Source organism: Fusibacter ferrireducens (assembly GCF_015352425.1).
GTDB classification, from domain to species: domain Bacteria; phylum Bacillota; class Clostridia; order Peptostreptococcales; family Acidaminobacteraceae; genus Fusibacter_A; species Fusibacter_A ferrireducens.
The window spans coordinates 1-57,671 of record NZ_JADKNH010000012.1 but is presented as its reverse complement, the minus strand read 5'-3'; the positions used below and the strand labels follow the sequence as shown (position 1 = coordinate 57,671).

General features: G+C 38.0%; 50 protein-coding genes and 1 riboswitch (1 of these 51 running past the window's edge). Of the genes, 7 read left to right on the top strand and 43 right to left on the bottom strand.

The features are described 5' to 3' along the window. From ISU02_RS18015 to ISU02_RS17980, 8 genes are all read right to left on the bottom strand, one after another. Window positions 1-1,021, bottom strand: the start of a protein-coding gene (locus ISU02_RS18015; protein ID WP_194703239.1) for an AAA family ATPase. It extends 2,114 nt beyond the left edge of the window; only the first 1,021 of its 3,135 coding nucleotides appear in the window; the start codon lies at window positions 1,019-1,021; its stop codon lies off the left edge, out of view. A 1-nt stretch (window position 1,022) separates the two neighbouring features. Next, window positions 1,023-2,180, bottom strand: coding sequence for an exonuclease SbcCD subunit D (locus ISU02_RS18010; protein ID WP_194703238.1), 1,158 nt, complete (start codon window positions 2,178-2,180; stop codon window positions 1,023-1,025). A 157-nt stretch (window positions 2,181-2,337) separates the two neighbouring features. Beyond that, window positions 2,338-2,826: a hypothetical protein gene (locus ISU02_RS18005; RefSeq protein ID WP_194703237.1), complete on the bottom strand. Its 489-nt coding sequence runs from the start codon at window positions 2,824-2,826 to the stop codon at window positions 2,338-2,340. Then, the gene (locus ISU02_RS18000) at window positions 2,826-3,089 is read right to left on the bottom strand and encodes a hypothetical protein (RefSeq protein WP_194703236.1); all 264 of its coding nucleotides are present in this window, start codon (window positions 3,087-3,089) and stop codon (window positions 2,826-2,828) included. The genes ISU02_RS18005 and ISU02_RS18000 overlap by 1 nt, the downstream gene beginning before the upstream one ends. Window positions 3,090-3,321: 232 nt before the next feature. Then, a complete protein-coding gene (locus ISU02_RS17995) occupies window positions 3,322-3,459 on the bottom strand; it encodes a cyclic lactone autoinducer peptide (protein WP_194703235.1) in 138 nt (45 codons plus the stop codon). Continuing rightward, window positions 3,443-4,039 (bottom strand): accessory gene regulator ArgB-like protein, encoded by a 597-nt coding sequence (locus ISU02_RS17990; protein WP_194703234.1) that lies wholly within the window; start codon window positions 4,037-4,039, stop codon window positions 3,443-3,445. Before ISU02_RS17990 ends, ISU02_RS17995 begins: the two co-directional genes overlap by 17 nt. A gap of 147 nt (window positions 4,040-4,186) precedes the next feature. After that, window positions 4,187-5,506, bottom strand: a complete 1,320-nt coding sequence (locus ISU02_RS17985; protein ID WP_194703233.1) for a sensor histidine kinase — start codon at window positions 5,504-5,506, stop codon at window positions 4,187-4,189. A 3-nt stretch (window positions 5,507-5,509) separates the two neighbouring features. Further along, complete coding sequence (locus ISU02_RS17980; protein WP_194703232.1) at window positions 5,510-6,229, bottom strand: LytR/AlgR family response regulator transcription factor; 720 nt, start codon at window positions 6,227-6,229, stop codon at window positions 5,510-5,512. A 176-nt stretch (window positions 6,230-6,405) separates the two neighbouring features. Here ISU02_RS17980 and ISU02_RS17975 point away from each other — a divergent pair, with 176 nt between their 5' ends. Then, window positions 6,406-7,644 (top strand): MerR family transcriptional regulator, encoded by a 1,239-nt coding sequence (locus ISU02_RS17975; protein ID WP_194703231.1) that lies wholly within the window; start codon window positions 6,406-6,408, stop codon window positions 7,642-7,644. Between the two features lie 97 nt (window positions 7,645-7,741). After that, window positions 7,742-9,004, top strand: coding sequence for an MFS transporter (locus ISU02_RS17970; RefSeq protein WP_194703230.1), 1,263 nt, complete (start codon window positions 7,742-7,744; stop codon window positions 9,002-9,004). A gap of 205 nt (window positions 9,005-9,209) precedes the next feature. On the opposite strand, the gene ISU02_RS17965 is transcribed toward ISU02_RS17970, so the two are convergent. Both ISU02_RS17965 and ISU02_RS17960 read right to left on the bottom strand, forming a co-directional pair. Continuing rightward, window positions 9,210-10,928, bottom strand: coding sequence for a methyl-accepting chemotaxis protein (locus ISU02_RS17965; protein ID WP_228727872.1), 1,719 nt, complete (start codon window positions 10,926-10,928; stop codon window positions 9,210-9,212). A gap of 129 nt (window positions 10,929-11,057) precedes the next feature. Then, window positions 11,058-11,951 (bottom strand): MBL fold metallo-hydrolase, encoded by an 894-nt coding sequence (locus ISU02_RS17960; protein ID WP_194703229.1) that lies wholly within the window; start codon window positions 11,949-11,951, stop codon window positions 11,058-11,060. A gap of 232 nt (window positions 11,952-12,183) precedes the next feature. On the opposite strand from ISU02_RS17960, the gene ISU02_RS17955 reads away from it, so the two are divergent. Beyond that, window positions 12,184-12,474, top strand: a complete 291-nt coding sequence (locus ISU02_RS17955) for a hypothetical protein (RefSeq protein ID WP_194703228.1) — start codon at window positions 12,184-12,186, stop codon at window positions 12,472-12,474. A gap of 184 nt (window positions 12,475-12,658) precedes the next feature. On the opposite strand, the gene ISU02_RS17950 is transcribed toward ISU02_RS17955, so the two are convergent. The 7 genes from ISU02_RS17950 to ISU02_RS17920 all read right to left on the bottom strand — a co-directional run bounded on the left by ISU02_RS17950 (window position 12,659) and on the right by ISU02_RS17920 (window position 21,137). Further along, window positions 12,659-14,575, bottom strand: a complete 1,917-nt coding sequence (locus ISU02_RS17950; protein WP_194703227.1) for an ABC transporter ATP-binding protein — start codon at window positions 14,573-14,575, stop codon at window positions 12,659-12,661. Further along, window positions 14,575-16,299 (bottom strand): ABC transporter ATP-binding protein, encoded by a 1,725-nt coding sequence (locus ISU02_RS17945; RefSeq protein WP_194703226.1) that lies wholly within the window; start codon window positions 16,297-16,299, stop codon window positions 14,575-14,577. The genes ISU02_RS17950 and ISU02_RS17945 overlap by 1 nt, the downstream gene beginning before the upstream one ends. Window positions 16,300-16,317: 18 nt before the next feature. Continuing rightward, entirely contained in the window at window positions 16,318-17,487 is a 1,170-nt protein-coding gene (locus tag ISU02_RS17940) for an efflux RND transporter periplasmic adaptor subunit (RefSeq protein ID WP_194703225.1), read from the bottom strand. Between the two features lie 14 nt (window positions 17,488-17,501). Further along, on the bottom strand, window positions 17,502-18,200 hold the full coding sequence (locus ISU02_RS17935; protein ID WP_194703224.1) for an HlyD family secretion protein: 699 nt from the start codon (window positions 18,198-18,200) through the stop codon (window positions 17,502-17,504). Window positions 18,201-18,281: 81 nt separating this feature from the next. Next, window positions 18,282-18,710 carry a MarR family winged helix-turn-helix transcriptional regulator gene (locus tag ISU02_RS17930; RefSeq protein WP_194703223.1) on the bottom strand — a complete coding sequence of 143 codons (429 nt, stop codon included), beginning with the start codon at window positions 18,708-18,710 and terminating at the stop codon, window positions 18,282-18,284. Between the two features lie 345 nt (window positions 18,711-19,055). Continuing rightward, on the bottom strand, window positions 19,056-20,444 hold the full coding sequence (locus tag ISU02_RS17925; protein WP_194703222.1) for a sensor histidine kinase: 1,389 nt from the start codon (window positions 20,442-20,444) through the stop codon (window positions 19,056-19,058). Between the two features lie 15 nt (window positions 20,445-20,459). Next, the gene (locus ISU02_RS17920; protein WP_194703221.1) at window positions 20,460-21,137 is read right to left on the bottom strand and encodes a response regulator transcription factor; all 678 of its coding nucleotides are present in this window, start codon (window positions 21,135-21,137) and stop codon (window positions 20,460-20,462) included. A gap of 437 nt (window positions 21,138-21,574) precedes the next feature. Here ISU02_RS17920 and ISU02_RS17915 point away from each other — a divergent pair, with 437 nt between their 5' ends. Further along, on the top strand, window positions 21,575-22,063 hold the full coding sequence (locus ISU02_RS17915) for a MarR family winged helix-turn-helix transcriptional regulator (RefSeq protein WP_194703220.1): 489 nt from the start codon (window positions 21,575-21,577) through the stop codon (window positions 22,061-22,063). Next, window positions 22,041-23,402 (top strand): MATE family efflux transporter, encoded by a 1,362-nt coding sequence (locus ISU02_RS17910; RefSeq protein WP_194703219.1) that lies wholly within the window; start codon window positions 22,041-22,043, stop codon window positions 23,400-23,402. Before ISU02_RS17915 ends, ISU02_RS17910 begins: the two co-directional genes overlap by 23 nt. A gap of 95 nt (window positions 23,403-23,497) precedes the next feature. Here the strand turns inward: ISU02_RS17910 and ISU02_RS17905 are convergent, their stop codons facing one another. The 13 genes from ISU02_RS17905 to ISU02_RS17845 form a co-directional block, all read right to left on the bottom strand. Then, complete coding sequence (locus tag ISU02_RS17905; RefSeq protein ID WP_228727871.1) at window positions 23,498-23,947, bottom strand: YaiI/YqxD family protein; 450 nt, start codon at window positions 23,945-23,947, stop codon at window positions 23,498-23,500. Beyond that, a complete protein-coding gene (locus ISU02_RS17900) occupies window positions 23,937-24,863 on the bottom strand; it encodes an NYN domain-containing protein (protein WP_194703218.1) in 927 nt (308 codons plus the stop codon). Before ISU02_RS17900 ends, ISU02_RS17905 begins: the two co-directional genes overlap by 11 nt. A gap of 28 nt (window positions 24,864-24,891) precedes the next feature. Continuing rightward, window positions 24,892-25,734 carry a mechanosensitive ion channel domain-containing protein gene (locus tag ISU02_RS17895; RefSeq protein ID WP_194703217.1) on the bottom strand — a complete coding sequence of 281 codons (843 nt, stop codon included), beginning with the start codon at window positions 25,732-25,734 and terminating at the stop codon, window positions 24,892-24,894. A gap of 282 nt (window positions 25,735-26,016) precedes the next feature. After that, window positions 26,017-27,750, bottom strand: a complete 1,734-nt coding sequence (locus tag ISU02_RS17890; RefSeq protein WP_194703216.1) for an ABC transporter ATP-binding protein — start codon at window positions 27,748-27,750, stop codon at window positions 26,017-26,019. Next, window positions 27,743-29,548, bottom strand: a complete 1,806-nt coding sequence (locus ISU02_RS17885; RefSeq protein WP_194703215.1) for an ABC transporter ATP-binding protein — start codon at window positions 29,546-29,548, stop codon at window positions 27,743-27,745. The genes ISU02_RS17890 and ISU02_RS17885 overlap by 8 nt, the downstream gene beginning before the upstream one ends. Window positions 29,549-29,829: 281 nt before the next feature. Beyond that, window positions 29,830-30,804, bottom strand: a complete 975-nt coding sequence (locus ISU02_RS17880; RefSeq protein ID WP_194703214.1) for a helix-turn-helix domain-containing protein — start codon at window positions 30,802-30,804, stop codon at window positions 29,830-29,832. 170 nt (window positions 30,805-30,974) lie between these two features. Further along, window positions 30,975-32,051 carry a GGDEF domain-containing protein gene (locus tag ISU02_RS17875; protein ID WP_194703213.1) on the bottom strand — a complete coding sequence of 359 codons (1,077 nt, stop codon included), beginning with the start codon at window positions 32,049-32,051 and terminating at the stop codon, window positions 30,975-30,977. Between the two features lie 85 nt (window positions 32,052-32,136). Continuing rightward, window positions 32,137-32,604 carry a 6,7-dimethyl-8-ribityllumazine synthase gene (gene ribH / locus ISU02_RS17870; protein ID WP_194703212.1) on the bottom strand — a complete coding sequence of 156 codons (468 nt, stop codon included), beginning with the start codon at window positions 32,602-32,604 and terminating at the stop codon, window positions 32,137-32,139. A 19-nt stretch (window positions 32,605-32,623) separates the two neighbouring features. After that, a complete protein-coding gene (locus ISU02_RS17865; protein ID WP_194703211.1) occupies window positions 32,624-33,817 on the bottom strand; it encodes a bifunctional 3,4-dihydroxy-2-butanone-4-phosphate synthase/GTP cyclohydrolase II in 1,194 nt (397 codons plus the stop codon). Between the two features lie 40 nt (window positions 33,818-33,857). Further along, entirely contained in the window at window positions 33,858-34,493 is a 636-nt protein-coding gene (locus ISU02_RS17860) for a riboflavin synthase (RefSeq protein WP_194703210.1), read from the bottom strand. Continuing rightward, the gene (gene ribD, locus ISU02_RS17855; protein ID WP_194703209.1) at window positions 34,475-35,608 is read right to left on the bottom strand and encodes a bifunctional diaminohydroxyphosphoribosylaminopyrimidine deaminase/5-amino-6-(5-phosphoribosylamino)uracil reductase RibD; all 1,134 of its coding nucleotides are present in this window, start codon (window positions 35,606-35,608) and stop codon (window positions 34,475-34,477) included. Before ribD ends, ISU02_RS17860 begins: the two co-directional genes overlap by 19 nt. A 490-nt stretch (window positions 35,609-36,098) precedes the next feature. Beyond that, window positions 36,099-36,213, bottom strand: a riboswitch (FMN riboswitch). Window positions 36,214-36,280: 67 nt separating this feature from the next. Beyond that, entirely contained in the window at window positions 36,281-37,186 is a 906-nt protein-coding gene (rbsK, locus tag ISU02_RS17850; RefSeq protein WP_194703208.1) for a ribokinase, read from the bottom strand. A 41-nt stretch (window positions 37,187-37,227) separates the two neighbouring features. After that, a complete protein-coding gene (locus ISU02_RS17845) occupies window positions 37,228-38,223 on the bottom strand; it encodes a LacI family DNA-binding transcriptional regulator (RefSeq protein WP_323985059.1) in 996 nt (331 codons plus the stop codon). 172 nt (window positions 38,224-38,395) lie between these two features. On the opposite strand from ISU02_RS17845, the gene ISU02_RS17840 reads away from it, so the two are divergent. After that, window positions 38,396-39,484 (top strand): AbrB family transcriptional regulator, encoded by a 1,089-nt coding sequence (locus ISU02_RS17840; RefSeq protein ID WP_207736405.1) that lies wholly within the window; start codon window positions 38,396-38,398, stop codon window positions 39,482-39,484. Between the two features lie 73 nt (window positions 39,485-39,557). Then, the gene (locus ISU02_RS17835) at window positions 39,558-39,743 is read left to right on the top strand and encodes a hypothetical protein (RefSeq protein WP_194703205.1); all 186 of its coding nucleotides are present in this window, start codon (window positions 39,558-39,560) and stop codon (window positions 39,741-39,743) included. Between the two features lie 238 nt (window positions 39,744-39,981). Here ISU02_RS17835 and ISU02_RS17830 read toward each other — a convergent pair whose 3' ends face one another. From ISU02_RS17830 to ISU02_RS17765, 13 genes are all read right to left on the bottom strand, one after another. Continuing rightward, on the bottom strand, window positions 39,982-40,692 hold the full coding sequence (locus ISU02_RS17830) for a hypothetical protein (protein ID WP_194703204.1): 711 nt from the start codon (window positions 40,690-40,692) through the stop codon (window positions 39,982-39,984). Between the two features lie 764 nt (window positions 40,693-41,456). Beyond that, on the bottom strand, window positions 41,457-41,609 hold the full coding sequence (locus ISU02_RS17820) for a hypothetical protein (protein ID WP_194703202.1): 153 nt from the start codon (window positions 41,607-41,609) through the stop codon (window positions 41,457-41,459). Between the two features lie 300 nt (window positions 41,610-41,909). Further along, window positions 41,910-42,878, bottom strand: coding sequence for an ABC transporter ATP-binding protein (locus ISU02_RS17815; RefSeq protein WP_194703201.1), 969 nt, complete (start codon window positions 42,876-42,878; stop codon window positions 41,910-41,912). Next, a complete protein-coding gene (locus ISU02_RS17810; RefSeq protein WP_194703200.1) occupies window positions 42,871-43,863 on the bottom strand; it encodes an ABC transporter ATP-binding protein in 993 nt (330 codons plus the stop codon). The genes ISU02_RS17815 and ISU02_RS17810 overlap by 8 nt, the downstream gene beginning before the upstream one ends. Beyond that, entirely contained in the window at window positions 43,863-44,711 is an 849-nt protein-coding gene (locus ISU02_RS17805; RefSeq protein WP_194703199.1) for an ABC transporter permease, read from the bottom strand. The genes ISU02_RS17810 and ISU02_RS17805 overlap by 1 nt, the downstream gene beginning before the upstream one ends. After that, window positions 44,708-45,667 carry an ABC transporter permease gene (locus ISU02_RS17800; RefSeq protein ID WP_194703198.1) on the bottom strand — a complete coding sequence of 320 codons (960 nt, stop codon included), beginning with the start codon at window positions 45,665-45,667 and terminating at the stop codon, window positions 44,708-44,710. Before ISU02_RS17800 ends, ISU02_RS17805 begins: the two co-directional genes overlap by 4 nt. A 267-nt stretch (window positions 45,668-45,934) precedes the next feature. After that, on the bottom strand, window positions 45,935-47,560 hold the full coding sequence (locus ISU02_RS17795) for an ABC transporter substrate-binding protein (RefSeq protein ID WP_194703197.1): 1,626 nt from the start codon (window positions 47,558-47,560) through the stop codon (window positions 45,935-45,937). Between the two features lie 36 nt (window positions 47,561-47,596). Further along, window positions 47,597-49,252 carry an ABC transporter substrate-binding protein gene (locus ISU02_RS17790; protein ID WP_194703196.1) on the bottom strand — a complete coding sequence of 552 codons (1,656 nt, stop codon included), beginning with the start codon at window positions 49,250-49,252 and terminating at the stop codon, window positions 47,597-47,599. A gap of 161 nt (window positions 49,253-49,413) precedes the next feature. Continuing rightward, on the bottom strand, window positions 49,414-50,760 hold the full coding sequence (locus ISU02_RS17785) for a sigma-54-dependent transcriptional regulator (RefSeq protein WP_194703195.1): 1,347 nt from the start codon (window positions 50,758-50,760) through the stop codon (window positions 49,414-49,416). Further along, on the bottom strand, window positions 50,753-52,756 hold the full coding sequence (locus ISU02_RS17780) for a transporter substrate-binding domain-containing protein (protein ID WP_194703194.1): 2,004 nt from the start codon (window positions 52,754-52,756) through the stop codon (window positions 50,753-50,755). The genes ISU02_RS17785 and ISU02_RS17780 overlap by 8 nt, the downstream gene beginning before the upstream one ends. A 286-nt stretch (window positions 52,757-53,042) precedes the next feature. Then, on the bottom strand, window positions 53,043-53,945 hold the full coding sequence (locus ISU02_RS17775; RefSeq protein ID WP_194703193.1) for a DMT family transporter: 903 nt from the start codon (window positions 53,943-53,945) through the stop codon (window positions 53,043-53,045). Between the two features lie 69 nt (window positions 53,946-54,014). After that, window positions 54,015-54,440 carry an Lrp/AsnC family transcriptional regulator gene (locus tag ISU02_RS17770; protein ID WP_194703192.1) on the bottom strand — a complete coding sequence of 142 codons (426 nt, stop codon included), beginning with the start codon at window positions 54,438-54,440 and terminating at the stop codon, window positions 54,015-54,017. Window positions 54,441-54,655: 215 nt separating this feature from the next. After that, the gene (locus ISU02_RS17765; protein WP_194703191.1) at window positions 54,656-57,325 is read right to left on the bottom strand and encodes an EAL domain-containing protein; all 2,670 of its coding nucleotides are present in this window, start codon (window positions 57,323-57,325) and stop codon (window positions 54,656-54,658) included. Window positions 57,326-57,671: the final 346 nt, after the last annotated feature.

Below are 57,671 nucleotides of genomic sequence, written 5' to 3'. Positions count from 1 at the left end.
CATAAGCGCGTTTGCGTACATTATAAGACTCTTCTTTTTCCAACTTATGCTTTGCTTCAGAGTCTATCCGCTCAGCTTTCTGTGCAAATTTTATTCTGATCTTGTTCATTTCAGCTTCGGACTCCCCTTTGAGATGTGCTTTGAGTTTTGCCCTACACTGTTGAAGCACTTCAAATTGAATCGTCAATTGCTTTTGATTTGCAATCTCTAATTTCATCTGATCTTGACGCTTAACATCTGCTTCAATTTGTAGTTTCAGCTCACCACACTGCGCTTCATCCGTTTTTATGACCGTATCCACTGCTTCAATAAGCTTCTTAAAATTAGGGATTACAGCGTTTTCCATACACTGTGCCCTTAAAGGGTCAAGAGTTTCTGTTAGACTCAATTGGCCAAGTAGGACTTTAATATGTGCTCCTGTCTCAAAATGTTGATTTCTGAGCAAATCTTCTTCAATTTTCATTTGATCTTGTATGCGTTCAAATAGAGCTGTTCCAAATAATTTTCTAAAAATCTCGGATTTTTCTCTGCTGTCACTTAAAATAAGACGTCTGAATTCACCTTGTGGAATCATCATAATCTGTCTAAATTGTTCGGCATTGAGCCCGAAGAGCGCGTTTATTTTTTCTGTCACATCTTTAACACCCGACAAGATCATGCCATCGCCTTCAAGTTCTGCATCGGTCATTTGAACTGTGAAACCCTCTCCACTGAGTTTGGGTCTCACTTGCTTTGGGATGCGTTTTACCTTATAAATTTTGCCTTTGAGTTCAAATATCAGTGTGACGGACGTCATTTGATCGGGTCTTGCATGGTCACTTCTAAAACTCTCCCCATCTCTTTGATCACCAGAGGATACGCCATATAGTGCATAAATCATCGCATCAAAAATAGTGGTCTTGCCTGCACCCGTCGGACCTGTGATCAAAAAAATGCCCTTTTCTCTAAACGGGTCAAAATGGATGCACTCTTGTTCCGAAAAGGGACCAAAAGCTTCCATAGTCAATGTAATGGGTCTCATTTTAAGATTCTCCCTTCATGGCATTTTCAACAACTTGTTTCACAAAGGCCCTCTCTGTTTCTTCCAGGTTCTCCCCTTCAACGGTTGTATAAAACAGATCAAACAGATGGACTGGATTTTTTTCTCGACGCAGGTCTGTCATTTCTCCTAGGTTTTGCGGGCTGCTTGTACTCTGCTTTTCCATGGATAAAATATTGGGATAAACACTTCTGAGAGTATTCATAGGTTCCATGAGTTCCCCTCGATCAGTAAGAATCGCATGAATATAGTCTTTGCAATTAAACGCCGAGACGATTTCATCCGAAATAAGTTGATCTAGTGGGCCCTTAATCACACGCATATCGCGAATGGGTTTTAGAGGCAAAAATTCAATTTGAGGTGCTTGACCTAAGCTGAGTTCAACTTTAAGAACGCCTTTTTTAACTTGATTTTCTGAGAACGAATACTTCAAAAGAGAGCCCGAATATCTAATCTGATCGCGCCCTGCTCTTTGAAGATTATGCAAATGTCCAAGTGCCACATAATCAAAATCTATAAAGTGTCTATATGAAATCGCATCTGTGCCGCCCATATTGAGTGGTCTTTCTGAATCACTTTCCTCCGGCGCTTCTGTTCCAATTACAAAACCGTGTGCCATGACGACGTTTAGATGTTCAGGTACGGCTTTAGCCCTGATCTGATCCACGATAAATGCCATCGCCTCATCAGGTGTCTTAAGATCTGGATTATGAAAGCACTTCCTCGCTTCAAAAGCTGTCATGAATGGCATGACGTGAAAATCTATAATTGCACCCGATGCATCCTCCAGAGAAATGGTCTCATAACCCTGTTCTGTCTTGCCAACAATGTACAACCCCTTCTTTCTGAGGAGCATTGAACCAAAAGACAACCGCTCACTTGAATCGTGATTGCCACTGCTAATGATGACTTTTACGTTGAGTTCTTCAACGACTTCTGAAAGAAAATCATTTAGCAATGAAACGGCTTCCACCGGTGGAATACTTCTATCATAAATATCTCCTGAAATCATTAAAACTTCAATATGCTCACGGATAAGGGTCTCTTTGAGTTGCTTTAAAATATAAGCTTGGTCTTCTGTCATGAATACATTGTTGATCAGCTTTCCAAGATGCCAATCGGCAGAATGAATCATTTTCATAGCACACCTCCTCTTTCTATTATAGTGGTTATTGACAAAATGGAAACAAAAAAAGAGCCTCCAACCATGTTTAAGTAGGGGCACATTGGGGAGGCTCAAAGGGATAAAACCAAAAAAGGATGAAAGCAAATTTGTGTTTGAATTCACATGATCTAAATCACATGATCTGTTTTACTATATAATTTTTCAACATCTGAAGAGACTCTTTATTCGTGGATTTCATGACAACTACAGTTTTACCATTACGCCAAGCACAATAATTAACTTCGCCTATTTTAAATCTTATGTATGAATTCCCATCTATATCAAAAGTCATTTTGATCAAATTTTTATGATTTAAGATATTATACGCTTCTTGAGCCTTTTCAATGGTATCGTATTTCTTGATGCAAAGCGCCACCACATCAGAATTTACTGAAAAATCGCGCTCATATATTTCATAATCAGAATGTTGATCGTATCCCTTGGAATCATCTGTGAGTACAATTTCAAATGTCTTTTGCGCCTCCATGAACTTGGAGAACTCCAAGATCGAATTTGGGACGCTAAAAGTGATACTTTCACTTGAGAAAAAAAGGAATAACAAAAGGGTAGATAGCATTGCTAAACTCACCTTGACCACATTTTTAATTACCTTTTTAAACATTAAAGATCCTCACTCTCCATTTCTTCTTTAATTGCGAATAGAAAAAACATTAGAATAGCACCTATTAAGATAGAAAATAATGCAATCTGCACTGAATTAAATCGATAATAAAGTGCCATAGGTTCCAGCATCAAAACAATTGCAAAAACACGAATAAGCATTTTAATTTGTTTTGCACCATTAAAAAATAATATAACTGCATATGCTACAGAAGTCACTATTGCATTTAGTATGAAGATCAATGTCGGTGTATATAATTTCATCCAATAGATATCGGTGATTAAACCAGCGATTAAAATTACTTTAAAGAGTACGTACAATTTTTTAATAGGAACCCACCCCCCAAAGCATTCACATAAAGGGTTTAAAAAAATAGGATTTGAGTCAACAGGTTTGCTCAAAATCCCATTTTTTTAAGTTGTCTAGGAGTTTACTAAAATTGTCTAGGAAATTGTTAAAATCTAGGAAATTACTAAAATTGAAAACGCTTATTTACTAGTCGATCTCATTTAAGCATTTTGGTACCTCTGGTTGATGTGCCCAGAACATACATGCTGAGCTCAAATTTGTTAGTGCTAGACCAAAGATTGCCACCATAAAGACTTGATTCATTTTTTCAAATAACATTTTCATAATATTTTTCCCCTTTCTTGTATTTATAAAAGATCGGTATCATGCTGAGCATTTGGCCCATTAATGCCAATGTCATCATTTTAAACCCATCTAAGTAACCTAATACATAAAGGACAAAGCTCAATGCCATAATGCCTGTTGTAAAGTAGAGAGTCTTAACTTTACACCTACGCTTCTGTCTTTCGCTCAGGGGCTTTGAAATGGAATCAAGTGGTGCCATGATCATAATCATCCCACCAGATAACACACCTAAAGTCAGGTAAACGAAAAGCGGTCCATTATAATAGGTCAATATTCCGACGGAGGTCAACGCCATGACAGTTATCGTTGCAAAACAACCTATAAAAGTCTTGGCATGATAGCCTCCCGCATTTAATCTCACAACTGCGAAAGTCAACAGATAAACAGCTAGATGATCTAAGCATCCAAGGAGCAAACCGATTACTATAAATCCTAAAATGTCCAGTAATGTCTCAATGAACAACAGCAATCCGTACTCAAACTTGGCTTCTTCGATCTCATCTTTAAACTGTCCTTGGAAAAATTTTTTTCTTATTCTATTCGCTAGTTTCTGGATCAAATGAATCACACCCCGATAAGTGATATTTTCCCGTGACGTTTTTATTTTTATCTTTTACGCCTGTGTTCATTATATAAGGGTGCTCCTTATAAAATCAATAGGGGTGGCCTATTTGGAACGAATTGTGGCTTATTTGGAACACAACTGTTAAAATGTTTCATTTTCATCAACCAACATACTGCATTTAAGGATAAATTTGTCTTCTAAAGCTTGGATTTCAAAAAAACCATTGTGCTTGTTCACGAGCTCCTCTATATTTCTTAAACCGTAACCGTGTAATGTTTTTTCCTTTTTACGCGTTAAATAGCGCCCACTTTCTCTTCGATACTCTCCACTGGAAGTGTTCTCAATATAATAATTCAAGTAGCCCTTTCTCATGAATATTTTAATTTTTATGCTGGCGTTACTTGGAACGAATTGGCAGGCCTCTATGGCATTATCCATAGAATTGCTGATAATCATCGCCATGCTATATTCCAGTGCGTTGAGATTACTTGGAATCAAAACTTCTTTTTCAACCTCAATATCAAATTGCAACGCTTCATTAATTTTTTGCTCCAAAATCAGCTCAATAGCAGTCATTGACGTTTTTAGGTTTTTATCCAGTGCGGATTGGTCTCCAAGGAGGACATCAATATAGCTTAAAGCCTCGTTCAGTTTGTCATGACTGACCATCGTCCGAATTGCCTGAAAGTGATTTTTATAGTCATGCTGATTGCGTCTAACTTCATCCATGACACCTTTAAGAGCTGTGATTTGATCGCTTTGCTGGCTTAATGACAGATCAACCATCTTTTTTTCAATTTCAATTTGAGTGGCCTTATAAAATATCTTGCTTATAAAGAGCACCAAAATATTACAGCCCAACATGACAAAACTTACAAAGATCACACTTTGATTTGCCTTTTCACTGACCACATAGGTTCTGTAGATATCTATAACAAAAAAAGCAATGATAATATTCAGCATCAGCATGAGAATTAAAATGAGGGATTGATATCTTTTCCCTACTCCTGTGTTCATTTGAGTCGTCTGAAGCGTATTGACCACTAAAAAAGCCAATAATTTGCTGTTAATTACAAATACAAATCGATCTGTCCCTAAGGTTGCCAAATCCATAGGTGTCGTTTTGAAGAAAAAGCCCATGAGCACAATCAGAATAAACTCACATGCAATCAATATAATGTCTACTGTAATAATCGCCAACACAATTTTCAAAAAAGACGCTCTGCCATACCGCCGCACGCCAATGATCAGCCAATATAAAAACATGATCAGCATAACGTAAATGGAGCCTGTATCAAAGCTATGGTTTAGATACGAAAGTATCACACTTCCTGCAATCACCACGATCAAATCATCTGCAACACTTGTCTTTTTAACTTGTAAAAATTGCTTTTTAAGAAAAATGAGTACAATAAACATTTCAAAGAGGTTTATTGCATTTTCAATGATCAACCATTTCATATATTACTCCCCCCAAATTCTCCTTTTAATCGCATTCTGAACTAATTCTACATTTGCTTTACTCACGGGAATGGGTTTTTTTTGATCTCCAATGTACACAATATATCTTTCTAGCTTATAAATATGATCAATATTGATAATGTAACCCTGATGACATTTTAAGAATAAATCGCTGGTCAACAACTCATCGATTTCCTTCATGGTTTCTCGGACCTCATATCTGCCATGCAAGGTATGGAATGCCGCTTTTTTACCCACTTTTTCTATATAGATAATATCCGACTGTTTCAGCAATATCTGCTTACCATTTACCTTAATTGGAACTGTTTTAAACATATGATTTTCAATAAAAGTCTGCTCATCTACTTTATTTTTTAAAAAACATAGAATTTCATAAAATGCCTCGACCTGAACAGGCTTAATCAGATATTTACTTGCCTCCACTTGAAAGGCATCTATGGCATACGACGTATAGCTGGTGATAAATACAATGAGCCCAGTTGGATTATATTTTTTATAGTACCTGGCAAGCTCTATACCACTTCTTTCATCAATATCGATATCTAAAATAACAGCCTCCAGCGGTTTACTTTGAATCACTTGAACTGCTTCATCTGAGGTTGTAGTAGAATAAACTGTCAAGGGAAATTCTTGGAATTCAGTGGTCATGTTGACCATTCTTTCTAAAATACTTTGCTCATCATCACATATCAATATGTTCATATAACACCTCACAATTCTATCTATTATCTAGCCAAAAGAAGGTGATTTTGATCCGCTCACTTTTGGCAAACACTCTGCTACTATCATTATAATAATAACATATTCCCTCATTTGTTTGTGTGAAAAACGTTTTATGGGTATAATATGTCTATGATCATTAAACAAAGGAAGACCTTATGAAAATTGGTAAATTTGCTTCTACAAACAACTTAACCATAGATACAATTAGACACTATATGTCCCTAGATTTACTTGTGCCCCAAATGGATGGTGCTCAGTACAACTTTGATGAAAGATGTCAAATGGATTTGTCTGAAATACTCTATTTTAAGAGCATTGGCTTCTCTTTACAAGAAATTCAGACACTTTTAATCTTCAAACGCATTGGACGTCTTACAGATTATGAAAAAGGGCTCTATTATCGATCTTTTTTTGAGCAAAAAATGACGTCTATCAACGAGAGCATTGCTCACCTTGAAAGCGTCAAACATAAATTGGCCGATGCTGTGAACAAAATTGAAACGACATTGGAACAATCTAAATCGAGTGAGCCTTTTGGAATACCACTTTCTTTTTTGTCTCGCATCAGCTGTTATCATTGCAAATCCGCTATGCTCTTAACCGAGGGGGCCATCACAAACCAAAAGCTTGTAACGGGCGTTTTCACATGCACTTGTGGTATGCAGTACACAATAGAAGAGGGGATTTTGATTGTAAATTCTGAGGATTTAATCACAACCCATGCTACTGAAGATGCCGACGCCATCTATGTTGAAGATTACATCATGCATACAGACTCTGAGTATCTTAACAATTTATACAAAAATTTTGAATGGGCGTATAAGACCATTCCATTTGAGCATTATGAAAATAAAGTATTTTTGGATCTCGGTATTGGACATGGTTTCTTTTTAAGATACTTTTATGATAAGATTCACAGTTCAAATCAATATATCGCAGTAGATCACGATATTGGCAGATTGAAATGGCTTAGAAATCGCTTGATGAGCAATCCAATGCACTTTGACCTGTTGCTGATCGCATGTGATTTTAAAAAAATCCCTTTATATGACCATTCTATAGACATCATGCTGGATATATCAGGTTCAAGCAATTACGCTTTTGATCATCCTGAATTCTTACTTGCAGAATTATCTCCACTCTGCAATGAAGCGTGTGATCTACTGGCCAGTTTTTTGCTCTTCAAAAATTTTTCTAAAAATTCAAAAATAAAACCCTTCTTAAGGAACAATTTTAAGCTTACGTTTGTCAGTGAACAAATAAGTCATCTCAATTTTAAAGAATATGCTTCCTATGTCTCCGATACAGTTACTCGGGGCGGCAAGTTTGAAGATTTCTTTGTGGAGGGCGAACATATATTCAATTATGCGTTCTATGGTAAACGGTGGGGATAACCCCACCGTTTGTTATATTTATCCACAAATTATTCTTAATAAGGGACTTGATGTCGCCTAAACACCACCAACTATACTCAGGTTAGGAGGTGTTCATATGTTATCTATTCTTTCAAAAAATAAAGATTCCAGAAACCTAATTTTATTTATTACAGGCAAGGGCTTTTCTGTCTTTGGTTCCTCTATTTACGCATTTGCCATCAGTTTATATGTGCTCAAAATGACAGGATCGGCTTTAAACTTTGCCACATCAATCCTTCTTGGCATTGTACCCATGATTATTTTTGCACCCTTTGCAGGCATCTTAACAGATCGTTTTTCTAAAAAGGGGCTTATTGTCTTCACAGATACATTAAATGGTTTACTATTTTTGACGCTCTATACTGTGAGTGCCAACAGCCCACTATCTCTTGAAATCATCTATTTCACCACCGTGCTACTCTCGCTTTTCTCTACACTTTTTATGGTCAGTATGGAAGCTGCTAAGCCCGCATTAGTTTCTGCCGAAAAACTTCTAAAGATCAATACCCTGAGCAAAATAATAGATTCACTCTCTGCTATTCTTGGTCCAATCTTGGGTGGGATTGCTTTTGCAATATTCGATATGCGTTTTTTTCTTTTAATTAACGCCGTGTCTTTTCTATTTTCAGCCTGCACAGAGATGTTTTTTAAATTCAACACCTGTTTAAATTTTGAGAAAAACAAACCCAAAACTTCTCTTTGGATCGAACTCAAAGAGGGCATTTATTATCTCAACGCATCCAGAGAAATTAAGAAATTCACAAGTGTGTTTATCTTTATTAATTTCTTTCTGGGATTTGCGCTACAAGTCCCATTACCCTATATTGTAAACAATGTACTGATGCTTTCCCCAAGGTGGTATGGCATGATCAATGGTGCCTTTCCCGTTGGTCTAATAGCAGGAGCACTCATTGTCGAAAAAATCATGTCTAGATTCAATTATGACAAGATCCTCTTAAATATGGTTTGGATTATGGCTGCTTGCTCTATTACAGTTGGCGTTCCACTTCTGATCTCTTGGCCAAAAGAATGGATCGGAATACTTTATCTCCTCATTATGTTTATATTGGGCATTACAATTGCACTCATTGACATTCCCATAGCATATATTCTGCAAGATATTTTGCCTGAATACATTCGAGGCAGAATACTGAGTCTTGTGGCCAGTGTTGTGAAAATTTTCTTACCTCTTGGCCTCTTTTTATCCGGTATTTTGATCCAAAGTATTTCCGTCTATTATCTGCCTATTCTAGGCGGTGTGCTGGCATTGCTTTACAGTTGCATTTTTCATTATTTTGCAAACAATAAAAAGGCGGCCTGCCCTGCTTCTGAAAAATAAAACAATTTAAAACGGCAATAAAAAATGTCTTTAGCACTAAGGGCAATCCCTTATATACTGAAGACATCTTTTAGCAGTTATTTTATAAAATAGGTCAACACATCAAAAATCAGTTTCACATAGAAGCGCTCCTATGCTGTAACGTATATTGCCCATAATCGACGTCATAGGGAAAAGGGTTGCTCAATGCTTGACTTTTGACATTTTAAACTTTAAATTTTGAAATTTCACTTTCAAGATTTTGAGCACTTTCATTTGTTTTTAGGACAAGTTTAACCACTTCCATAGATTTTTCCGTCACATTTGACGCTTTGATGGCAATATCCGATGTGCCTTGTGCACCCTCTGTAGAAGCTTTGGCAACACCATCAATAGCCTTTAGAATTTCAGTAATTGAAGCTAAAAGTTCTTCAGAAGTTGAACTAAAATCCGTTACCAGATCATCCACATAAATGGCATCTTCACTATATTTATCTGCCACATTTAAGATTAATTTATAATCTTCATTGACATCTTTATTCACAAACTCAAGTAAGTTATTTGAATTTCCCGTTAAGTCCGCCACGGCTTCGTTTACTTTAAAAGTAATGCGCTGAATTTCCTCCACAGTATCCTTAGATTGCTCTGCCAATTTTCTAATTTCATCTGCAACAACTGCAAATCCTTTTCCCGCTTCTCCTGCTCTAGCCGCTTCAATCGCAGCATTTAACGCAAGCAGATTCGTCTGTGAGGTGATGTTCATGATGGATTCACTGAGCACATCAATTTGAGAAACTACTTTTGATGCCTCAATTGAAGCTTCAAGTTTTTCTTTCACACTAGACAGCACCGTCATGGCTTTCGTTTGTGCATCTAATACAATGGTTTTTGTAGACTGAGCTCTGTTGCTAATTTCATTGGCTTTAACCGCACCTTCTTGAGCTTTATCTGCAATAGATGAAACTGCCCTCTCCATCTCCTGAGAAGTTGCCGACATTTCTTCAGATGCTGCTGCAGTTTCTTCCATACCTGCCGCAAGTTCTTGTGTGGTTGAGGATACATCTTCAATATCACCATTGAGATCACTTACTCTACGATCTACATCGCCTACAATTCTTTCAATATTCTTAGACTCATTGATCACTTTGCCAATTAAACCCTTAATTGCGTTTTGCATCTCATCTATACCTGTCGCCAATGCGCCCATTTCATCTTTACGCTTTAATAAATCTTTTGAAATATCAATTGAAAAATCGCCAGAGGCAACTTGTGATAGTTGGGTCACCGCCAGTTTCAAAGGCCTTGTTATATCAATTGATATGAAGATCGTTAACACCAAACCTAATAATAATGAAAAAATGGTAATACCCACGAATAATTTCACTGTTTTAGTGTAATCCGCCGCATTATATTCATTGACATTTTTAGCATCCATGAGCTGATCAGATGCTAAGGCAACCAAATCTTGTTGAATTTCCTCTCCTAATGCTTCAACTTCACTGTACTTTTTAAGTGCAATCTCTTGATTCCCAGCAAGTGCATAGTTGATTGCTTCGTCTCGTATTGGTCTATACGTCGCTAATTTCTTATCCAACAGATCAAAAACTTTAATCTCAGCCTCATCTAACCCTATATCTCTTACGCCCTGTAAATCAGCATCAAACAGTTCTTTCCTATGTTCAATATCTTTCAATCTGACAGTCTGCTTTTCTTTATCTCCTACGTGAAGAAAAACGTAATAAATATCACCTTCTATAGCTCTCTGTTGAGCCCGGCTATCGTTTATCAACTGTGTCTTAGTCAGATTAACCTCAAAAAGTGATTTAAGATTATCATTTGATTCTGTTAATTTGATATAACCTACACCTGCAACCAATAGTAATAAAAATATGAGCGTACTGCTCAAAAGAATAATCTTAAATCTGACCTCTAGCCGTTTCAACATAACTTCACGCTCCCAATTCTAAATTTGTAGTTGTATTATACCCTATTTATACGCTCTAAACGGAACATTTAAACTATTTTTCTCCCTGTAAAACGGCTTTGTTTCTTGGCTTATCGCCATCCATCAAACTTATTTAATGTTTTTTTGCCATAAAAGATTATTTTCTTTAAAAGTAGCAAAAATTCGATCGCCATCAGACAGATAAGACAAATATGATTTAATCGTACTGCCCACAAGGACATATTGGTTCATGTCCATTTTTAAATTATAGTGGTCAAATATTTTTTTCAACAAGTTTTCAAAACCGATTTCATTTTCACAAAACGATTCAATTAATGCAATGATTTCTAAAACCTTACGCTTATTAATATCTATGAGCTCCCCCAAATCTTCACAGATACCTGCATGTGCTAACACAAAACAATTACCCTCTAACTTTATTAATTTTTCCATACTTTCAAGATAAGCGCTGACATCATAGAGAAAAGAAACATGATATTTTTCAATAATATGAGCACCGTTAATGGCATCCCCTAAATACCAAACGCCATCAGGCGTTTTTATGCCAATCATATTGAATGTATGCCCATCCAGATGAATAAATTCAAAATCACTAAGCCCTGTTACCGTTTCAAAATCATCTATTGAAGCAACTTCACTGGGTTTTGCCATCAAAAATTTATTCCTAAGCGCCTTCATAGGATACCCCCCATAGAGGAAAGAAGGCTCTAAAATAGGATACTTCATAAAAGCCGTTTCAACACCTACAGTAAAAGCCTGACACTTGAACTGCTCCAATAGATAGGCATTGCCACCAATATGATCTGCATGTGAATGCGTGTTGATAATCCATTTGAGATGCCAGTTTTGAGTGCGAATAATCTTTGCTATTTTTTTTGCTGCATCTTTGTCATTGCCGCTGTCAATCAGTAAAACATTTTGTTCATCGATTTGATAAATGCCCGTTTTAACAGGACTTTCAATATAATAAGAACGCTCTCCAAGCTTTTCAAGTTCATACATGAGGCACACTCCTTTCGCTCTCCAACAATAAAGTATCTTGAAATCTACATTTTATTTTACTATTATATCAGATGATTTAAAAATATCAGATGATTTAAAAATCTAAAAAATTTGAATTGCTTCAGGCAGAAATATTGGTATTGATAGAAAGAAATAATTTGACATAGTATAAACTTTGATCTAGAATCTTAAATGAAAGTATATGTAAATAATTAGAAGGAGTTTTTTTATTATGAAAATGCAGACTTATCCAGAAATAACAGAAAAATTATATGTAGGCGCTTTTTTTCTTACTCCAATATGGGCTATATATCATAAGAAATACTTGGTTTTTATATTGTCGGTTATTCCAATCGTTTCTCTACTTGCAAGTTTTTCAGCTCTAGTATATGGCGGCAAATGGGCTTGGGAAAGTAGAGATTGGGAGACAGAAAATGACTTTATGGAAAATCGATCTAAATGGAATATAGCAGGGGTGTTAACATGCTGTGTGCTTGTTTTGATTAAAGTAATATTTTTTTAATTTGATCGTTATCATGAAAGATGTGGCATAACGATGTGCTATTTTGATTTCTTACAGATGTATTACTTTGATTTCTTACATAAAGTTACGAATACTTTTGTTGTGGTGCTGTTGCCTGTCTAGGTCCCTAGACAGGCAACAGCACCTTTGTATTACTTTAATCTCATAGCTTGATTTTTATCGTTTAATCCTCTGAAAACTGACTGTTGTACAGATTTGCATAGAAGCCCTCTTTTTCTAACAATTCATGATGATTGCCTTGTTCAATAATCGTGCCTTGATTCATGACTAGAATCAGTTCTGCATCCCGTATCGTTGAAAGTCTATGCGCTATAACGAAGCTGGTTCTACCCTGCATGAGATTGCCCATGGCTTTTTGAATCAAAACTTCCGTTCTAGTATCCACGTTACTTGTTGCCTCATCTAGTATGAGAATTCGTGGATCCGCTAAAATGGCTCTGGCAATAGTCAAGAGTTGTTTTTGACCTTGAGATATATTAGAAGCCTCTTCATTCAAAATCGTATCATAGCCCTCAGGAAGCGTCATGATAAAATGATGTGCATGTGCCAAATCGGCAGCTCTTATGATCTCCTCTTCTGTGGCATTTTCTCTACCGTAGGCGATGTTGTCCCGAATAGTGCCCTTAAACAACCAAGTGTCTTGAAGTACCATTCCAAAGAGCTGGCGCAAATCGCCTCTTTTCATATGACTGATATCCACGCCGTCAATTCTGATGGCTCCGCCGTTGAGTTCATAAAAACGCATGAGTAAATTCACCAGTGTGGTTTTCCCTGCACCTGTTGGACCAACAATCGCAATCGTATGTCCAGCTTCAACTTCTATATTGATATCCTCCATGAGCGTTTGATCTGCCACATATCCGAATTTCACGTGATCGAATTCAACTTGACCTTTAAAGTCCTTAATGTCTTGAGAATCTTCGATGTCCTCAATTTCTTCTTCTTCATCTAAAACTTCAAAAACGCGTTCTGCCGATGCAATCGTAGATTGAATGATATTCGTAATATTAGCGATTTGAACGATTGGCTGTGTGAACTGACGAATATATTGAATAAAAGCTTGAATATCTCCGATCTCGATCTTCTTTTTGGCCACTAATAAGCCACCCACCACACAGACGAGTACATAACCTAAATTATTCACAAAGTTCAGTGCAGGAAAGACGATCCCAGACATAAACTGCGCTTTCCAAGCCACATCGTAGAGCTCATGATTAATGTCCACAAATTTCTCAACAGAGGCTTCTTCGTGACCAAAGGCTTTAACAATTTTATGGCCCGTATACATCTCCTCAACATGACCATTGAGTTCTCCAAGGGTTTTCTGTTGTTTTGAAAAATATTTTTGAGAATTTTTAGCAATAATCACTGTGATGAGCATGCTCATCGGCAATGTTAAAAGTGCTATCAGGGTCATGACAGGGCTTATGGTTAACATCATTATCAAAATGCCCACCACACTCACAAGCGATACGATCAGCTGAGTTAAACTCTGCTGAAGCGTTGTGGCAATCGTCTCCATGTCATTGGTAATCCTACTGAGTACATCCCCATGAGAATGCCCATCATAATATTTTAACGGCAATCTATCCAGTTTTGATTTGACATCTTTTCTCATATTATAAACTGTACTTTGCGCAACACTGGACATGATATATGACATGGCAAATCGGAATAAGGCACTGATAATGTAGAGCACAATAAGCAGTAGCAAGACCTTGCCGATATACTCGAAATCAACTAGGGGCACTGGTTGATTCTTTATGGCATCAATTGTTGATTGAGGCATATTTTGTTGGATAGCATACATCAATTTGATTTGATGTGAATAGAGCCCTATAATGGCTTCACCCAGTTTCGTGGTTGCCTTACCCATAATTTTAGGACCTGAAATTGTAAAGATTGTACTCATAATCGCCAGAAGAAAGACGAGCACAAAACGGGTCCGCTCTGGTTTGAGGTAAGTCCCTAGGCGTTTAAGGGTTCCCTTAAAATCTTTTGCTTTTTGCACTGGGGCTCCCAGCATTGGACCGCCGCCCATTCTATGACCTCTTTGAGGTCTTTGGTTTTTTTCTGCCATTACATCTCCTCCTCTGATAATTGTGAGGAAACGATTTCCTTATAAACTGTACTGGATTTTAACAAATCATAGTGTTTGCCAATGGCTTTGATCTCGCCTTGATCCAATACAATGATCTGATCTGCATCTTTAACTGTACTTACTCTTTGCGCCACTATGATAACAGTGGCATTTTGAGTTTCACCTTTTAGGGCGTGTCTTAGATTAGCATCCGTTTTATAGTCCAGTGCTGAAAAACTATCGTCAAAAATATAGATTTCTGGTTTTCTGACAAGTGCTCTTGCAATGGATAATCTTTGCTTTTGACCACCAGATAAGTTGGTGCCGCCTTGAGAGACTTCAGCATCATAACCGTCTGCCATCTTAGAAATGAAATCATCCGCTTGTGCTATCTTGGAAACATGTATTACTTCATCCATAGAAGCATCTTTTTTACCAAAGCATATATTTTCTCTCACCGTTCCGCTGAAGAGAATCGCAGATTGAGGCACGAATCCAATTTTTTGTCTTAAATCAAACTGCGACATTTCAGCAATTGAAACGCCATTCACTCGAATCGAACCTTCTGTGATATCATAAAATCGGGGAATTAAATTGATCAACGTCGATTTTCCAGCACCAGTGCCGCCGATAATCGCTGTCACTTGGCCCGGACCTGCACTAAAATTTATCCCTGAAAGCGCAGGTTCTTCTGCCCCTGGATAGTAAAAAGTCACATTGTCAAACTCGATATAACCTCTTTTATCATCTGCTGTCTTTGGGTTTGCAACATCTTTAATCTCAGGCTCTAAATCGAGCACTTCATTGATCCTGACAGCGGAGGCTTGAGCTCTTGGAATCATAACGAACATAATGGAGACCATGATGATTGAAAACATGATCTGCATGGCATACTGAAGAAATGCCATCATATCCCCAATTGCCATATTGCCATCTGCGATCCGAATGCCTGCAAACCAGATGATTGCAACAGATGTAATATTCATGAAAAAGATCATCACAGGTTGCATGGCTGCCATAATCCGATTGACTTTGATTGCTGTGCTCACCAAATCTTGATTGGCATTATCAAACCTTTGCTTTTCAACTTCTTGCTTGTCAAATGCTCGAATAACACGAATCCCTATAAGATTTTCACGCACAACTCTATTGAGCGTATCTACTTTTGTTTGCATGATCTTGAAGAGCGGCACTACAAGCTTAGCAAGAGCTGCTATCGTCACAGCCATCAACGGCAAAATAATCGCTAAGATCAGCGTTAGATGGGCATCTTTTGAAAGCGCCATAATGATCCCACCAATACACAAAATAGGTGCATATATCATAAATCTCATGCCCATGACCATAAGCGTTTGAACCTGTGTGATGTCATTTGTCGTTCTTGTAATCATAGAGGATGTGCCCATTGTATCAAACTCATGAAGTGCATACTGTTCTGCTTTTACGAACACTTTTTCTCTGAGATCTCTACTGAATGCCACTGCAATTCTAGCAGAGAGAAAACTCCCTAGAATCGCACAAACGCTACTTCCAAGTGCAACGATAAGCATATAGCCACCATATCGCCATATATAAGCTGAATCCCCTTTTATCATCCCATCATTGACAACATCTGACATAAGTGTTGGCAGATAAAGCTCTGCCATAGCTTGTCCAAACAGAACAATCAGCACAGCAATAAAGGGAACGGTATAAGGTTTTAAAAATCTAAATAACTTGATCATTATAAACTCCTAATGCCCTTATTCAGTGGCAATCTTTACAAGCATTTGATCTTGTAAAATATGTGTATTCGTAATCGCAATGACCTCACCTTTTTCAAGCCCTGAAAGGATTTCAACAGAAGTATCATTCTTAAGTCCGGTTACCACTTCTCTCTTAATTGCGACCTGATCTTTAATGACATAAACATAACTCTGACCTTCTGCATTGACCACAGCATTTAAGGGAATCATCACATGCGGTTTGCCTTTGACTTCGATTTCAAATCTAGCGGAAAGTCCTGCCATAAGCTGATCCTCGTTTGGAATCGTAATTTCTATTGGAAATATTTTACCTGTGCTCACAGCCATGGGCCCAATTTTTGAAATCTCCGCATCGTAAATCTGATCTGGATAAATATCTACTTTAAAATCAACTTTATCGTTGACTGTCACATAAGGCAAATAGGCTTGTGCGATTGTCCCCTTCATTTTTAATGTCGATAAATCGGCAATGGATAAAAGCAACATGCCAGGAGACACGATTTCACCGCTTTGAATGTCGCCGCTGACAATAACACCATCAATTGGGCTTATAATCGTTGAATTCTCTTTTTGAACGCTGAGCGTATGAATGCTCGCCTCAGCGTTTTCTATGGCAGCAAGCGCTTGATTTTGTAAAGGCCCTGCCGCATTCTCATACTGTTTTTTTGCAAGATTGTATCTGGATGTGGTATCCGTGTATGTGCCTTCAGAAACAGCCCCTGTTTCAAAAAGTGCCTTTGTATCCAAATAGGTTTTTTCAGTTTGATCTAAACTTATTTTCAATAGAGCCGCTTGATTTTGGGCCGATGCATAAGCTGCTTTTGCCGCGCTCAAACCCGCTTCCGCTTGTTGCAATTGCGCCTCCAGCGTCTTGGTATCCAGTTCTATTAAAACTTCTCCTTTAGCCACTTTTTCGCCCACTTGTTTAGGCATATTTAAAATTTGACCAGATGCTTTACTGCTGATATTCACAAGATCCTTTGGCAACAAAACCCCTGTCAACTGAAGTTCTGTTTGTATCGAATCTTCGCCCGCAGTTGCAACATTTACCGTTAAATCTTGAGCCACTGTACTGTTGGCACAACCGCTTATTAGAATCATTAAAAGCATTGAAAGCGTCACTAAACTTACGGATCTTCTCATTTGATCTATCTTAATCATTTTCATCTCAGTTACCTCTCCTATTTCACATGAATTTTAACTTTAGTGTTCATTCCAGGCATTAAAATTAACCCTTCATCATTTATAATGCTAATTTTAACGGGTATGAGTTGTGTCTGCTTCGTGAAATTACCACTTGTATTAAGGGTAGGAAATGGGGAGAATACCGATTGAGTGGCTTGACCAATACTCTGTACATAACCGTAAAACGGTTTATTTCCAAAGGCATCCACTGTAATGTCCACGGTCTGTCCTTGCTCAATTTTAAAAATATCTGTCTCCTCTACATTGGCTTTGATAAAAATGTGCTCTGTATCTGCAATTATAGCCGCTTCCATTCCCGGTGAAAGCACTTGTCCTTCAACAATCGTCGTATGAATGACCTTGCCGCTGATGGGTGCTTTTATTTCTGCCTTGGAGACAATAGCATCTGCTGAACTGCTGAGTGCTGCAGGGTTGATCACATTGCTGCTCAAAAGCATACTCACATCTTGAACACCTAAGATTGCCCCTTCTTTAATCATGTCGCCCTCTTTGATATTCCAAGAGTCTACTTTTCCAGTGATCTCTGGTGTCACAGTGATCATATTGGCTGAAACTTGAGCATTTTCTGTAATAAAATAATGGCTTGACTGATAATAGAATTGATATCCCCAATAAGCGCCACCGACGATTAACACCAGTAAGACTATAGACATAATTGCTTTTACTTTTTTCATAACTTATCCACCTCTATTTTTTTCAATTTATTGTTATTTTATATTTTTAATTTACGACCTAACTTCACTCTTTTTTTGAGACTATTTACCCTTCTGCATAAGTGCCTTGAGCTCTTCAATCAGTTCATTCATGCGCTTAAGTTCGGATTCATCGTATTCACTCAACTGCACCATCATAGATTCTCTAATCTGCCGTTTATAAATTTTTATGGCCTCAGTCCCTTTTTCAGTGATATTCAGAAGAATTAACCTTCTATCGGATTCACTAAAAGTTCGGTCTACAAATCCCATTTTTACCAAGTGATTGGATGCCACAGTAATGTTTGATTTCGGAATATTCATCAGTTCGCTGTAATAACTCACCGGCTGACCGCTTTCATGTGCGATCTTAAAGAGTAATCCCAGTTGCTGCCTTGGCATCTCGATGCCATTGTAGATCCCCCTGTATCTCTGCCATATTGCTGGAAGCAGTGTAATAAGACTGGCCGCGCACTCCTCTAAAATTGACATATGTTCCCTCCTTACGCATTCTCCATTTGAAATATACTTAAATATTGACATGCATTCATCATCGACATGCATTATTGGCACACAGTAATATTATTTTGTCAATATAATTACAAGACATCATTATTACATTTGATAATAGTTACATAATGTTACTATCATAATCTAGCACGGTTCTATGGAAACATCAATTCCTTTTTTGCATTTTTAACAATTAATTCACACATGGTCCCTTTCACAGGTGCATCTACTACAGGCAAAAAAAGAACTCTTGCACTTTTAGATTTGCAACAGTTCTTCTTAGAATTTATCTATTTAGAATTTATTCAGAATTCATTTATTCCATTTTCATTTGGGCAATCGCACTGTGAACACACTGCCTTTTTGTTCTTCACTGCGTACTTCTAGTTGACCGCCATGTGCGTTTACAATTGCTTTGACAATGGATAAGCCAATACCTACACCGCCGGATTGTCGTGCTCTAGATTTATCCACTCTATAAAATCTCTCGAAAATATGAGGCATATCTTTAGCTGGTATCCCTATGCCCGTATCACTCACCACCAATGCCACATCCGTTTCAGAAGCGTGAACTGCCACTTTAACTGCACCGCCTTTTGGGGTGTATTTTAAAGCATTATTCAAGAGATTTATGAGCACTTGTTTCAGCTTCAAAGCATCTCCCATCATCAGAGCAAGTTCACCTTCAACGACAAGATCAACTTCCTTTTTATAATATTCGCTTTTGATCGTTTCAACAACCTGTATGGCCAATGCATGTAAATCCAGTTCTTCCAATGAAATAATAAGTTGTTCGCGTTCCAACTGCGCAATTTTAGAAAGATCACACACCAAGTTACTCAGTCTTGAAGTCTCATTTAAAAGACCCTCTAATCTTTCTGGATCTGCTTGCCAAATCCCCTCTATCATAAGTTCTAAATGACTCTGAAGCGTTGTAATAGGCGTTCTCAATTCATGTGCAATATCTGAAGTCAGGCGCTTTCGAAGTTCCTCTTGAATATCAAGTGCTTCACTGAGTGCGTTGATGGTCTCTGACAATTCGCAGATTTCAAGCGTCGTGGATGGACAAGTTGCACGTGAGCCATAATTGCCCTGCATGATCTTTTGAGCGTTCTCATTTATGGCAATCAATGGTCTACTCAGCTTAACTGAAATATAAAAACCCAAGACAAGCGAGAGCCCAAGCGCAAACAAACCTGCGCCAAATAAAAGTTGCTTCAGGCCATTTACATATTTTACATCGTTATCATTAAAGAAATAAGGCCCATAATATCCAATGGTTAAAGAGCCAAAAGACTTATCTCCACTCAACAGTGCATAGCGTTTTTCCTCATAGCTTCCTTGGAAATTGGCATTTTGCTGTTTCATATTGTATTCCATTTGAGTGAGCATATCTGAACAATACCCCTTGTTATAGGTCATTGCATTCCAGAGGACATGATCCTTTGAATCAGAAACCTTGATCAAAAAACCCCTCTCCATAGCACTCACACCTATATTTTCTATGGAAATCAAATTCCAGTAGCGATCTTCTTCATGATATATCTGAGTGATTTGATTCACTAAAAGATAGCTTTCATGCTTTATCTTTTCAACTGTATAGTCTTCAAATCTCTTTTCAAAGAAATAAGTCGATGTGATCCCGATGAAAATCATCATCAATAAAACAATCAAAAAAAAAGCCAAGTTAATTTTGTTTTTGAGTCTCATTTTCATATCATACACATCCCACTACTTAAACTTATACCCAACACCATGCACGGTGGTGATGTACACAGGCAATTTTGAATCCGCTTCAATTTTAAGTCTGATATTTTTAATATGACTATCCACCGCACGGTCGTACCCTTCAAAGTCTTTCCCCATGACGAGTTCAATCAATTCATCTCTCGTAAAAACTTTATTCGCTGATTTGGCTAAGATCAGTAAAATTTTAAATTCATTTGGCGTCAATTTAATTTTCACAGAATCTCGATAAATTTCATGGCCCTTCTCATCTATGATTAAAGTTCCGTCATCATAATAAAATGCATCATTTCCAATTTTGCCTTGTGACCGTCTTAACACCGCTTCAATTCTTGCCAAGACTTGTTTCAAACTAAAGGGTTTAATGATATAATCATCCGCCCCTATTTTGAGTCCATTGATGATATCCGACTCATCAATTTTGGCAGTCAGCATGATAATGGGCACATCGGAAAAAGCTCTTATGGACTTACAAAGTGCCTCACCGCTCACCTCAGGCAACATCAAATCCAACAAAATCAAATCAATCTTTTGACGATTGATAATATGACGTGCTTCTAGCCCACTGAGATCGATAATCGTACGATATTCATGACTCTCAAGATATGCAGATAACGCATCTGCAATATTTTTTTCGTCTTCTACAATTAAAATATTCGGCATCCACTCATCCTTATCAATAATTTTAATGCTATTATCTCCTAGAAATCTCTTTTTTTCAACATTTAATTACAAGTAGAGTGTCCAAAGGTCATTTCACATCTCTCTTCTCCACCATGCGGTATCGCCTATTTTCCACAAACAACGCCACCGGAGTAGAAAGATGCTCAATATTGCACTTTGGGCACTCTACACGTCTTACACCCTCATATATGTATAAAAAAAAGGAGTCTTCTCTATTTTTTTCCGATCCTAAGCCAACCCTTTATTATTTCAGCTAAATCTCTTAGACTCCTAACACATTCTCTCATAAAAATTTGTAGATTTTATGGATTTGTAAATTTTTTTAGAAGTGTCCATACTTTCTATTGACATCAATTTATTTCGGGAGTAGAATAGTTGCATGCACAACTAATTTGGAAACAAGGAGGTTCTCCTTTATGGAAGATCCTAGAAAGGTCATTATAGATAACACTGACATCGGAAAATATCTATCCATGCTCTACAGACACAATCGAATTTTTATAGATCAGCAACTTACCGATCCTAACTTTGGAAGTGGACAACATATATTCCTCTTTTTTTTAAAAAATCATAGCGGTTCAACTCAGGAAGAGATCAGCAGAGCGCTTGATATCGACAAGGCAAGCACTGCAAGAGCCATTCAAAAACTTGAATCTCATGGCTTTGTAAGAAGACAATCTGATCAAGACGATCGCCGCATCAATCACGTATTTTTAACTGAAAAGGGCGAAGCACTCCACACTGAACTCAAATCCATATCAAATCATTGGAAATCTATTATTTTGGATTCCTTTACAGAAGAAGAAATCATCATTATAGAATCCTATTTAAAAAAATTAGCAACTAATTCTATACTCTATCGACATAAGAAAGAAGGTCAATATGACAAACACTGCAACATCTAATCCCTTAAAAACTGAACCTGTAGGCAAACTATTGCTCAAATTTTCTATCCCAGCGATCGTTGGAATGATGGTCAATGCGCTGTATAATGTCGTGGACCGAATATATATTGGTTGGCTTGGACCACTTGCTATGACTGGCATTGGACTCAACTTGCCCTTTATGACGCTTTTAATGGCATTCGGCATGCTCATTGGCATTGGTGGTGGTGCTATCATTTCCATAAGACTTGGTGAAGGCAATCGAGATGGCGCTGAAAAAATACTTGGAAATGCTTTTACACTGCTCATTATAGTCATGTCAAGCATTTCAGTTCTAGGCTTGATTTTCAAACTACCTCTCCTCTATTTATTCGGTGCAAGTGATGCCACTATCGATTTCGCAAATTCGTATATCTCCATTATTTTATTGGGGGCCATATTCCAAGGACTTGGTTTTGGACTTAACAATATCATCAGAGCAGAGGGCAGCCCTCAGACTGCCATGTACACAATGTTACTGGGTGCATTTGCAAATATCGTTCTGGACCCCGTTTTTATCTTTGTGTTTAAAATGGGCATTGCTGGTGCTGCTCTTGCAACGATTCTATCTCAACTGATATCAACCATTTGGGTACTGCATCATTTCCTTTCGGGCAAAAGTAAATTGGTTTTAAAACGAGAGAATCTCAAACTCGATCCTTCACTCATTTCAAGTATTTTCAGCATAGGCATGTCACCTTTTTTTATGCAAGTTGCCGCAAGTATTGTGACGATCATTTCAAATAATGCGCTTAAAAACTATGGTGGTGATATTGCCATTGGCGCCATGACTGTCATCAATGCCGTTGTCATCTTTTTCTTAATGCCTATATTTGGTCTCAATCAAGGATCTCAACCTATTATTGGCTTTAACTACGGTGCAAAGCAGTTTGATCGAGTCAAACAAGCTTTAAAATTAGCCATTCTTGCGGCTTCAGCGATCTGTTTCGTGGCTTTTATATCCACACAGTTTTTCACAGTGTATCTGATCAAAATTTTCAATCGAGATCCTGAGCTGATCTCCGTGGCCACCTCAGGCATGAGAATATTCTTATGTATGTTGCCCTTCATCGGTTTTCAAATCATCAGTGCAAATTATTTTCAAGCTGTGGGCAAGGCGCCAAAAGCCATGTTTTTAAGTTTGCTAAGACAAGTTATTGTTCTGATTCCCATGTTGTTAATCATGCCGCATTTCTTTGGCTTAACAGGTGTATGGTTGGCAGGTCCCATTGCAGATTTCAGTGCCACTGTGGTCACGGCAATCTTTATCTTCAATGAAATCAGACACTTAGATGATTCTTATAAACTGGAAATGGTTTAAAAATACGACACAAAGTCAGAATAAGACAAAATAAAAGAGCACATTGCGAACAACTTCTTCGCAATGTGCTCTTATTTTTTATATTATCATTTCCATCAGATGTCCAGAAGATTTTCAAAAGCGGTTATAAATGCTTCATCATTTAATTTCGACCGCTTTTTAAACTTTGTAGACTTACCTTTTTGTTCTCTGGCAAGTCTGCTCAAGTGCCTCTGATCTAATATAAAATCTATGTTATCCTTTGTAATCAAGCGACCATTTTGATTGATGACCTTCCCTTGCTTCGATAATGCCATGGCAGCTAAACCGTAATCCTGAGTGATGACAATATCGCCGATGCCCATATGATTGACAATATAAAAGTCGGCAGCATCTCTTGAAATATCCACTGTGATGATTTCTGCATAATCATCAGTCAGAACCACTGCATGATTCTTCACAACACGCACTGGATAGCCCTTTTTCTGAGCAATGTTTATGGCCAGTTTTACCACTGGGCAACCATCGGCATCAACCCAAATGCTCACTTTATCATCACTCGCCATTAGGATTGCTCACTTCTCTTTTTGGCATTTCCTTTTTAGGGGCCTTCTTGCGCGTTGTGCGCTTCTTTTTAGCAGGCGGCGTCTTAGATTTATCACTCTCTTTTTTCAGGCGAACCCACATGGATTTGCTATTGCCTTTTGTATGAATATCTAAAAAATCAAACTTTCTTAAAAATCTCGACAGCTTTGGATCACCATAATTCCTCACATCAAAATCAGGATATCTTTTTACAAGACGGTTCCCCAACTCTCCCATGTTCATACTTTGATCGTCTTCATCTATCTCATTGAGCATTTTGAGAATTGCCGCCTTAATAACGCCAAGTTCTGTCATGTTCTTCTCGCTGTCACTGATTTTGCCATTTGTCGAATTTGAATCCGCTGCCCTTGACGCTGGTCGGCCTCCATTTTCTATGGATAGAACCTCCTCACCACCGAGTTCATTGGCCTCCATACTCGCTTCAACCGTTTTCTTTTCAGAAGCTTGAAGCACTTCTAAGTACTTAAATTGATTACAAGATGCGATAAAGGGCTTAGGCGTCTTTTTTTCACCCATTCCTAGAACAAACATCCCAGACTCTCGTAATCTTGAAGATAGCTTTGTGAAGTCGCTGTCACTGGATACAATGCAAAAGCCTTCTACCTTTCCAGAATAAAGAATATCCATTGCATCGATAATCATCGCAGAATCGGTGGCATTTTTACCACTGGTATAGCCGTATTGTTGGATCGGTGTAATTGAGTTTTCAAGCAATACATCTTTCCACGATGCTGAAGTACTCTTTGTCCAGTCCCCATATATTCTCTTATATGTTGCCACGCCGTAATTCGGAATTTCATCCAATACACTGGAAATGTACTTTGCAGATATATTATCCGCGTCTATGAGTACAGCAAATCTTTTTTCTTCTAACATATAACCCCCGGTATTTTAAATTTTAGTTTCACGCCATTTGGATTTCGGTTGTTTCCGAAAACGCGGTAAGAATCTCCTGCCAAATAAGATTTTCAGTCATTCGAGCTTGCCTAGGTTCACATAAATACCGAATTGTAAGATATAAATACCCTCCTTGTACACGGACAAACACGATGGGTGTCAAGTTGGTATAGTGAAGCATATAGCGCTTTGAAGCTTCGATTACGTTTTCCTCAGCTTCTTTAGATAAGTGAAGCGTGTGGTGATTGATGATCTCTTCCAGTTTGCGTTTCGCAAGTTCCCAAGAACTGTCCAATGTGAGTCTGACCTCAATTTCATTCCAAATGTATACAAACCCCTTATTGGCATTTACTATACCATGCAGAAAAAGAAAATTGTTGGGAATATGTACAATCTGCCCTGTACTTTGCTGACCACGCTCAGGTGCCGAAACCTCCATGAGCACGGTTTGAAATACTTTGATATCGATGACGTCACCCACCATGTCATTAACGGTTATCCGATCTCCCACTTCAAAGGGTTTTTGAAATACAATGATCAGCCATGCCGCCATATTCGTGAACAACTCCCTCAAAGATATGGCGATGCCAGCAGATATAAAGCCCACATATGTGGCCAAATCCAACTTCGATCCGGACCAAATCAAAACAATCACAACCAATAAAATTACCGTATTGAAATAAGAGAGTCTCTTGCGTGTTGTATAATAAACGCTATTCGTCTTAATTGTTTTAAATAGAATTCGACTCATGAACCTAATCAAAATTAAATTCAGAAACAACAATCCAACTGAAATCAACACTTTCTGTACGACGATATTACCCTCTAGATAGCTTAACATCTCACTCATATTCACATGCCCACACTTTATTGAAATCAAAATACAAATACGTGCTTCTTTTGCGCATTAATGCTTATACTCTATTTTAACAGATTTACAGTAATTTTCGATGTAAAATATTAAAAGCCGACGATTTTCGCTGACACTGCTTGAGGGTGAACATTCCTCATCGCAGCTTTCGGCTCAAATCTTGTTGTTTAAAAAAAAAACAGAAGGCCCTGATTTTATCCATCGCGGGGCCTTCTAGCTGTTGATCTTAAATTTGTCGAGAATTAGGATACATTGCTATCTCTATTGATTTTGATATTGCGCTTTTAACATTGATGAAAATAGTCCAGGTCTCGCTTTTAATTCCATAGGTTTTCCCGTTTCTGCAATAACGCCATCTTTGACAACAACAATTTTGTCTGCGCCTAAAACCGTTCTCATTCTATGAGCAATAATCAACACAGTTTTGTTTTTCACTAGAACACTAAATGCACTTTGTATTTTGCTTTCATTTTCTGCATCTAAAGAAGCAGTCGCTTCATCCAACAAGATGATTGGAGCATCTTTTAGGATAGCTCTAGCAATGGATATGCGCTGTCTTTCACCGCCAGATAATTTCTCCCCATTTTCCCCAATTAGAGTATCGTATCCATTCGGCATTTTTTTGATAAAGTCATCACATTGTGCAAGTTGTGCCGCTCTCATAACTTCTTCATCTGTTGCATCTTTTTTGCCCAGACGGATATTTTCCATGACACTTGAGTTGAAAAGGGTCACATCTTGAAAGACAATAGAATAGTAATTCAAAAGTGTTTCGGGATCGATCTTAGAAATATCTACGCCGCCTAGAGTAATCACCCCTCTGTCTATATCCCAAAATCTCGCTGACAATTTTGCTATTGTGCTCTTCCCGCCGCCTGATGGTCCCACAAGTGCTGTTACATCATTTTGCTTTGCAATAAAACTCACTCGGTTCAAGGTTTGTACGCCATCTTGATATGAAAAATCGACATTTTTAAATTCAATATCATAGTTTTTGGGACTAAATTTCGTTTTTCCATCTTGTCTTGGCATTTTATCCATCTCTTTCATTCTCTCTATCCGAATATTGAGATACAAAAGCAGTGCAAAATTATTCATTGCATCCATAATTGGGTTATAAATACGTGCTGTGACAACGAGGAAGACCAAGTACGTAAACACACTTATAGCACTTGTCGACAATAAGTATGCACCATATAATATAACACTTGGAAGGCCAAGTCTTAAAAAAACATAGGAGAGATTAATGAGTGCACCCGCTAAAAGTTCTCCTCTGATCATCTTTTTTTCAAAGTCGTCTAGATCTTGGTTTAACGATTTTGAAAAAGTGCCTTCTCTATTATACGATTTTATTTCTTGTGCGGCATCTAGTCCTTCTTGAATCGTGTCTGAAATCTCCCGCTTCACATTATAAAGATCCTGATGCATCTCATCTTGAAATTTTTTCGATAATAGAAAGACCAATACAGCAACAGGCACCACCCAAAACACTGCTAATGACAACTGCCAATTATAAAAAAACATCATTGTGCCCATGATAAAAATCGTTGTCACTGCGGCATAAATTTGAGGCACTGCATGCGAAAACAGCATTTCTATTTGCGTGGCGTCTTCCATTATAGTGGCGCTTAAATCTGCGATATCACTTTTCCCGAAAAAGGCCATAGGCAATTTTCTAAGCGTTTCAGCCAGACTGATGCGCCTTTTGGCACTCTCCTCATATATCTTTGTGTAAGCAGAGTCATACTGAAAATACGAAACTGCCAGCATCACCAAGAATAAGACAACAGACATGACAACATAGTATGCAATACTTGGTTTAGAAGTGTTTGCAGGATTAAAAATAGTCTGTATATTTTCTTCTAAGAATTTAAAGCCCAAGATCACTGGCGCCATAAAGCTGAGTTGCATTAAAATGGTCCATAAAATTGCATAAAACAAATCTCTAGCCCCTTTTTCAGACATGGCGTATTTTTTTTGAAAGTATTTAAGCACATTGCCCTCCTTCATGCCCATCTTTAGCAACTATTTTCCAGTCAATAGATCTTTGATACTCTTCCCACATGACCTTGTACAAACCACCTTTATGTAGCAACGCTTCGTGAGTGCCCTCTTCGACAATCTTGCCGTCATCTACGACTAAAATTCGATCTACATTTTGTACACTTGTGAGACGATGAGCGATCATAAGCGTTGTTTTCCCACGTCCCAACATCTTAAGCGCTTTTTGTATCAAATGCTCATTTTCAGGATCTGCAAAAGCAGTGGCTTCATCTAAAAGCACAATCGGCGCATTTTTCAACATCGCTCTGGCAAGCGCAATCCGTTGCTGCTCACCCCCTGAAAGATAAGTGCCTTTTGAACCCATAATCGTATCCAAACCGTCTGAGAGATTTTCTATGATCTCTTTTGACTGAGAATAATCAATCGCTCTATCTATTTCCGATCCACTTGCTTCTTCTTTTCCAAACATCACATTTTCCCTTAGAGAGCCTTTGAACAGCTTTGTATTCTGAAAGACTAAGGCTATCGTCTCCATAAGTGTCTCTTTAGGAATATCTTTTACATTGACGCCACCAATCAGCACTTCCCCTTCGTCCACATCCCAGAAACGTGCTGCCAACCTCGCTATGGTTGTCTTACCACCACCAGAAGCACCAACAAGTGCTATAGTCTCCCCTTCATTTAATTTAAAACTGATCTGGTCAATAGCGCGTTTATCACTGCCTTCATATGAAAACGTAACATTCTTAAACTCTAAACTGTGATCCGTCATACTTTTAGAATGTTCCGAATAAGCCATGGTTTTATAATTGAGCAGATTATCCAATCGATCAATAGCCTGCTCCGCAATTAAAATATCTTGTTGAAAATGCATGGATTTCATTATGAGCATTGCAAAGATAGGTGAAACCAGCAGATAGAACACAAAATCTGCGAGTATAAGAGGTAAATTATTCCCTCTTCCTATCATAAAAATCACCATGGGGATTAAAAAGAATGCAGCGGATTGCATAACTGTGCTAAAAAACGACATCGGCTTTCTCCACAGCAACGTGTAATCATAGACCATTTCCTTATATCTAATGATGCTGTTGTAAAATCGCTTAAAGGAAAAAATAGTCTGCCCAAAAGTCTTCACAACTGGAATGCCACGAATATACTCCACGGATTCAGAGCTCATTTCTTCTAAAGAATCATAGTACATCTTTTGAAATTTCTTGCCTTCTTCACTCATCATAAACCGCATTGTCATAAATCCTAAAATAATTGGAATAAGAGAAACAAGCCCCATTTTCCAGTCTACTAAGAGTAATAAGGCGATCAGAATAACTGGTGAAATAACACTCCCAGCCATATCTGGAAGCTGATGTGCTAAAAAAGTATGTGTTGTGGAAGCACCGTCATTTACAATTTTACGTATTTTACCACTTGAATGTTGATCAAAAAAGCCAAGCGGCATCGACATAATCTTCTCCATTCCCAATTTTTGCATGCCGACCTCAACTCGAAATGCTGCGAGATGTGAGCTCATAAGAGACAAAAAGTAAATGAGAATACCGCCCACTGCACTTGAAAAGGCAAGCCATGCATAAAAGTTGATGTTCAAGGTATCAATAGCCTGTGGGTTGGATAAAATCTCACGTACGATATACCAGATCAGTACAAAGGGCAATATATTGAGAACTGCTGAGATACCAGACAGTACTAATGCCAGAGGCAAAAGCACTTTTTTCTTGCCCATATAGGGTATAAATCTTTTTAAAACAAATTTTTTTTTCGTTGCTGACATACTGTTTATCCTCCTAATTATTATTCACATCATTAATATGGCAAACCCATGATCATGCACGTTCTTACAACCTCATGTGTAATCAAATAGAACATTACGCCTCAATAGCGTTCTTGGATCGGTCTTAAGTGGATTCTCATTGGATTGAGTTCTCAAGACTGCCGCCTTAAAAGCACGGGGTTAAGTTCTAAATCATTATAGTTGAGAACCATTCTCAATGTCTACTCCAAAAAAACGCCCCAAAATGATCCAAAAAATAAAAGTTCCCGCATTGGGAACTTTTATGATTTTCGATATTTAAGTGGCGTCACATCATTATACTGCTTAAAAAGATGTGCAAATTTACTCGGATTTTCATACCCGACTTCATTCGCAATCTGTAAAATAGATAGTTCTGTATGTCTAAGCAACTCTTTTGCCTTTTCCAATCTCATTTTCTGAATATGAACATGTACGGTATCTCCGGTCACTTCTTTAAAACCCTTTTGTAATTTATAGATACTCATCCCCAATTGATCCGCTAAAGCCTTAACCGAAGGAATCCTCTCCAGGTCATTTTGGATGATTTCTTGGGCAACTGCGATCTTATCCAATTCAGACATTGAACAAGAACACCCTTCACATAGGTGATTTCTCTCACGGATTGATCTTACTATAAATTCTAAAGCTTTTGATTTAAGATGCACGTACCCCAACATTTCATCCATAGAAATGGCATCCATCTGCTTTGTAATCTTTCCAATTTCATAGCTGGCTGCTTCAATGATTAGAATATCTTGCTCAAAAATTTGATTTAAGTGCTCTTGCCAATCCAACAAAGCCGATTCTTTGCATTTAGGATTTAACGCCTTTTTTATAACCTGACAGCCCATGGCAACAGAAATGGTTTTACAATTTTGATACTTAAATTTGAAATGATCCACATCGTTAAGCATCTTGTATATAAAAAGGTCTCCTGCTTTAATCACGTATTTCTTAAGGCTTGGTAACATAAAAATCTCAGCTTCACCACAATAGCAGTAGCCTATTTCAAGTATATTTTCTTTAAAATCTCTGTTGTCAAAGTCAAGTTCTAAGAGATCAACCGTTTCCAGTGTTGTCATCTCCAGACCTTCTTCAATCTGTACTCTTGAAATACTGCCCGATCCCAGCTGCGCTTTAAAAACATATTTCTTGCCAAAGCGTTCTTCACAAACTTTACTGCAACATGCATTTTCAATATGTTTAAAATAAGCTTCTACTACATCTACTTTCATCTCTAATACCCCATAAATAATAAATTTATCCATTCATAAATCGTTCCGTTGATTGGATGACAACAGTGTTTGATTTTCGAAATTGATAACCATTATCATTTATCAGTATTATATTTTATATTTTTTTTCCTGTCAACGCCGCCCTGTTATTGGCTATACTAAAGGCGCCTTCAGCTTATAACCACTCTATTTTTACCTCTTCTTTTAGCCTCATACAAATTTTTATCTGCTAATTCAATTAATTCCATCGCCGTATGTTCTTCTAAACACGCACCACCAATACTCACAGTTACTTTCACATCCTTTGAAAATACAAGTTCTTCCACGCCAACCCTAAAGCGATCTGCAATTTTGGCAGTAATATCATTATGGATATGAGGCATGACAATCATGAATTCTTCACCGCCATATCGCCCCACAATATCGCCCTCTCTAGAGCGATATTTGAGCATGCTTGCAATGGATTTAATCACTTCATCACCAAAGAGATGACCATAGGTGTCATTAATCTGTTTAAAATCATCAATGTCCAATATCAATATGCAAAGAGGTCCCTTTTGCGTATTACAGTATTTGATGGATTTATCGATAAAATCGTGAATATAGGCATTGTTGTAAAGCTGCGTCATAGAGTCTCTAATGGCAAGATTTTCGAGTTTCTCATTTTGCTCTTGGAGCATAATGTGATTTCTTTTAATTTCAAATCTCTGCTTGTCAAATTGTCTTGACAAGCTGATGGCTATAACCGTGTACATAATAGACGTAAACATAATATCCGTTGTAAAATAAGTTTCCTCATAAAGCAAGTTGCCTATTGAAAGAAATATCACATTATTGAGCCCCATCAATAGCGTTGTGTATTCCGATCTCATGGTGACCACCATGGACAACACCACAAGTACAAGCGCAAAAGTTGTCAAATTCCCCTGCTTAATTTGGTTTAGCACTGTAAATGCAGTTCCCCATGTCATAACAGAGACAAAATAAACTTTTTCAAGAATGGCATTCAATCTAATGTGAACATAATATAGTTTCTTTTGATAGTAAATGATCGGCAAAAGCACAAAGTGGATCGCAAGAACAATTAGGATATAAACTTTTATATCATCGTGAAAAACGCCCATCAACGAAAGAATCAAATCGATTATTTCCACAATAGTAAATATACCGCCTATTTTTAAAATGCGATCTAAATTTTCTTGAAAAACAATTGCGTGAATTCTTTGGTTTTGGGTCAACTTTTCCATCTACAACACCTCTTTTTCGCATAAAAGCCATGCCTTAAGTTTACAATCGTCTCATATATACCCCCTATACCCGTTTTTTATTACTTTAAGAATTAATTCCTCTGATCAGATTCACCATTTCAATGGCACTCACCGCAACGTCAAATCCTTTATTGCCGGATTTTGTTCCCGCTCTCTCAATCGCTTGTTCAATATTATCAGTTGTAACAACACCAAACATGACAGGAATGCCTTCGTTGAGCGAAACAGTAGCTATGCCTTTAGCCACTTCACTGCAAACCAAATCATAATGTGAAGTCGCTCCCCTGATGACAGCACCTAAGCAAATTATGGCATCATAGTTTTTGGTCTTTGCCAGTTGCGCGGCAATAAGCGGCATTTCAAATGCGCCTGGGACCCATGCAACAGCAATTTGATCACAATCTACACCATGTCTTGTCAAAGCATCCATTGAGCCCTCTAATAATTTAGACACGATAAACTCATTGAATCTAGATGCAACAATACCTATTTTCATTTCTTTAGCAATTAATTGTCCTTCAATTTTTTTCATTATATTCTCTCCCTATGTTTTAAAGTAAGTGTCCCATTTTATTTTTTTTAGTTTCTAAGTAAAAAGCATCGTGAATTGTGGATTTGATTCGAAGCGGCGTTCTTCGAACCACTTCGATGCCATAGGCGCTTAATCCCTCTATTTTAAGGGGATTATTGGTTAAAAGATCGAGCTTTCTAACCCCTAAATCTCTTAAAATTTGTGCACCTATAGCATAGTCGCGTTCATCCTCTTGAAATCCCAGCGCCAAGTTTGCTTCCACAGTGTCCATCCCCTGATCTTGAAGTGCATATGCCTTCAATTTATTCACAAGACCTATGCCTCTCCCCTCTTGTCTTAAATAGAGCAAAACCCCCATTCCAGCACTTTCTATAACCTCCATTGCCCTTGACAATTGCTCACCACAATCGCATCTTGCAGATCCAAATGCATCTCCTGTAAGACACTCAGAGTGGACTCTACAGAGTACTGGCGAATCACTACTTATATGCCCTTTTACCAATGCCACATGATGTTCACCATTCAATAAATTGATATAACTATGTGCCATAAACTCGCCGTATTTTGTGGGCATTTTTGTCACAGAAATGCTTGCCACAAGTTTCTCTTGACGTTTTCTGTAATGTTGCAGTGCTTTAATCGTAATAAACTTGAGGTGATGTGTTCTAGAAAAGGTCATGAGTTCAGAAGCGCGCATCATTTCTCCTCGGTCGTTCATCATCTCACAGCACAGCCCACAAGGGCTCAAACCTGCCAACTTCATTAAATCCACAGTGGCTTCAGTATGACCGTTGCGTTCTAAGACACCATTTGGCTTAGAACGCAGTGGAAACATATGTCCCGGTCTCCTAAAATCTTCAGGCTTAGCGTTGGGATCAACACATGCTCTTGCCGTTATTCCCCGTTCAATTGCAGATATGCCTGTGGTGGTTTGGATATGATCTATTGAAACTGTAAAAGCCGTCCCATGCACATCCGTATTGTGCGTGACCATCTCTGATAAATTGAGTCGATTTGCAATTTCTCGGCTCATGGGCATGCAAATTAGGCCTCTCCCGTAAGTCGCCATAAAAGTCACGTTTTCTGTTGTGGCGAATTCTGCCGCACAGATGAGATCCCCCTCATTTTCTCGATTGGCATCATCTGTCACGATAATCATTTCACCTCTTTTTAAAGCCTCCAGTGCATCTTCTACTGAGTCAAAATTATACATTGTCATTCTCCTTTTTATGTTTTACTTAAGCTTTTAACTCTTAAAAGCCATGCTCCATTAAAAACGCTTGCGTAAGGACATTGTCCTTCTGTCTAAATAGAAAGTGTTCGATATATTTGCCCACCATGTCCGCTTCAAGGTTAACCGTCTCACCGATCTGCTTGTAGCTCAATGTTGTTTGAGATAACGTATGGGGAATAATACTCACAGAGAAATGGCTTGATGTTGTATGCGTCACCGTCAATGAAATGCCATCAATTGCAATAGAACCCTTCTTAACGATGTATCGCATGAGTTTTTCCGGTGTTTTAAAGGTGTACACAGTGGCGATGCCATCCCTTTTTATCGTCGCTATCTCTCCAACCGCGTCCACGTGACCGGAGACCATGTGACCTCCAAATCTGCCATCCGCTCTCATTGCCCGCTCTAAATTCACCACATCGCCACATCTCAATTTGCCCAAATTGGAATACTTTAACGTTTCATTCATAACATCTGCCACCATTGTTGTAGCGCTAAATTGCGTCACAGTGAGACAGACGCCATTTACAGCAATGCTGTCCCCCTGACGAATATCCGTAAGGACCTTACGCCCCTCTATTTCTAGCCTTGAAACTGTATTGCCAGTAAACATACTCTTAACATTGCCAAGTTCTTCTATAATGCCAGTAAACATTGCCCTGTTTCCTTTCTAAATCGATACTCCAATAAAACATCCTCCTCTATTTTTTTAATTTTGACGAGATCAAGTGCCCTTGCGTCACTCATTGATTCCACGCCATTACCACCAATTGGTGTGAGGGCCTCATGTCCACCCAATATCTTTGAGCCTATAAAAGTATATAGATACTGGGCTAGACCTTTACGTATAACTGCTTCATTTAAAGTACTCCCCCCTTCCACCAATACACTTTGTATGCCGAGTGCTCCCAGTGCTCTAAATGCCAAACTCAAATCAAGATGTCCTGCCTTTGCAGGCACATCCAGTAAACAAAAACCTTTGCGCTCTAGTGCTTTTCGTTTAGAAAGACCTGTGCGAGTTTCACTTAATTCCTTTGAAAAAACGACATAGGTTTTTATGTGCTTTGCCGTCTCTGCTATTTGTGAAGTCAATGGCATTCTCAACTGGCTATCACAAATAATTCGGATCGGACTCTGATTTAAGTCTGCTTTGTATGTTAAAAGCGGATTATCCTTGATCACGGTTCCAATCCCCACCATAATGCCTTGATATTGCCGCCTCAGCTGCTGAACATAACGCCTTGATCCTTCACCAGAAATCCACTTGGATTCGCCTGTTTTAGTGGCAATCTTACCGTCCGCAGTCATGGCGTATTTCATTGCCACATAGGGCATCTTCATCTTCATGTGGTGGAAGAAAAAACGATTGACCATCATACATTCTTCCTGCAAAATAGCTTCAACGACTTCAATGCCTTGCGTCTTAAGTATCTCTATGCCTTTGCCACTGACCAAGGGATTTGGGTCTCTTGTACCAATGACCACACGTTTAATGCCGCTTCTTATGATGGCTTCTGTACAAGGCGGTGTCTTGCCGTAATGACAGCAAGGTTCCAAAGTCACATAAAGTGTCGCCCCTTTGACTTCATCTACACAGCTTCTAAGTGCGTTGATTTCAGCATGCGGTTCACCAAATTTTTCATGATACCCCTTTCCGATGATCTTGTTTTCATTTACAATCACTGCACCGACCATTGGATTTGGCCGGACCCTTCCGAGACCTTGAATAGCAAGTTCCAAAGCAATTTTCATATAATGTTCATGTGTCATTGTGCCCTCCTACTTGAGTTTTGAGAATAAATTCATCAAAAAAAAGCCCTGAATCCAATCAGGGCTTTGGTTCTACTACGGGTTGAGCAACATTTGGCGCATCTCACGATGATCCAAAACGATTTTCGCTGACAGTTTTCCCGATTGGTGCCTCGGGTAAACCTTTTGGCTCAAATCTTGTTGCATTGAGCAACATTTGGCGCATCTCACGATAATCCAAAACGATTTTCGTTGACTATTTTCCCGATTAGTGCCTCGGAGAAAATATTTTGGCTCAAACCTTGTTGCATTGAGCAACATTTGGCGCATCTCCTGATGTCGCAAAACGATTTTCGCTGACTATTTTCCCGATTGGTGCCTCGGAGAAAATATTTTGGCTCAAACCTTGTTATTTTAAAAAAACTCTGAAACGGATTACCATTTCAGAGCTTGTTCTTAAAATAATCATAATGCCATCCATATTTAACTTCATGAAAAACACTATGAAATCTTTAATCTTCTTTCATCCAGACTTTACTGTCGGCCTCGGAATTACACCGAATCATACCTTGCGGCTCGTGGGCTATACCACCGGTAGGGAATCTCACCCTGCCCTGAAGATTCTATTAAATTACTGACATCTTAGCACAGTAAAATTGTGATGTCAATTGTTTTAAGATCCATCATTACGATTTATACACCAAACTTTTCAACCACTTCTGCCCAAGTTGGCAATGAACTCTGCGCTCCTGCTCTTGTCACAGTAATCGCCGCCACTAAGGTTCCAAAGTTAATGCTTCTATCCAGAGACTCACCTTTTGACAAGGCAAAAAGCAATCCGCCTATAAAGCTATCCCCAGCGGCAGTTGTATCCACAGGAGCAACTTTTTGTGCTTTGAAATAGGTCTTTGTAACCCCATCACATAAAACTGCACCTCGCTCACCTAGGGTGATCAATATTTTTTTAGTGCCCAGTGCAATCAAGTCACTTACCCCTTGATCCAGCATGTCTTCATTTTTCGGATCACAGCCTGTCAACAACTTAAACTCTGTCTCGTTAGGAATTAATATGTCCACATGCCTTAAAATAGAAGGGGATAACGCCTTTGCAGGGGCAGGATTTAAAACAGTGGTAATGCCTTTCTGTTTTGCCATCTCAAAACTTTTTTCTATGATTTCAAGCGGTACTTCTAATTGTGCAACCAGATAGTCGCCCTCTAGTATTTGCTCTGAAACATCTTGTGTTGAAAGTTCAAAATTTGCTCCCGGAATGACTACGATAGAATTATCCCCACTCTCATTAACCATGATCAGTGCTGTTCCTGTGGGCGCGGATTTTGATTTCAACACATATTTTGTATCCACATGGTCATGGTTAAGACTCTCCATCAATTGCTTCCCAAACTCATCCTCTCCTACCCTGCCGATCATCGAAACATTGCCACCCAATCTACCAATTGTGGCTGCTTGATTGGCACCTTTCCCCCCGGGAATTTGGACAAACCCTTCTCCTAGAACCGTTTCTCCTACCACTGGCGTTTTATGAACACGTGTCACTAAATCCATATTTAAGCTTCCCAATACACTGACCTTTTTCATATAACCGTCCTTTCTATCATCATAACGCTCTCTAAATAACTCTATTTTGTCGTATCACGTATAATCAACTCTGTTTTTAAAACAGCCTCACTGCTTTCAATCTCAGCACGATTGAGGATCTGAATCAAAAGTTCTGCAATCTTATAGCCCATAAGGTATTTGGGTTGACTCACCGTTGTGAGTTCAGGCTGTATCATTCTCGCCAAGTAGATGTCATCAAATCCAATAACACCCACTTCATAAGGTACAATTTTGCCATTTGCCTTTAAGGCTTTGAGCACTCCCATGGCAATTAAGTCATTTCCACAAAAAACGCCATTAAAATCAATGCCCTGTTTTATTGCCAATTCTATGCGCTCGTATCCAGATTCACTGGTGTAATCGCCTTCGATGACAATGTGATCATCTTCTTGATATCCGAATGCTTTAAGTGCCTTTTTATAGCCTTCAATCCTATGTCGCGCCGGTGTGCTTGCGGCAGGCCCGCTGAGATGAATGACTTTAGTATAACCCTTATCCATCATATACTTTACAGCTTCATACGCTCCGGAAATATTGTCCACCATAATTTTACCCTGAACCTGAAGGCCTTCCATTTCACGGTCTAACAGGACAATCGGAACATTGATGTTTTTCAATGAATCACTGACCTTCAAACGCCTGCTGGATGCTGTAAAAATGATACCATCCACCATTTTCTCTTGTAACATGGCGATATAAGCATCCTCTTTTTTCATATCATCATCTGTGTTGCACAAAATCAGACTGTAACCTGCTTCACTTGCTTTGTCTTCAGCACCCCTTGCCACTTCAGGGAAAAAGGGATTGGCTATATTCGGAATTACGAGTCCGATACTTTTGGTCTTTTTGGTAATCATGCTACTTGCCACACGATTGGGTACATAACCTGTTTCTTCTATGATTCTAAAAATGCGGTCTCGAGTCTTCTGAGAGATTTTGGAATCTTTTTTGTTGATTACCTTTGAAACCGTTGCAGTTGAAACATCTGCCATCCGAGCAATATCTTTTATAGTCACTTTCAAATGAGCCTTTCCTTTCTAGAGGTAGAAATAGAAATCGAGGTAAACGTTTACCCTACTTTTAAATTATTATACCAACTTCTGTTTTTCTTTTCAAGCTCTTTTTATCATTGAAAAAATACATCAGTAGATTATAATGTAAAGTAACAATAGAAACGGAGGCAATCACTTGTATTCAATCATGTCATTAATTATTCTTTTTGTAGTAAGTTATATCGGATATCGCCTATTTGAATTGGTTCATTTTCCGGCAAGTCGGATCGTAGGCCCTATCTTCGCAGTAACCCTTATTCAGGCATTCGGCTTTTCCACAGAAGTGCCAAGTCTTTTTAAAATGGGCTTTTCTGTGGTATTTGGAGTCTATCTAGGGCTCAGATTTGATAAAGATGCACAAAAACAATTGCTAAAAGCAATCGTACCTGCTGTTGTCCTTTCTGTGTCTTATGTCTTCATTACCATTTTATATGGTAGCATCTTAACAGCTGTAAGTCACATGGATCAAAACACGGCATTTTTAGCAGTTATACCTGGTGGCGTTGCGGAAGCTGGTGTATTAGCGGTTTCTTTTAATGCAAATTTGGCACAGGTTTCATCTTTTCAGCTCATTAGATATCTTTCAATCGTTTTAATCATGCCACTTCTATCCAAATTTATCATTGTGCCCTTGATCAACCGTCATAAATCAGCTGAAAATGAAGTCCAAGAGATTAAAAATGAACACCCAGAAAGAGGCACTCATCTCGAACTAGAGCCCAAAGATAATCGATCGCTATACAGCTCTATTTGGTTTTTAGTCGTGGGGAGTTTAGGCTCTTTTCTGTTTTATCAAATCCATTTTCCAGCGGCGTTATTACTCGGTGCTACTGTCTTTATTGCCCTTTTGCAAACGCTCTCCCCAGTTGCCTTTAAACTGCCAAATGTGCGTTACTATGAATGGGCTCAAATTGGTATGGGTGCTGTAATAGGCACAAGCTTTACAAAAGAGAGCTTTATGCAAATGAGAACTTTAATATGGCCAATGCTCATGATGACAGTTCTAATTGTGACGACCAGTATCATTCTTGGTTTCATCTTTTCAAAGATTTTTAGAATGGATTACATAACTGGGTTAATGAGTGTTCTTCCTGGAGGCATTTCCACCATGATCATTTTAGCGGAGGACTTAGATGCAGATATTGTTACCATCAGTACGTTACAGTTAGCACGCCTAATAACTGCTGTTGCCTTTATTCCAATTCTCTATCAGTGGTTACTCTGAAACAAGATTTGTTGAAAATAACAAAACGCCACTACTAAGCTAGAAGGTTTATGAGCTCCCAGCGCATTCAAAAGTGGCTTGTATCGTTCGCGTCGGTTCTTTTGAGACAATCGGAACGACCCATGATATTATTCAAAACTGGATTAAAGAACATCCATATGAGATCGATGGACCTGTGAGAAAAATTTATCGCAAGGGCGATTGGATCACTGAAAATCCAGATGAATATGTGGCGGGGATTCAATATTTGATCAAATAGAAATTGTCCAGCTCACCTATTAGTAACTTGAAAAAAGGTGCCTGTGGATAAATGCTGTTTTTGAGCGTTTTATCCATAGGCACCTTCTTTTATTGTGAATATGTATCACTTTAGTGCCTAAGATCATAGGCTTCCACACCTCTTGATACAAAATCATTTCTAAAGTTCTAAGCAAATAAGGCAATTCTGCTAAGTGTTTGCCCTGTAATCATAACCTCAGTATCCATTATTCTAGAAACTATAATTCATCATACGATTTAATTGGTAAAAAATCAGATATCTTGATTAATCCCATGATGCCACCTGGTGCATCAAACTTCAAGTATTCATCATTGTATGCCTCGACGATGATATAAGATTCAATTTTCTCTGACATTGTTTTACCACTAAGTGTTAATAATTCTGCATTAAGTTTTATTTTGCCTTCTCTAATGTCCTCATCATCAACAATACCAACCTCATCTTTGCGAATCCAATAATTATCATAAAGAGGTTCTGAATACCTTAATATCTGAACACAATACCACCCCTCATACTCAGCTTGTATGACGACAACTTTACCACTTTCAATTACTTCATCATAATTAAAGGCTGCTGCTTCTTCAGGAAATGGTTTAAGAATTGTAGCATCCAATACATACTTTATTTCATTACTTACTAGATTTACTGGTTTTGACGCTGTAATATACCAATCGTTTATCCAACCTCGTTCGCCATTTACTTCAATTTCAACAAAATGGCCTTCAATAGATTTCACTAAAGCACGATCTCCTTTATTAAGCATTATTTTAGGATAATCTGCATAGTTATAATCTGCTTCATCATTTGCTGATACATCATAAACGAGTATATATTCCTGATTTACTTGTAAACTTCTATTTTTTGAGTGATAGAAATATAAAGCTACTATCATCAATAATACTAAAATACCAACAATTGCTTTCTTCATAAGAATTCTCCAAATTCATAGGGGCTATTCTCCTATGAATAAATATTTTTTAGTGCTTTATCATCGGTGTGTAAGCTGAAGCTTCATCTAGTGTCTTATATCATTTTTTTGCTTTATCTTCTGTACCACCAACTGTACTTTCAAGAGTTATTGTTTTTAATGACGAGCCGCTTTTATCAAAAATTTCGATTTGATTGTCGAATGTGTCTAAAATAATAATACGACCATCATTTGCTATGGCAAAACTTTCAGAACCTCTTTTTTCTAATTTTGCATTAGGCTCTGCCTGTGTGTAACCAATAATGCCTTCACCGGTCCTACTTTTAGATCGACATAATTTTTAATAGCCTACATAATCAATTTTATCTATGTAATTAACCATTTTCAAAATAGCAGTTTGAACAACATCCTGTGACTCATAGCTATCCTTTAATATGCCATTGACTATGTAAAACATGCGTTTATGGTATTTGAGATACAGTTTTTCTAAGGTATCTCTTTCTTCAGTATTTTTTATATTCATCAAAAATATTAACATAAAATCCTTACCTTTCTTTAATTGCTCCATTAAAACATTGATTGTATCTTCGTTTTATGTCAGTATTTACAAAAGCTGATTCTCCTTGCAGTCTAACATATTTAGGAATAAATAGAATAGTTCTAGTGAATCAATTAAATTTAGGGATTCTGTTTTACTGTTGATGAACCAAATAGTATGATAAAAGAATATTATTAATTCTTACGGCTGAAAAACGCTTCTTCAACTATGACTTTTTATGATAGACCAACAAAGCTAGATTCAAAATTATTACAAGTACATATAGATAAGAATCAATTGTTTCATAAAACTCATAGTTTCTAAAAATGATGAAAAGTAATGCAATAATGATTAGTGATCCATAGGCAATTTTTTTCATTTAGAACCTCCTTATGCAAAGATTATGTGAATCTCTAATTATTGTACTATTCGATGTTCAATTTGTCTATTGTTAGCATTTTTACATAATAGTTACTAATTACAGAGAATACAGTATGCATCATATAATATACGACTAATACTTAATTTTCATAATACATTATTGATACTGTTCATCCACAGAAACTTAAGTACTTTCAAAACACAAAAGAAGAAGATTGAATGATCCATTCTACCTTCTTCTTGTACTACTGCTTATATTTTATTTTCACGCCAGTCTATCTGCTCTCACCAATACACTTTACTTATCGTACAAATGACACGCCACCTGTCTTTTCGGCGCTATTTGTATCATCGTCGGTTCTACTTCAGAACAAATCTTTTTTGCATACTTGCACCGCGTTCTAAATCGACACCCAGATGGCAAATCCACTGGATTTGGCAGGTCCCCAAATAGAATACTTTCGAAGTTTGAATCCGTCCCAATTCTCGGTACGGATTGAAGGAGGCCTTTAGTGTACGGATGAAGGGGCTCCTTGTAGAGCGAAGCACTATCCGCCATCTCCACCATTTTACCGAGATACATGACGCCAATTCGATGTGAAATGTGTTTCACCATGGAGAGGTCATGCGCGATAAACAAGTAAGAAATGCCTGATTCCTCTTGTATCATTTCGAGCTTGTTGATGATCTGTGCTTGGATGGAAACATCCAGTGCAGAGATGGGTTCATCACAGAGGATAAAATCTGGTTCCACTGAAATTGCCCTTGCAATCCCCAGCCTTTGTCTTTGACCGCCGCTAAATTCATGCGGAAATTTATCAACTGATGTGGCATCCAACCCTACGATTTCCAGTGATTCTTTTATTTTTAATTCCAAATCCCTGCCAGAGAGATACGTATGAATTTGAAGGGGCTCTGATAAAATCTCTCTTACATTCATAGAAGGATTCAGAGAAGAATAAGGATCTTGAAATATAATTTGCATTTTTTTCTTATAAGGGTGAAGTTGCTTCCCTTTTAGTTTCGTAATTTCATTGCCATCAAAATAGATTTTGCCCTCTGTGGCATCATATAATCTTGTAATCGTTCTTCCAAGAGTTGACTTGCCACATCCAGATTCACCGACTACGCCAAAGGTTTCACCCTTTTCGATTTCAAAGGTAATGCCATCCACTGCTTTTAGAATCTTTTTTTCTTTGAGTAGTCCACGGTTCACCTGAAAATGTTTTTTCAAATTTTCTATTCGAATAATCGTTTCTTTATGCATCACTACCTCCATGCGCAGGGTTGCTTCCATTCAAATGACAATAGGATGAATGTGTCTTTGAAAAAGTATGCTTTGTAGGCATTTCATGACCACAAATCGCCATTGCGTGTTTGCATCTGGGTGCAAACGGGCACCCAGCAGGCATATTGTCAAGTGTAGGCGCTATCCCCTCAATGGGCTCGAGTTTAGATTTTTCTGCGCTCTCCAAATTAGGAATAGATTCCATAAGCGCCAATGTATAAGGATGTTGAGGATTGTCGAATATCTCTGTTCGAGTGCCCTCTTCTAATATTTTCCCGCCATACATCACGAGGATTCTATGACACATATTATAAACCACTGCGAGATCATGTGTGATTAAAACCACTGCCATTTTATTTTTTGCCTGTAACTTTTTGATCAACTTCAGTATTTGAAATTGAATGGTTACATCCAATGCAGTGGTTGGCTCATCTGCGATTAAGAGTTGTGGTGAATTCACTAGGGCCATACCGATGACCACACGCTGTCTCATGCCACCTGAAAATTCATGAGGATATTGAGTTAATCTGCGTTTAGCATCTGGTATCTCCACAATATTTAGAATGGCCTCTGCTTGTTTTCTGGCCGAAACGCGATCTACCTTTTGATGTCTTATGATGATTTCTTCAATATGATAGCCAATGGTTTTAAGCGGGTTTAGAGCGGTCATGGGATCTTGAAAAATCATCGTGATATCATTGCCCAATAGAGCACGTTTTTCTTCGGGTTTAATTTGAAGTAAATTCGTCCCTCTAAAAAGAATTTCACCACTTTCAACCTGTCCATTGGACGGTAAAATACCCACAACCGATTTCATGGTGACACTTTTGCCACTGCCTGATTCGCCAACAATGCCAAGGATCTCACCTTCATCCACATGTAAACTCACATCTCTTATGGCCAAAAATTTATTTTTTTTAATCGCAAAGGAAGTCTCTAAATGATTCACTTCTAATACTTTCATCAATTACCTCCTGCTGATTTTGGATCGACCACAACTCTAAAAAGATTGCCCAGTTTATTAAAGCTGTATACGGTCAGTAGAATCATAAGCCCTGGAATTAAAGCTAAATGCGGTGAATCACTTAAAAAGCTCTGCGAGTTTTTAAGCATACTCCCCCATGAAGACATGGGCGCTTTTACACCAAGTCCCAAAAAACTCAGCGTGGACTCTATAATGATCGCGTCTGGTATAAATATGGTTGCAGTGACCACCACTGTGGGCAATAGTCCAGGCAATATGTGCTTTTTCATGATGTTGAAGTGCGACTGTCCAGATGCCTTGGCATACATCACATATTCCCTTTGATTAAGCGATAAAGTCTCTGCCCGTACAATCCTTGCAGCCCTCATCCAACTGAAACCACCAATGACGATGACAATGGCCCAAATACCTCCTTGAATGAAAATACTGATCACCGTGACCAATATCATCCACGGTATCGACGAAAGGATATCTACAAATCTCATCAAAATACTATCTACGATACCACCAAAATAGCCACTTACGATGCCAACCACCGTGCCGATTACAGTGGAAGTTAACATGGCCAGTATCCCCACCGTCAAGGACACTCTTGCACCATAAAGTGATCGCGTCAGATAATCCCTTCCCACTTCATCTGTGCCAAACCAGTGTTCAGCTGAAGGTGGATTGCGCATCATTTTCACATTGGTAAGGTTTGGATCATGCGGTGATAGAAAGGCAAAAATAGCTAATAAAGCCATAGCAGTAAGTATCCACAGAGCCAGTTTGGCATAAAAGTCTGCTTTAAAATTTTCCTTTAGCATTTCAAATCGTCTATTTTTCATGAGTTCCCCAAATCTTTTATTCTCGTATCGATCAAGCCATAAAGGATGTCTGCCAATAGATTGCCAATGATGACCAGACTCGATGATAAGATCAATATAACCAGTATAATTGGATAGTCAAAGCCTCTAATAGCACCTAGAAAATAAGGCCCCACACCAGGCCAAGAAAAGATACTCTCTGTTACAAAAGCACCTGTAACAAGCATTGGCAAGGACATCCCAACTAAAGTAATCAGTGGCAAAAGTGCATTTTTTAAAACATGTCTAAACAAAATATTCTTCTCAGTCGCCCCATAAGTTCTCTGCACCGACACATAGTCTTCTGCCAATTGACCTATAGTGGAGCTTCGGACATAACGAATCATCTGCGGTAAAAAGGCAATGGTCAATGTGACACACGGCAAAAACATATGCCAGACTAAATCCTTTACGGATTTCTCTTGACCGGTAGTATACATCCCTAGGGAAGGGAGCCAATTTAACTTATAGGAAAAAATATATAGAAATATAAGACCCATCCAAAATGTGGGTGTGGACATTGTGATGGAACAGAAGCCATCGACGATTTTATCTATAAGAGTCCCCTGTTTTGCACCTGCAATGAGCCCCAAAATCACGGCAATCATCAGAGCCACTAAATACGAGGGAATCACAATGAGCATTGTTGCAGGAATCCTCTGAGATAGAGCTTCCTTGATATTAGAATGTGTCACAATTGAGTATCCAAAATCACCCGATAACGTCTTTTTAGCCCAAGCCAAGTACTGCCTATAAATGGGATCGTTTAATCCGTACTCCTCTTTTAATGCCTCAATATACTCTGCGGACATATCCGGTGTGGTTATTGAATCCACCGCGTCATAAGGTGCCAATTGTATCAGTGTAAATGTCAATATTGAAATTAAAATCACAAGTGGAATGGCTTGCAAAATTCTTTTTCCAATGTATTTCCCCATGGATTTTCCTCCATTAAAATCATGATCAAAGCGCAACTTACGCTTCTTCGAACAGTTGTAAATCTCACACCCAGAAACGCTACTGGGTATCACAAGAAATTTAACCTCTTCAAACTATGGTTAAAGTGCCAAAAGTCCTTTGTTTGCAATGGATCTACCCTATGCGCTGTCGCATACTTTCAGCGGTGCGTCACAGGGTAGAAAATTGCTCAACTTTTGACTTTTGACACTCTACTCTTAAGTTTATACTTTAAATGTTATAACGTTCTATTTTACTTCAAATAGTTTTGACATATCTTCAAAAGTGAATATTGGCACTAACTTAGCCTCTTCGATGCCACCGATTCTGTTAGAAACAGCTATAATACGTTTGTTTTCTGTCAAAGGCAAGAAAAATGCTTCGTCGATTAAAGTCTTTTGAAGCTCAACATAAATAGCTTCTCTTTTGGCAACATCCAGTTCCGTTTTGCCCTCGCTAAACCCTTTATCAATAGCCTCATTTACTGTACCAGAGAAATTAGCTTCTCCATCAGATACGAAGAGAGTTGCATAGTTATCTGGATCAATCCCCATGATATAGCCACCCATAAACAGATCAAAGTCAGCAGTTTTAGGATATAGGCCATTGTTAAACATAGCTCCTGCATCAAGCGGTACCAGTTCACATTCAATACCTGCCGCATTGAGGTTAGCTTGAATTAATAGCCCTTGAGTTTCGTAAACTTGGTTGTTTGCAATATAAGCCAAACGCACTTTCGGATTTTTTATGCCCGATTTTGCAAGGTACTCTGCCGATTTTTCAAGATTGTAGCCATAAGGTTCCACGTCTTCTGTGGAGAAAGTTGCATTTTCTGGTAAGAATGAATGTGGATTTCTTGCATATTCTTCAGAAACGTAGACAGAAGCTATTAAATCTTCCTTATTGATTGCATAAAGAATCGCCTTTCTGAAATCTTTATTATCCATGTTTTCTCTGTAAACCACGGCAGACATATAGCCAATTCTGTTTTCAGTATAAGGTTCAATTGTGAATTTAGAAGCATCAATTTTCTCAACATCAATCGGTAAGATTGAAAGTGCATCTAGTTCGCCATTTTGTAGCGCTATAAGTGCCGCATTCGAATCCATTACGATTTTAAAGACAACTGTGTCAATTTGTGGTTCTCCTAAAAAGTAATCTTCATTTTTAACAAGTGTTAAATTGTCCCCTTCTGAATAAGAACTGAACTTATAAGGGCCTGTCCCAATTGGATTCGCATTTTTAGCGTTCACTTTAAACTCAGTTTCTCCTGCCCAGATATGCTCTGGAACAATAAATTTTTCTTGAGAAAGCAGTTCTACTGCATAAGGAATTGCATGTGGAAACACAAATTTAACCGTATAGTCATCTACTTTTTCAACTACAAGCGGATTGCCATCAAATTGAAAAACATCATGTCCATTCGCTGTTGGCAAGTTGACAATCGTATTATACGTAAATACCACATCATCCGCTGTAAATGGTTCGCCATCATGCCATTTTACACCTTCTCTTAACTTAGCAGTGTAAGTCAATCCATCCTCTGACGCTTGCAAGTCCGTTGCTAAGAAATATTCTAAGCTCCCGTCTGCATTAATCACAAATAAAGGTGAAAACATTGCCTTAGTCGCCATCAAGTCGTATCGTCCACTGGCAGTGGTTGCATTGATGTTGTTCGTTGGATCGCCATCAATGCCCATTACAAATAGCTCTTTTGACTCTGGTGCAGCCGCTGGTTCAGTTGACGCTGCTGGTTCTGTACTTGGTGCTTGTGCAGCATCAGGTGTCGTCCCAGCATCTTTTGAGCCGCATCCTGTTGCTAAAAACATCATCATTGCGAATACAGAAATAATCATACTTAATTTCTTTTTCATTTTATTGCCCCCTTTAGTTTAATTTATAATTTAAAATTATTCTTCAAAGTACCATTCATGCACTCTGTAAAAATAATTATATGGGTAAAATTCTGCACCTCTAAGTCTTGCGGAAATGGCGCGACCCTCTGTCCAATTGTATAAGAATATGATTGGCATCTGCTTGTTAATCAAAATGGCCACTTCTTCATAGATTTGTTGCCTTTCGAGCTTATCAAGCGTCGTCACCCCCATATCCAATAATTGATCTAATTTTTCATTTGAAAATCTGCTGTAGTTTCGGAACGAAATTGAATCGGTTGAAAACATCGTAGACACATCTGGATCAAGAGCAAACCCATTTCCAATGAGAGCCATCTCATATTGCCCTGTGCGCATTAAATCCAATAAATCATTAAATTCTACTTTTGTGAGAACGACATCAATGCCTATACGACTCAAATTTTCTTGAATGACCGAGGCCGATAATTCTCTCGCTTTGTTCCCTGAAGGATAAATTAGCGACAAGACCACCGGTTCGTTTTCATAATACAAAACGTTCTCTTTGTATACAAAATCCGGATTGCTGATCAATTTCCTAAGTGCCCTATCCGGGTTGTACGGATATTTATTGATTTTATAATCTTCTGGATACACCCAACTGTCCTGCTTATAAACCGTATTGGAAACATTGCCGTATCCAAAAATCAAAGTTTCGACAATGCTTTCACGGTCAATGGCCATGGTCAAAGCCTGCCTCACATAAGTGTTTTTAAGGATTCTATTTTCTGTATTCAAAGTCATGTTTTGAAATGAGTTATAATTTATTTTCTCAATTCGAACACCTGCATCTTCATACAATTGCAAATCATTAGGGGCCATGGATGCGATTTGCATCACGTCCAGCTGACCATTGATCATTTTAATTTGTGCGGTTTCGCTACTCATAATTTGTACTGCAATGCGCTCAATTTTAGGTTCTCCACCCCAGTAATTACTGTATCTGACCAGTCTTATATCCTGATTCGGCGTAACACTCTCCACCGTATAAGGCCCTGTGCCAATTGTGGTGGTCAGTACAGCCTCATTCTCGTAAACGTGTTCAATATCAACATCTTTCCAAATGTGTTCAGGAAATATCTTGATATCTCCAATCTGTTCCAAAACAGGGGCATAAACAGCCTTCGTCGTTATCTTAATCGTCAGATCGTCAACAATTTCAATCCCTTTGATGTGGATCGAATTGCCGTTATGATAATCCTCAATGCCCTCTATTGCAGAAATATTCACATATTTTTCGCCATCATATTGAGGATGCGCTATATATTTCAATGAAAACAAGACATCATTTGCCGTAAAGGGTTCGCCATCATGCCATTTGACGTTTTTTCTCAAAAAAAACGTCATGGTCTTCTGATCTTCTGACAGCGTCCAGCGTTCAGCCAAAATGCCTTCATATTCATTTGAAGGATTGATCATAACCAAAGGTTCATAGGCCAAGCTCATGATGATATCATCATAATCGCTTTTTTCGTATTGAGGTGCAAAGACACCTGAAGGCGCACTCCATAAGCCATATCTCAATTCATTGTCATGTACGGCTTCTTTGACAATCCTATTATCGGGCATTTCTATACGGTTTTTATTAACCTCGCAACCCACTGTAAACAACATCAAAGTTGCTAAAATGATGATTCCTAATCTTCTTTTCATATGTGACTCCTACACTTATTAATTATACAAGCAATTATCATGCCAAAACTTTAAATCGCTTATAATCTCATTCGGCATGTCTCACATTTAAAAATACCCTGCAAAATTTGCAGGGTATGATATTTTTGCGCTCATACTTTTCGCGCTTATGCTCTTTGTGTTCACTCTTTATTTTGTGTTTTATAGTGTATATTTCTTTCACTGATTCCCAACAATCTGGCAGCTTTCGCCTTATTGCCGTTCACAGCATCCAAAGTGCGTGTAATCGTTTCCTGCTCAACTTCGGCTAATTTTGTGCCCACCTTAATTTGAATGACATCATCTTCATACGCTTTTATAGTACTGGACAAATCAGGCAATGCAATTTCTTCAATGATATCGTTGGCCATAATCACCGCACGAAAAATGATATTCTCCAGTTCTCTCACGTTACCCTTATAGTCGTAGCTCATCAGCGTTTCCATACCGCCTTTACTGATCCCGGAAACCTGGGTGCCATATAAGTCATTTGCTTTCTCTATAAAGTGCTCAATCAGATAGGGAATGTCTTCTCTCCGTTCCCTTAGAGGCGGCACTTGAATTGTGAGTACATTTAACCGATAATACAAATCACTTCTGAAGCGACCCTTTTCAACTTCTTCTTCAAGATTTCGATTTGTGGCTGCAATTACTCTCACATCTACCTTAATGCTCTTTTCACTGCCAACAGGCTGAATCTCACCCTCCTGTAAAACCCTAAGCAGTTTAACTTGTGATGCCAAGGACATCTCGCCTATTTCATCCAAGAATAAAATGCCTTTATGTGCTCTCTCAAAAACACCTTTTTTATTATCCACTGCACCTGTAAATGCCCCTTTAACATGTCCGAAGAGCTCTGATTCAATTAAACTATCGGGTATGGCACCACAATTGACAACACAGAGTTCATGATGGCATCGGTCACTTTTTTGATAAATAGCTCTTACAATCAGTTCTTTACCCGTACCGCTTTCCCCTTGAATGAGTACATTCACATTGAGTTTGCTAATTCGATCCACAATATCTAAGATATCTTTCATCTTTCTAGAGTGAATCGCCATCGAATGAAACTCGCTTAATTTGTAGACATTGGACTCTGTCAATGGCGCCATCGGAAACTTCTTTTTTTGATCATCATGGCGGATGGCCTTATTGATGATCTCCCTTAATCGATTCACTTCAATGGGCTTTTCCACATAATCATAAGCTCCCATTTTTATAGCTTTGATTGAAGTTTCAATTGTCCCAAAAGCGGTCATGACAATGATAATCGTCTCGGGATACATGGTTTTAATTTTCATTAAGACTTTGAGCCCGGATATTTTTCCGAATCTCAAGTCAATCAATGCAATTTGGGGTTGGTGATTTAGTAGCATTTCATTGACTTCAAACATACTATTTGCCGTCAAGACTTCAAACTGATCTTCAAAGGTGAATTTGAGTGCATTTAATACTGATTTTTCATCATCTATAATCAATAGCTTATCCATACATTAATTCTCCTTTCAAATCCAGTGCAAAAGTTGGTCTATTTTGTGCCGAATTATACGCGCGTATTGTGCCATTGTTTTTTGAGACCAATTCATACACGATTGACAATCCAAGGCCATTGCCTTTGTCTTTTGTGGTATAAAACGGTTCAAATATGCTTTCAATGATATCTTTCGGGATGGCGTCGCCAGAATCTTCAAAATACAATCTTACCACATGATCTACAACCTTTGCACTCACCTTGATTTGTCCCTCTTTTTCACTTTCCAGCTTCTCCACTGCGTTGGAAAGTATGTTGACACAGACTTGGGCAAATTGATTTTTATCAAAGTGAATCTGTATATGCTTGTCAATCTCTTGAACAAAATCTAACTTACTCATATTCGGTTGCAATTTTACAAGTCTAATAATACCTGTTATTTCTCTGGAAAGATTAAATGTTTCTACTTTTGGCTTATTTACTTTGGAAAGGTCCAAAAGATTGTCCACAATAGCATTCATTCTCTTGATCTCACTGGATAGATCCTCTATCATAAGCGTCCTAAAAGATTCATTACTATATTTCTGAGGTAACAGTTTAATGTACATATCCATACTCGTCAAGGGATTTCTAAGTTCATGTGCGACCTCTGCAGTCATCCTGCCAATACTTTGGAGTTTATCAATTTTTATCATGCGTTCCTTTAAAACAATATTCTCCGTATTGTCTCTGATGGCTATTGTGGCTCCGGGAACCGTAAGACCATCACTTAGCGGCAACAGGATAGGGGTGATGTTGTACTCATATATCTTCGAATCCAAGTTACTGAGTTTAAATCTTCTCTCAGCGCCAATGACTTTCTCGCGATCCTTTAGACATTGCTCTAAATGATATACGTATATGATATCCTTTAAAGCAGTTTCTTCTATATTTTTTCCGATACATTTTTCCAGGGATTCCATATGGATCAATTCAAGCACTTTATCATTTATAAAAATTATTTTTTTTTCAGAATCTATGGTGATAATCCCCTCTGAAAGACTTTGCAACATACCCTCACTCATTTTTTTACGGTGTTCTATTTCCGCAGTCCTTCGATCTACTTCTCTTTTAAGCAATTTATTGATTCGAGCGATAATCACAACGATAATAGCCAGCGAAACAACGGTGCCCACGGCTATATACAGATAATGTTTTAAATTTGTATTATCCCCTTCTATGATTTCACCAAACCATTTGTTTTCTATCTCTGACAATTCATCTGAATCCTTTATGGAATCAATGCCTACATTGATCAGCTGGATCAATTCTACTTGAGATTTATTTGCGGCAATTGCAGATGGAAACAACTCAACACCTTTGCCAACAATCTTTATAGTGCCCTCAAAGTTAGAGTTTTTAAGCAATAATATGCTCTCTCTATAATTGCCTACCCAAGCATCAACGGTTCCGTATCTGAGCATCATGGCAGCATCCTCTAGAGACTCTGTCTTAAATATTCTAATGCCGCTCAGCGATGATAAATAACTATAGGAGGGGTCATTTTTATAAACGGCCACTTTCTTGCCCTCTAAATCACCAAAACCATTGATCCCCCTTGAAGATGCTTTCACAAATACGCTGGATTCATTCTCAATAAAGGGTTTAGAATACTTGATTGAATCCACATAATCCGGATTGTATTGAAGCCCCAATATCAGATCAATCTCATGGTTATTTAACATTTCCATTGCGGTATCAAATGCCACGTCTATGAAAACAAACTTGACATTTAATTTCTCTGATAACAGGGCTAAGACGTCTGCATTGTACCCGATTTCTTCTCCAGAACCCGATCTATACAAATAGGGTGCACCAGAGTTTACCGCTGCAATGGTTATGGCTTTTTCGCCTTCGCTTTGACTTATGAGCAGATTGGCTTTTTCTTCATCCACAAAATAAGCTCTTATCAAGAGACCGCCTATCACAATGATGCCTATGACCATCATTAATTTTATCAAAGACTTCCTAGTCATAATTTGCTCCTTGCACAGATATATTGACAATGATTGCACCATCAGTGGCTACTAAAATATTATTTATCATTATAATACAAGCGTCTCATAATTTATATACAAATCTATTAATTTACGATTTTCGCTAACACTGTTTGAGGTTGAACATCCCTCAGCACAGCTTATGGCTCAAATCTTGTTGCATTAAAAAAATCAGTTCATGTTGCATATGAACTGACTTTGCTTCAGTTAAAATAATCTAAAATAGAATAATCGATCACCTGCTATTTTCCGAATATCCTTTGGTTTAAAGAAACATCACACCAATGCCTATAAGTGCTATTCCTGTACCGATGACCTCTTTCGCAGTCACCTTCTCATGTTTTACGAAAAAGGCATATGGAATCAGAAGTATTGGCGTTATAGCAATCAAAGTAGATGCCACACCCGGATTGATTTTTTGAACCGCATAGAGTGATAGAGAAATTCCCAAGAATGGTCCGAAAAAAGATCCCATGGTAAGTGATAAAAGTGCATCCCTTCTCTTAAATGAAGCTTTGAATTTAGGCCAGTGTCCTTTGAGTGTGAAAATGACCACAAATCCAGCAATACCTGCCAATAGTCTTATTTGAGTCGCTGCAAAGGGATCATAATTCGACATCCCAAATTTTCCGATAATATAGCCAGCGGCTTGGCCAAATGCTCCCCCAAAAGCCAAAAGAATCCCCATTATTGGATGTGAAAAGCCCACTTTATTACTGCCCTTTTCCGTCACTAATATAACCGATGCAATCCCTGCAAGTGTGATCATCATGCCTATAACTTGTAATAGCGTCATCTTTTCGCCTAAGAAAATCAAGGCCATGATCCCGCTGAGCGGTGGCACACTGGCATAAATCAGCATGGAAATACGAGATCCAATGAGGACAAACGCTTCGAAAAGAAGCAAATCGCCAATTACAATACCCACCAGTCCAGACAGCAGGAGCCAAAACCACTCGGATTGTGTGGCATCTGTTGGAAACCAATGCCCTCGCGTCAGCCCTGTAAAAATAGATAGAAAAACGAGCCCAATGAACAACCGCCATAAGTTCAAATTCATGGAACCTATTTTCTTGGCACTGTGCTCAAATGAAGTAGATGTAACTGCCCAGCATAATGCTGTGGCCAGAGCGGCCAATTCGCCATAATAATTCTGTAAGCTTCCCATACGATCTCCTTGTGCAATAAAATGATATCATCTTTTGTCTATTTTGAACGCTCCTCTGGACGCTCAATGCTACGATCTAAAAATGAATACCGTATTGGTTGAAATAACGCTTTCAATTTTTAAGACATCATCCACAAAATGAGTAATGTCCTCTTGTGAATGACACATGACTCTCAAAAGCAGACACCATTCACCAGATATTCTAAAGTGTTCTTCGATGATTAATTGTTGTGGCACCGCTTCGTATATTTCCTTTATAATATCTTCATAGCATCGGCTCGATACTTTGATGTAAACAAAAACTCTGATATTAAACCCAAGCGCATCATAATTTATGCGTGTTGCATAGCCTTCAATAATGCCCTTTTTCTCCATAGCCAATATTCGTGAGCGCACTGCTGGCCTTGATAGCTTAACTTCCTGAGCAATTTTTTCATGTGTGATACGACCATCTGCTTTAAGTCGTTTTAAAATTTCATAATCTAATGCGTCCATTTTCATCCCTCAATTCATCTGATCCTATTATAGCTAAAATAAAAGTGATTAAAATACCTTTCCGACATTTTGATCACTTTGTTATTCATATTTTTGTTTTTAGTTTGCATAACCACTATTTTTTGACGATTCGTAAGCTTTCTTTTTCTATTTGCTTAAAATAACTCCTCTAAATATTAGGATACCACCTATTGGTCAATGCGTCATTCAAAATATTATTTTGACATGGAAAACATTTTACTAATTTCACTTATTGCCACTGGTTTAGAACCATAATACCCCTGGTATTCATGCTGAGCATTTAAGCGACAAAATTCGTACTGTTCCTGCGTTTCAATGCCTTCAATTACAGTATCTATTTCAAGTTCCTCAGTCATGCGAACAATGGCTTTGAGCATGGCGCCATTATCATTTTGAGGATAGTCTTGAATAAAGGCCTTATCAATTTTGAGTTTATCCGCTTTCAATGCCTTTAAATAGCGCAATGAAGAATATCCCGTACCAAAATCATCAATGGCCACAATAACGCCGTTGCTGTGGAGTAAGTCTATAATTTCATTGGTTTGATTAAGACTTTCTATAAGAATAGACTCAGTAATTTCGAAACAGAAATAATTCCCTTCTAAATCTCCTGCTTGGATGATGTTTAGAAGTTCATGGATAACTTCTTTATCCATAAATTCAGGTTCTGTCAAATTGATGGAAATTCTAAAGCCTTCTGGCAAATAGGGCTTCAGCGGGGCATAATGGTCAATGACTTCTTTAATGACATATTTTGCAATGCTTTTTACATATTCCGATGCTTCAATAATTGGGATAAATTCCTTAGGGAGCAAATAGCCCAACTTGTTATTATGCCATCTGATAAGTGCCTCCACACCCGTATTTTTATTCGTATCCAGTCTCTTTTGAACTTGGTAGACCACATGAAAATCAGAATCTCTAAATGCTTTTCCAATATCTCCATATATCTGAATTTCTCTATTGACCATTTCAAACAAGTGACTGTCAAAGACGAGGTATCGCGCTCTCTTAATCTGATTCAATGCTCTTAATGAGATCAGAGCATTATTGAAAAGAGTACTTATAGCCTCTCCGTGTTCAGGAGATAAAGCTATCCCCGCAAAATAACTCACAGAGTTATCACTCATTTTAAGCACGTCAAATGACGTATCAACACGTCTCATCAACTCAGTAACAGCGTTTTCCTGATAACTTATGGATACTGCCAGAATAATTAGGTCTTCCGTTAAAAAAGTTATCTTGTATTTTTCATGGAAATAATTATCGAGCTGTTCATTCAATAGCTTAGAAATACTACTGATATCCATAGAATGTATCGTCCGTTCATCGGTACGCAAATCAGATAATTGAATTGCAAGAACTGCCATCCTTGATGTCTTTGAGTAAAAATCAGCCATAACAGACTCAAAGGTAAAGTGTTCATCTCTAATATACTGGTGTTTTCGCCAAAACTGATTTTCAATTAAAACTTGGGACGTGTCTAATTTAGGTTCTGAAAAAATACCCACATAGTACAGAATCTTTTTGTACTTATTTTGAACGGCTTTAACACGAAGATACTTGAATATTTGAGTTCCATTTTTAGCTTCATCCCATACATAGCCTTCCCACATTGCATTCTCAGCGTTAATTTTGGCCTCGATGTTTTTAAAAAAAACAACTCTATCCGATTGTTGTTTTAACTCGGCCATCGTGTAGTCCAAAGTACTTTCGTAGACATGATTGCAAAAAATAAGTTTACCCATATGATCTGTGATCACCACGCCATCATAAGTGAACAAGCTGATATAGCCAGATGCAAAGATCATCAATTGTTCTGACTCCTTATTGTATAGATAAAGTGTTGCTTGCCATACAATAAACGCCAAGATCAAATTCATAAGATATCTCATCCAGCCATTTGTCAATACAATGTTTTCACTTGACTTTATAGCATCACTCACACTATAACTGCTTAGAAGACCAAAAGGGTAATTTTCTTCAAATACGTAATCCTTATTTGTTACAGATTTGATATAAGATATGGTATAGTTGGTGTCTTGAAAGTTAAATTCACCCGATCTTTTTGCCAGCACTTTTTCATAAAAAGTACCTTCATACAGTGTTTTTAAATCTGTTAACGTCAAATCAATATTGAATGCATCCGCACTGGAAAACCACCAAAAATTTTGGTTGTCAAAAATCCCCGTGGAAATAATCCGTGAGTCTTTCTTCTGATAATGATCTAATATGGACAGAAACTGTTTTCCATCGATATTAATAATCAAAATCCCATTATTGAGCTTGTCTCGAATAACTGGTATTGCGAATCTGATAACCGGTTGATATGGAAATACGATCACACCATGCTCCACATTCAGATCAAAATTAGAGATATACATTTGATCTTCAGCCAATTGGGCAGCACTTTTAAAATAATAGCGCTCTGATTTATCTTGTAAGTCTTTGATTGCAATGACATGACCTTCTATTTGATCTACTCTGGCGATCTCCTGTCCACTGAGGTCAATATACCTTAGCTGGACATAATCGGGTTTACTGTGCATGAAGCGCTCAAACATGAGGATTACTTCTTCTAAACTTTGATCAGTCGTACTTGCCATATAGTCTTGAAACTCATTGGAGTGGTAAATAATATTTAAATCTTCATGAATTTGATCAAAATATGTGCTCAGAATAAACGACAGTATCCCCACTTCTTCATACTGTTTAGATTGAAATTTATGTTCTAGAATATTAATTTCATTTTGATATACCAAAGAGAACCCAATGTTAAATAAGATGATTATGGGCAACAGATAAATCAAATATCGTTTTAAAATATTTGCATCTCGTATTGTGGAGAAATTTTTTTTATACATATGTACACCCCATCATTTTTGTATAATACTCTCTTTTATTTATATCCAATCTATAGACATTTAATAAAATAATTTACAGTACCCGCTTCAAATTCTATCTAAAAGCTTCTGACGCATGATTTCTAGTATTGTCTATTATTTGATGTTCCTACATTTTAACACTATTGTTGATTCTTCAAAAAAACCGAGGGTATATTATTAGGTATACTAAGTCCAAAGAGGTGCTAGCGTGAAAAATAAAGTAGCTCAAAATAAAAAAGGGCATACTTAATAAAGGTCTTTTAGGCCCTACAAAAATGAAGCTTTAGTCTAAGCCACGGAAATATCAGTTTCTTTTATTAGACCA

Excerpts from the sequence above, each read along its gene's own strand:
- ISU02_RS17900 (WP_194703218.1), bottom strand. The coding sequence starts at position 24,863 with ATGTTAGAAGAAAAAAGATTTGCTGTACTCATAGACGCGGATAATATA.
- ISU02_RS17920 (WP_194703221.1), bottom strand. The coding sequence starts at position 21,137 with ATGCCGAATATTTTAATTGTAGAAGACGAAAAAAATATTGCAGATGCG.
- ISU02_RS17945 (WP_194703226.1), bottom strand. The coding sequence starts at position 16,299 with ATGATCAAGTTATTTAGATTTTTAAAACCTTATACCGTTCCCTTTATT.
- ISU02_RS18000 (WP_194703236.1), bottom strand. The coding sequence starts at position 3,089 with ATGAAATTATATACACCGACATTGATCTTCATACTAAATGCAATAGTG.
- ISU02_RS17820 (WP_194703202.1), bottom strand. The coding sequence starts at position 41,609 with ATGAAAAAAATTGCCTATGGATCACTAATCATTATTGCATTACTTTTC.
- ISU02_RS17965 (WP_228727872.1), bottom strand. The coding sequence starts at position 10,928 with ATGTTGAAACGGCTAGAGGTCAGATTTAAGATTATTCTTTTGAGCAGT.
- ISU02_RS17895 (WP_194703217.1), bottom strand. The coding sequence starts at position 25,734 with ATGAGTGAGATGTTAAGCTATCTAGAGGGTAATATCGTCGTACAGAAA.
- ISU02_RS17930 (WP_194703223.1), bottom strand. The coding sequence starts at position 18,710 with ATGTCAATTTTAGAGGAGTGCGCGGCCAGTCTTATTACACTGCTTCCA.
- ISU02_RS17790 (WP_194703196.1), bottom strand. The coding sequence starts at position 49,252 with ATGAAAAGAAGATTAGGAATCATCATTTTAGCAACTTTGATGTTGTTT.
- ISU02_RS17805 (WP_194703199.1), bottom strand. The coding sequence starts at position 44,711 with ATGAAAAATAGACGATTTGAAATGCTAAAGGAAAATTTTAAAGCAGAC.
- ISU02_RS17785 (WP_194703195.1), bottom strand. The coding sequence starts at position 50,760 with ATGGATAAGCTATTGATTATAGATGATGAAAAATCAGTATTAAATGCA.
- ISU02_RS17980 (WP_194703232.1), bottom strand. The coding sequence starts at position 6,229 with ATGAACATATTGATATGTGATGATGAGCAAAGTATTTTAGAAAGAATG.
- ISU02_RS17925 (WP_194703222.1), bottom strand. The coding sequence starts at position 20,444 with ATGAAAATGAGACTCAAAAACAAAATTAACTTGGCTTTTTTTTTGATT.
- ISU02_RS17780 (WP_194703194.1), bottom strand. The coding sequence starts at position 52,756 with ATGACTAGGAAGTCTTTGATAAAATTAATGATGGTCATAGGCATCATT.
- ISU02_RS17765 (WP_194703191.1), bottom strand. The coding sequence starts at position 57,325 with ATGTATAAAAAAAATTTCTCCACAATACGAGATGCAAATATTTTAAAA.
- ISU02_RS17880 (WP_194703214.1), bottom strand. The coding sequence starts at position 30,804 with ATGAAAGTAGATGTAGTAGAAGCTTATTTTAAACATATTGAAAATGCA.
- ISU02_RS17795 (WP_194703197.1), bottom strand. The coding sequence starts at position 47,560 with ATGAAAAAGAAATTAAGTATGATTATTTCTGTATTCGCAATGATGATG.
- ISU02_RS17970 (WP_194703230.1), top strand. The coding sequence starts at position 7,742 with ATGTTATCTATTCTTTCAAAAAATAAAGATTCCAGAAACCTAATTTTA.
- ISU02_RS17775 (WP_194703193.1), bottom strand. The coding sequence starts at position 53,945 with ATGGGAAGCTTACAGAATTATTATGGCGAATTGGCCGCTCTGGCCACA.
- ISU02_RS17955 (WP_194703228.1), top strand. The coding sequence starts at position 12,184 with ATGAAAATGCAGACTTATCCAGAAATAACAGAAAAATTATATGTAGGC.
- ISU02_RS17960 (WP_194703229.1), bottom strand. The coding sequence starts at position 11,951 with ATGTATGAACTTGAAAAGCTTGGAGAGCGTTCTTATTATATTGAAAGT.
- ISU02_RS18005 (WP_194703237.1), bottom strand. The coding sequence starts at position 2,826 with ATGTTTAAAAAGGTAATTAAAAATGTGGTCAAGGTGAGTTTAGCAATG.
- rbsK (WP_194703208.1), bottom strand. The coding sequence starts at position 37,186 with ATGAAAAAGGTCAGTGTATTGGGAAGCTTAAATATGGATTTAGTGACA.
- ISU02_RS17905 (WP_228727871.1), bottom strand. The coding sequence starts at position 23,947 with ATGGCGAGTGATGATAAAGTGAGCATTTGGGTTGATGCCGATGGTTGC.
- ISU02_RS17935 (WP_194703224.1), bottom strand. The coding sequence starts at position 18,200 with ATGAAAAAAGTAAAAGCAATTATGTCTATAGTCTTACTGGTGTTAATC.
- ISU02_RS17910 (WP_194703219.1), top strand. The coding sequence starts at position 22,041 with ATGACAAACACTGCAACATCTAATCCCTTAAAAACTGAACCTGTAGGC.
- ISU02_RS17985 (WP_194703233.1), bottom strand. The coding sequence starts at position 5,506 with ATGAAATGGTTGATCATTGAAAATGCAATAAACCTCTTTGAAATGTTT.
- ISU02_RS17940 (WP_194703225.1), bottom strand. The coding sequence starts at position 17,487 with ATGAAAATGATTAAGATAGATCAAATGAGAAGATCCGTAAGTTTAGTG.
- ISU02_RS17860 (WP_194703210.1), bottom strand. The coding sequence starts at position 34,493 with ATGTTTACTGGCATTATAGAAGAACTTGGCAATGTTAAGAGTATGTTT.
- ISU02_RS17875 (WP_194703213.1), bottom strand. The coding sequence starts at position 32,051 with ATGGAAAAGTTGACCCAAAACCAAAGAATTCACGCAATTGTTTTTCAA.
- ISU02_RS17800 (WP_194703198.1), bottom strand. The coding sequence starts at position 45,667 with ATGGGGAAATACATTGGAAAAAGAATTTTGCAAGCCATTCCACTTGTG.
- ISU02_RS17770 (WP_194703192.1), bottom strand. The coding sequence starts at position 54,440 with ATGGACGCATTAGATTATGAAATTTTAAAACGACTTAAAGCAGATGGT.
- ISU02_RS17915 (WP_194703220.1), top strand. The coding sequence starts at position 21,575 with ATGGAAGATCCTAGAAAGGTCATTATAGATAACACTGACATCGGAAAA.
- ISU02_RS18010 (WP_194703238.1), bottom strand. The coding sequence starts at position 2,180 with ATGAAAATGATTCATTCTGCCGATTGGCATCTTGGAAAGCTGATCAAC.
- ISU02_RS17885 (WP_194703215.1), bottom strand. The coding sequence starts at position 29,548 with ATGTCAGCAACGAAAAAAAAATTTGTTTTAAAAAGATTTATACCCTAT.
- ISU02_RS17815 (WP_194703201.1), bottom strand. The coding sequence starts at position 42,878 with ATGCATAAAGAAACGATTATTCGAATAGAAAATTTGAAAAAACATTTT.
- ribD (WP_194703209.1), bottom strand. The coding sequence starts at position 35,608 with ATGACACATGAACATTATATGAAAATTGCTTTGGAACTTGCTATTCAA.
- ISU02_RS17950 (WP_194703227.1), bottom strand. The coding sequence starts at position 14,575 with ATGGCAGAAAAAAACCAAAGACCTCAAAGAGGTCATAGAATGGGCGGC.
- ribH (WP_194703212.1), bottom strand. The coding sequence starts at position 32,604 with ATGAAAAAAATTGAAGGACAATTAATTGCTAAAGAAATGAAAATAGGT.
- ISU02_RS17995 (WP_194703235.1), bottom strand. The coding sequence starts at position 3,459 with ATGAAAATGTTATTTGAAAAAATGAATCAAGTCTTTATGGTGGCAATC.
- ISU02_RS17810 (WP_194703200.1), bottom strand. The coding sequence starts at position 43,863 with ATGAAAGTATTAGAAGTGAATCATTTAGAGACTTCCTTTGCGATTAAA.
- ISU02_RS17830 (WP_194703204.1), bottom strand. The coding sequence starts at position 40,692 with ATGAAGAAAGCAATTGTTGGTATTTTAGTATTATTGATGATAGTAGCT.
- ISU02_RS17975 (WP_194703231.1), top strand. The coding sequence starts at position 6,406 with ATGAAAATTGGTAAATTTGCTTCTACAAACAACTTAACCATAGATACA.
- ISU02_RS17865 (WP_194703211.1), bottom strand. The coding sequence starts at position 33,817 with ATGTATAATTTTGACTCAGTAGAAGATGCACTGGAGGCTTTAAAAAGA.